General features: G+C 59.2%; 51 protein-coding genes and 1 pseudogene (1 of these 52 only partly in view). 30 read left to right on the top strand and 22 right to left on the bottom strand.

Annotation, left to right across the window (positions count from 1 at the left end; genetic code table 11):
- The 8 genes from AB4N84_RS17220 to pdeM form a co-directional block, all read left to right on the top strand.
- Positions 1-1,042, top strand: the 3' portion of a protein-coding gene (locus AB4N84_RS17220) for an ATP-dependent DNA ligase (RefSeq protein WP_460042356.1). It extends 677 nt beyond the left edge of the window; only the last 1,042 of its 1,719 coding nucleotides appear in the window; its start codon lies off the left edge, out of view; the stop codon is at positions 1,040-1,042.
- A gap of 378 nt (positions 1,043-1,420) precedes the next feature.
- Positions 1,421-2,203 carry a transporter substrate-binding domain-containing protein gene (locus tag AB4N84_RS17215; protein WP_074753129.1) on the top strand — a complete coding sequence of 261 codons (783 nt, stop codon included), beginning with the start codon at positions 1,421-1,423 and terminating at the stop codon, positions 2,201-2,203.
- 83 nt (positions 2,204-2,286) lie between these two features.
- On the top strand, positions 2,287-3,015 hold the full coding sequence (locus AB4N84_RS17210; RefSeq protein WP_074753130.1) for an ABC transporter permease: 729 nt from the start codon (positions 2,287-2,289) through the stop codon (positions 3,013-3,015).
- Positions 3,012-3,722, top strand: coding sequence for an ABC transporter permease (locus AB4N84_RS17205; RefSeq protein WP_460042354.1), 711 nt, complete (start codon positions 3,012-3,014; stop codon positions 3,720-3,722). Before AB4N84_RS17210 ends, AB4N84_RS17205 begins: the two co-directional genes overlap by 4 nt.
- Positions 3,723-3,731: 9 nt before the next feature.
- Positions 3,732-4,850 carry a succinylglutamate desuccinylase/aspartoacylase family protein gene (locus tag AB4N84_RS17200; protein ID WP_460042353.1) on the top strand — a complete coding sequence of 373 codons (1,119 nt, stop codon included), beginning with the start codon at positions 3,732-3,734 and terminating at the stop codon, positions 4,848-4,850.
- 12 nt (positions 4,851-4,862) lie between these two features.
- Complete coding sequence (locus AB4N84_RS17195; RefSeq protein WP_074753133.1) at positions 4,863-5,627, top strand: ABC transporter ATP-binding protein; 765 nt, start codon at positions 4,863-4,865, stop codon at positions 5,625-5,627.
- 224 nt (positions 5,628-5,851) lie between these two features.
- Positions 5,852-8,344, top strand: a complete 2,493-nt coding sequence (locus AB4N84_RS17190; RefSeq protein WP_460047046.1) for a ligase-associated DNA damage response DEXH box helicase — start codon at positions 5,852-5,854, stop codon at positions 8,342-8,344.
- Positions 8,341-8,997: a ligase-associated DNA damage response endonuclease PdeM gene (gene pdeM / locus AB4N84_RS17185; RefSeq protein WP_074753134.1), complete on the top strand. Its 657-nt coding sequence runs from the start codon at positions 8,341-8,343 to the stop codon at positions 8,995-8,997. Before AB4N84_RS17190 ends, pdeM begins: the two co-directional genes overlap by 4 nt.
- Positions 8,998-9,091: 94 nt before the next feature.
- On the opposite strand, the gene AB4N84_RS17180 is transcribed toward pdeM, so the two are convergent.
- Both AB4N84_RS17180 and dcd read right to left on the bottom strand, forming a co-directional pair.
- Positions 9,092-9,310, bottom strand: a complete 219-nt coding sequence (locus AB4N84_RS17180) for a hypothetical protein (protein ID WP_074753135.1) — start codon at positions 9,308-9,310, stop codon at positions 9,092-9,094.
- Between the two features lie 123 nt (positions 9,311-9,433).
- Entirely contained in the window at positions 9,434-10,000 is a 567-nt protein-coding gene (dcd, locus tag AB4N84_RS17175; RefSeq protein ID WP_003184751.1) for a dCTP deaminase, read from the bottom strand.
- 311 nt (positions 10,001-10,311) lie between these two features.
- Here dcd and AB4N84_RS17170 point away from each other — a divergent pair, with 311 nt between their 5' ends.
- The gene (locus AB4N84_RS17170) at positions 10,312-10,521 is read left to right on the top strand and encodes a cold-shock protein (protein WP_002554837.1); all 210 of its coding nucleotides are present in this window, start codon (positions 10,312-10,314) and stop codon (positions 10,519-10,521) included.
- Positions 10,522-10,685: 164 nt separating this feature from the next.
- Here AB4N84_RS17170 and apbC read toward each other — a convergent pair whose 3' ends face one another.
- Complete coding sequence (apbC, locus tag AB4N84_RS17165; protein ID WP_074753136.1) at positions 10,686-11,780, bottom strand: iron-sulfur cluster carrier protein ApbC; 1,095 nt, start codon at positions 11,778-11,780, stop codon at positions 10,686-10,688.
- A 182-nt stretch (positions 11,781-11,962) separates the two neighbouring features.
- Between apbC and metG the strand changes: the two genes are divergently transcribed.
- From metG to AB4N84_RS17145, 4 genes and pseudogenes are all read left to right on the top strand, one after another.
- The gene (metG, locus tag AB4N84_RS17160) at positions 11,963-14,011 is read left to right on the top strand and encodes a methionine--tRNA ligase (RefSeq protein ID WP_460042352.1); all 2,049 of its coding nucleotides are present in this window, start codon (positions 11,963-11,965) and stop codon (positions 14,009-14,011) included.
- A gap of 47 nt (positions 14,012-14,058) precedes the next feature.
- A pseudogene (gene rsxB, locus AB4N84_RS17155) lies at positions 14,059-15,093 on the top strand (electron transport complex subunit RsxB); the annotation flags it as partial.
- Positions 15,094-15,166: 73 nt separating this feature from the next.
- A complete protein-coding gene (gene nth / locus AB4N84_RS17150) occupies positions 15,167-15,805 on the top strand; it encodes an endonuclease III (protein ID WP_074753139.1) in 639 nt (212 codons plus the stop codon).
- 106 nt (positions 15,806-15,911) lie between these two features.
- Entirely contained in the window at positions 15,912-16,094 is a 183-nt protein-coding gene (locus AB4N84_RS17145; protein WP_074753140.1) for a PA3496 family putative envelope integrity protein, read from the top strand.
- Positions 16,095-16,227: 133 nt separating this feature from the next.
- Here the strand turns inward: AB4N84_RS17145 and AB4N84_RS17140 are convergent, their stop codons facing one another.
- Positions 16,228-16,854, bottom strand: a complete 627-nt coding sequence (locus AB4N84_RS17140; RefSeq protein ID WP_074753141.1) for a response regulator transcription factor — start codon at positions 16,852-16,854, stop codon at positions 16,228-16,230.
- Positions 16,855-18,031: 1,177 nt separating this feature from the next.
- On the opposite strand from AB4N84_RS17140, the gene AB4N84_RS17135 reads away from it, so the two are divergent.
- Complete coding sequence (locus AB4N84_RS17135) at positions 18,032-18,589, top strand: hypothetical protein (RefSeq protein WP_460042351.1); 558 nt, start codon at positions 18,032-18,034, stop codon at positions 18,587-18,589.
- 108 nt (positions 18,590-18,697) lie between these two features.
- Here AB4N84_RS17135 and AB4N84_RS17130 read toward each other — a convergent pair whose 3' ends face one another.
- Positions 18,698-19,915: an argininosuccinate synthase gene (locus tag AB4N84_RS17130; RefSeq protein WP_074753143.1), complete on the bottom strand. Its 1,218-nt coding sequence runs from the start codon at positions 19,913-19,915 to the stop codon at positions 18,698-18,700.
- 129 nt (positions 19,916-20,044) lie between these two features.
- A complete protein-coding gene (locus AB4N84_RS17125) occupies positions 20,045-21,025 on the bottom strand; it encodes a flagellar protein MotY (RefSeq protein ID WP_460042350.1) in 981 nt (326 codons plus the stop codon).
- Positions 21,026-21,172: 147 nt separating this feature from the next.
- Between AB4N84_RS17125 and pyrC the strand changes: the two genes are divergently transcribed.
- The 4 genes from pyrC (at position 21,173) to bfr (ending at position 23,966) form a co-directional block, all read left to right on the top strand.
- Positions 21,173-22,219, top strand: a complete 1,047-nt coding sequence (gene pyrC / locus AB4N84_RS17120) for a dihydroorotase (protein ID WP_460042349.1) — start codon at positions 21,173-21,175, stop codon at positions 22,217-22,219.
- Positions 22,216-22,893, top strand: a complete 678-nt coding sequence (rnt, locus tag AB4N84_RS17115) for a ribonuclease T (RefSeq protein ID WP_074753146.1) — start codon at positions 22,216-22,218, stop codon at positions 22,891-22,893. The genes pyrC and rnt overlap by 4 nt, the downstream gene beginning before the upstream one ends.
- A 176-nt stretch (positions 22,894-23,069) precedes the next feature.
- Positions 23,070-23,288: a bacterioferritin-associated ferredoxin gene (locus AB4N84_RS17110; protein ID WP_074753147.1), complete on the top strand. Its 219-nt coding sequence runs from the start codon at positions 23,070-23,072 to the stop codon at positions 23,286-23,288.
- A 201-nt stretch (positions 23,289-23,489) separates the two neighbouring features.
- Complete coding sequence (gene bfr, locus AB4N84_RS17105) at positions 23,490-23,966, top strand: bacterioferritin (RefSeq protein WP_062387988.1); 477 nt, start codon at positions 23,490-23,492, stop codon at positions 23,964-23,966.
- A 490-nt stretch (positions 23,967-24,456) separates the two neighbouring features.
- On the opposite strand, the gene grxD is transcribed toward bfr, so the two are convergent.
- The 3 genes from grxD to AB4N84_RS17090 form a co-directional block, all read right to left on the bottom strand.
- A complete protein-coding gene (gene grxD, locus AB4N84_RS17100) occupies positions 24,457-24,786 on the bottom strand; it encodes a Grx4 family monothiol glutaredoxin (protein ID WP_074753148.1) in 330 nt (109 codons plus the stop codon).
- A 116-nt stretch (positions 24,787-24,902) separates the two neighbouring features.
- Positions 24,903-27,011 (bottom strand): molybdopterin oxidoreductase family protein, encoded by a 2,109-nt coding sequence (locus AB4N84_RS17095; RefSeq protein ID WP_460042347.1) that lies wholly within the window; start codon positions 27,009-27,011, stop codon positions 24,903-24,905.
- A 161-nt stretch (positions 27,012-27,172) separates the two neighbouring features.
- Positions 27,173-27,475: a hypothetical protein gene (locus AB4N84_RS17090; RefSeq protein ID WP_062387999.1), complete on the bottom strand. Its 303-nt coding sequence runs from the start codon at positions 27,473-27,475 to the stop codon at positions 27,173-27,175.
- A gap of 449 nt (positions 27,476-27,924) precedes the next feature.
- Between AB4N84_RS17090 and argF the strand changes: the two genes are divergently transcribed.
- Both argF and AB4N84_RS17080 read left to right on the top strand, forming a co-directional pair.
- Positions 27,925-28,845 (top strand): ornithine carbamoyltransferase, encoded by a 921-nt coding sequence (gene argF, locus AB4N84_RS17085; protein WP_143024381.1) that lies wholly within the window; start codon positions 27,925-27,927, stop codon positions 28,843-28,845.
- A complete protein-coding gene (locus AB4N84_RS17080) occupies positions 28,842-29,921 on the top strand; it encodes an ABC transporter ATP-binding protein (RefSeq protein ID WP_460042346.1) in 1,080 nt (359 codons plus the stop codon). The genes argF and AB4N84_RS17080 overlap by 4 nt, the downstream gene beginning before the upstream one ends.
- Before the next feature lie 89 nt (positions 29,922-30,010).
- Here the strand turns inward: AB4N84_RS17080 and AB4N84_RS17075 are convergent, their stop codons facing one another.
- Together AB4N84_RS17075 and ybaK are read right to left on the bottom strand one after the other, a co-directional pair.
- Positions 30,011-30,799 carry a PhzF family phenazine biosynthesis protein gene (locus AB4N84_RS17075; RefSeq protein WP_460042344.1) on the bottom strand — a complete coding sequence of 263 codons (789 nt, stop codon included), beginning with the start codon at positions 30,797-30,799 and terminating at the stop codon, positions 30,011-30,013.
- Positions 30,800-30,900: 101 nt separating this feature from the next.
- Positions 30,901-31,371 (bottom strand): Cys-tRNA(Pro) deacylase, encoded by a 471-nt coding sequence (gene ybaK, locus AB4N84_RS17070; protein ID WP_074753153.1) that lies wholly within the window; start codon positions 31,369-31,371, stop codon positions 30,901-30,903.
- Positions 31,372-31,655: 284 nt separating this feature from the next.
- Here ybaK and glpK point away from each other — a divergent pair, with 284 nt between their 5' ends.
- The 9 genes from glpK to aauR all read left to right on the top strand — a co-directional run bounded on the left by glpK (position 31,656) and on the right by aauR (position 43,172).
- Positions 31,656-33,161 (top strand): glycerol kinase GlpK, encoded by a 1,506-nt coding sequence (gene glpK / locus AB4N84_RS17065; RefSeq protein ID WP_074753184.1) that lies wholly within the window; start codon positions 31,656-31,658, stop codon positions 33,159-33,161.
- A gap of 221 nt (positions 33,162-33,382) precedes the next feature.
- A complete protein-coding gene (locus tag AB4N84_RS17060) occupies positions 33,383-34,138 on the top strand; it encodes a DeoR/GlpR family transcriptional regulator (RefSeq protein ID WP_037012305.1) in 756 nt (251 codons plus the stop codon).
- A gap of 323 nt (positions 34,139-34,461) precedes the next feature.
- Positions 34,462-36,000, top strand: coding sequence for a glycerol-3-phosphate dehydrogenase (glpD, locus tag AB4N84_RS17055; protein WP_460042343.1), 1,539 nt, complete (start codon positions 34,462-34,464; stop codon positions 35,998-36,000).
- 389 nt (positions 36,001-36,389) lie between these two features.
- On the top strand, positions 36,390-37,337 hold the full coding sequence (locus tag AB4N84_RS17050; protein ID WP_460042342.1) for a glutamate/aspartate ABC transporter substrate-binding protein: 948 nt from the start codon (positions 36,390-36,392) through the stop codon (positions 37,335-37,337).
- Between the two features lie 119 nt (positions 37,338-37,456).
- The gene (locus AB4N84_RS17045) at positions 37,457-38,203 is read left to right on the top strand and encodes an amino acid ABC transporter permease (protein WP_460042341.1); all 747 of its coding nucleotides are present in this window, start codon (positions 37,457-37,459) and stop codon (positions 38,201-38,203) included.
- Positions 38,200-38,868, top strand: coding sequence for an amino acid ABC transporter permease (locus AB4N84_RS17040; RefSeq protein WP_208605167.1), 669 nt, complete (start codon positions 38,200-38,202; stop codon positions 38,866-38,868). Before AB4N84_RS17045 ends, AB4N84_RS17040 begins: the two co-directional genes overlap by 4 nt.
- Positions 38,865-39,599, top strand: a complete 735-nt coding sequence (locus AB4N84_RS17035; protein WP_062388030.1) for an amino acid ABC transporter ATP-binding protein — start codon at positions 38,865-38,867, stop codon at positions 39,597-39,599. The genes AB4N84_RS17040 and AB4N84_RS17035 overlap by 4 nt, the downstream gene beginning before the upstream one ends.
- A gap of 224 nt (positions 39,600-39,823) precedes the next feature.
- Positions 39,824-41,716, top strand: a complete 1,893-nt coding sequence (aauS, locus tag AB4N84_RS17030; protein ID WP_074753158.1) for a two-component sensor histidine kinase AauS — start codon at positions 39,824-39,826, stop codon at positions 41,714-41,716.
- A gap of 178 nt (positions 41,717-41,894) precedes the next feature.
- Positions 41,895-43,172, top strand: a complete 1,278-nt coding sequence (gene aauR / locus AB4N84_RS17025; RefSeq protein WP_244165841.1) for a two-component response regulator AauR — start codon at positions 41,895-41,897, stop codon at positions 43,170-43,172.
- A gap of 2 nt (positions 43,173-43,174) precedes the next feature.
- Here aauR and AB4N84_RS17020 read toward each other — a convergent pair whose 3' ends face one another.
- From AB4N84_RS17020 to metE, 8 genes are all read right to left on the bottom strand, one after another.
- The gene (locus AB4N84_RS17020) at positions 43,175-44,110 is read right to left on the bottom strand and encodes a PfkB family carbohydrate kinase (RefSeq protein WP_460042340.1); all 936 of its coding nucleotides are present in this window, start codon (positions 44,108-44,110) and stop codon (positions 43,175-43,177) included.
- A complete protein-coding gene (locus AB4N84_RS17015; protein WP_460042339.1) occupies positions 44,100-45,569 on the bottom strand; it encodes a purine-cytosine permease family protein in 1,470 nt (489 codons plus the stop codon). The genes AB4N84_RS17020 and AB4N84_RS17015 overlap by 11 nt, the downstream gene beginning before the upstream one ends.
- A 185-nt stretch (positions 45,570-45,754) precedes the next feature.
- Positions 45,755-46,771: an ADP-ribosylglycohydrolase family protein gene (locus tag AB4N84_RS17010; RefSeq protein ID WP_460042338.1), complete on the bottom strand. Its 1,017-nt coding sequence runs from the start codon at positions 46,769-46,771 to the stop codon at positions 45,755-45,757.
- Positions 46,768-47,481: a GntR family transcriptional regulator gene (locus AB4N84_RS17005; protein WP_074753163.1), complete on the bottom strand. Its 714-nt coding sequence runs from the start codon at positions 47,479-47,481 to the stop codon at positions 46,768-46,770. The genes AB4N84_RS17010 and AB4N84_RS17005 overlap by 4 nt, the downstream gene beginning before the upstream one ends.
- Before the next feature lie 171 nt (positions 47,482-47,652).
- Complete coding sequence (locus tag AB4N84_RS17000; RefSeq protein ID WP_460042337.1) at positions 47,653-48,321, bottom strand: DsbA family oxidoreductase; 669 nt, start codon at positions 48,319-48,321, stop codon at positions 47,653-47,655.
- A 485-nt stretch (positions 48,322-48,806) separates the two neighbouring features.
- A complete protein-coding gene (locus tag AB4N84_RS16995; RefSeq protein ID WP_074753165.1) occupies positions 48,807-49,799 on the bottom strand; it encodes an alpha/beta fold hydrolase in 993 nt (330 codons plus the stop codon).
- 405 nt (positions 49,800-50,204) lie between these two features.
- Positions 50,205-51,559, bottom strand: a protein-coding gene (locus AB4N84_RS16990; protein ID WP_460042336.1) for an IS3 family transposase whose coding sequence is annotated in 2 segments (ribosomal slippage) — positions 50,205-51,100 and positions 51,100-51,559 — 1,356 coding nt in all. Because the reading frame shifts where the segments join, the coding sequence is not laid out codon by codon here.
- Positions 51,560-52,024: 465 nt separating this feature from the next.
- On the bottom strand, positions 52,025-54,337 hold the full coding sequence (gene metE, locus AB4N84_RS16985; protein WP_460042335.1) for a 5-methyltetrahydropteroyltriglutamate--homocysteine S-methyltransferase: 2,313 nt from the start codon (positions 54,335-54,337) through the stop codon (positions 52,025-52,027).
- Between the two features lie 107 nt (positions 54,338-54,444).
- Between metE and metR the strand changes: the two genes are divergently transcribed.
- Positions 54,445-55,362, top strand: a complete 918-nt coding sequence (gene metR, locus AB4N84_RS16980) for a transcriptional regulator MetR (RefSeq protein WP_460042334.1) — start codon at positions 54,445-54,447, stop codon at positions 55,360-55,362.
- Between the two features lie 120 nt (positions 55,363-55,482).
- On the opposite strand, the gene AB4N84_RS16975 is transcribed toward metR, so the two are convergent.
- From AB4N84_RS16975 to AB4N84_RS16965, 3 genes are all read right to left on the bottom strand, one after another.
- Positions 55,483-55,887: an NUDIX hydrolase gene (locus tag AB4N84_RS16975; RefSeq protein ID WP_460042333.1), complete on the bottom strand. Its 405-nt coding sequence runs from the start codon at positions 55,885-55,887 to the stop codon at positions 55,483-55,485.
- Entirely contained in the window at positions 55,884-56,975 is a 1,092-nt protein-coding gene (gene ddlA / locus AB4N84_RS16970; protein WP_460042331.1) for a D-alanine--D-alanine ligase, read from the bottom strand. Before ddlA ends, AB4N84_RS16975 begins: the two co-directional genes overlap by 4 nt.
- Before the next feature lie 260 nt (positions 56,976-57,235).
- Entirely contained in the window at positions 57,236-57,505 is a 270-nt protein-coding gene (locus AB4N84_RS16965; protein ID WP_074755767.1) for a type B 50S ribosomal protein L31, read from the bottom strand.
- Positions 57,506-57,671 lie beyond the last annotated feature (166 nt).

Raw genomic sequence — 57,671 nt, 5'->3', positions numbered from 1 at the left:
CAACCTGCTCGGCCCTGCCGAGAACTGGCAGGTGGAATGGAAGTGGGACGGGATTCGTGCGCAGGTCGTCAAGCGTGAAGGTCGGCTGTGGATCTGGTCCAGAGGCGAGGAACTGGTCACCGATCGTTTCCCCGAATTGCAGGCCCTCGTCCAGTGCCTGCCAGATGGGACCGTGATCGACGGCGAGATTGTGGTCTGGAAGGCGCCTGCCGATCAGCCGGGCACCAGCCCGAATGATTTCGCGCTCAGCACCCCTGCGCCGCAAGCGACCCAAGAACCCACGCCCTCCGTACAGCCCTTTGCCTTGTTACAGCAACGCATCGGTCGCAAAACCATCGGCAAGAAAATCCTTGAGGACGTCCCCGTGGTCGTCCTCGCCTATGACCTGCTGGAATGGCAAGGTCACGACTGGCGCAGCAAACCCCAGCATGAGCGGCGTGCACAACTGGAGCACGTGATCGTCGGCGCGCAGAGCCCAGTGTTGATGCCCTCGCCAGTCCTGAGTGGCAAAGACTGGCTCGACCTCGGCAAACAACGTGAAGCCTCCCGCAGCCTCGGGGTTGAAGGCATGATGCTCAAGGCCCGAGATTCGATGTACGGGGTCGGCCGGACCAAGGACATGGGCGTGTGGTGGAAATGGAAGATGGACCCGTTCAGCGTCGACGCCGTGCTGATTTATGCCCAGCGCGGCCATGGCCGTCGCGCCAGCCTCTACAGCGACTACACCTTCGCGGTCTGGGATGGCCCGCCGCAGTCCAGTGAACGCACGCTGGTGCCTTTCGCCAAGGCCTATTCGGGCCTGACCGACGAAGAAATGCGCAAAGTCGATGCAATCGTGCGCAAGACCACGGTCGAGAAATTCGGCCCGGTGCGAAGTGTTACCCCCACCCTCGTTTTCGAGCTGGGATTCGAAGGCATTGCCCTGTCCAAACGCCACAAAAGCGGGATCGCGGTGAGGTTTCCCAGAATGCTCAGATGGCGACAGGACAAGCCTGTGGCCGAAGCGGACAGCCTGGCGACGTTGCAGGATCTGTTGTCTTGAGCACCACTTTGGTGCTCAAACCCCTTTTGGGTCACGCGCACTGCGCTGAGTAAGGGCGTGTCAGCCCCCAGTGCCTGGGGGTCAAAGTCATCTAAAGTGTTTCGAATGTTCCTACCGCTGCAACGCCCATGCGCGGGCAAGCGCGTTCCTTCAATTTTTACGCACTCTGACCGGCCGTTTCGGCTACTCTCCCACTGCCTCCGGCGCACTGAAAAAAGACAAGAGATGGCTCAAAGTCATCATTGCGACAACTCCGTACATTTAAAACGCACGTTCGTCTCTTTGGTTCGGAAATTGCTATCTTTTTGCGGTCTGGCACCTGCCGGTAGCAAGCCTTCGCGTGTTCCCAACGCTCAATTTGGTTTTAAGGACTGAACGATGAAAAAAGCATGGCTGACCCTTTCCGCACTCGCCATCTGTCTGGCCGCTGGCAACGCAATGGCCAAGGAATACAAGGAGCTGCGTTTCGGCGTCGATCCTTCGTACGCTCCATTCGAATCGAAAGCCGCTGACGGTAGCCTGGTCGGCTTCGACATCGATCTGGGCAACGCGATCTGTGCAGAATTGAAGGTCAAGTGCAAATGGGTCGAAAGCGATTTCGACGGCATGATCCCCGGCCTGAAAGCCAACAAGTTCGACGGCGTGATCTCCTCCATGACCGTGACCCCGGCTCGCGAGAAAGTCATCGACTTCTCCAGCGAACTGTTCTCCGGCCCGACTTCGCTGGTTTACAAGAAAGGCTCCGGTCTGAGCGCTGACGTCGCTTCGCTCAAAGGCAAAACCGTTGGCTACGAGCAAGGCACCATTCAGGAAGCCTACGCCAAGGCCATCCTGGACAAGGCTGGCGTGAAAACCCAGGCCTACGCCAACCAGGATCAGGTTTACGCCGACCTGGTGTCCGGTCGTCTGGACGCTTCCGTACAAGACATGCTGCAAGCCGAACTGGGCTTCCTGAAATCGCCACAAGGTGCTGGCTACGAAGTCAGCAAGCCAATCGACGATCCACTGCTGCCAGCCAAAACTGCAGTCGGCATCTCGAAAGGTAACAAAGACCTGAAAGCGCTTTTGGATAAAGGTATCAAAGCGTTACACGATGACGGCAAATACGCCGAGATCCAGAAGAAGCACTTCGGCGATCTGAATCTGTACAGCGGTAAATAAGTAAACTAACGCCCGTCGACTCAGGGGTCATCCGAATCCCCCTCTGAATCGATGGGCGTTTTTATTGACTGTATAGGTTCCACATGTTCGAAACTCTCCTGCAAAACCTGGGACTGTCCGCGTTCAGCCTCAAGGGCTTCGGCCCGTTGCTGCTTCAGGGCACCTGGATGACCGTCAAATTATCGGTAATGTCGCTGCTGCTGGCCATCGTGCTTGGCCTGCTGGGCGCCAGTGCCAAACTGTCCAAAGCCGCGATCCTGCGTATCCCGGCACAGGTCTACACCACGCTGATTCGTGGCGTACCGGACCTTGTGCTGATGCTGCTGATTTTCTACAGCCTGCAGACCTGGCTCACCAGCTTCACCGAAGCGATGGAATGGGACTACATCGAAATCGATCCCTTCGCCGCCGGTGTCATTACGCTGGGCTTCATCTACGGCGCGTACTTCACCGAAACCTTCCGCGGCGCGATCCTCGCGGTGCCGCGTGGCCAGGTCGAAGCCGCCACCGCCTATGGCTTGAGCCGTGCTCAGCGCTTCCGTTTCGTGGTGTTCCCGCAGATGATGCGCTTTGCCCTTCCCGGCATCGGCAACAACTGGCAAGTGGTGCTCAAGGCCACGGCGCTGGTGTCGATCATCGGTCTGGCCGACCTGGTCAAAGCGTCTCAAGATGCAGGCAAAAGCACCTATCAGCTGTTCTATTTCCTGGTGCTCGCCGCCTTGATCTATCTGGTCATTACCAGCGTCTCCAACTTTGCCCTGCGCTGGGCTGAACGGCGTTACGCCGCAGGCAGCCGGGAGGCTCAACGATGATCGAATTGCTTGAAGAATACTGGCGCGCCTTCCTTTATACGGACGGGCAGAACATCACTGGCCTGGCCATGACCCTGTGGCTGCTCAGCGCGTCCATTGCCATCGGCTTCATCGCTTCCATTCCGCTGTCCATTGCCCGCGTCTCGCGCAACCCGCTGGTTCGCTGGCCGGTGCAGTTCTACACCTATCTGTTCCGGGGCACGCCGCTCTATATCCAGTTGCTGATCTGCTACACCGGCATTTACAGCCTGGAAGTCGTGCGCGATCAGCCGCTGCTCAACTCGTTCTTCCGCGACGCGATGAACTGCACCATTCTGGCGTTCGCCCTCAACACCTGCGCCTACACCACCGAGATCTTCGCCGGCGCGATTCGCAGCATGAATCACGGCGAAGTCGAAGCGGCGAAGGCTTACGGCCTGACCGGCTGGCGCCTGTACACCTACGTCATCATGCCGTCGGCCCTGCGCCGGTCGCTGCCTTACTACAGCAACGAAGTGATCCTGATGCTGCACTCGACCACCGTGGCCTTCACCGCCACCGTGCCGGACATCCTCAAAGTTGCCCGCGATGCGAACTCGGCCACCTTCCTGACGTTCCAGTCGTTCGGCATCGCCGCGCTGATCTACCTCACGGTCACCTTCATATTGGTGGGCCTGTTCCGTTTGGCCGAACGCCGCTGGCTGGCCTTCCTCGGCCCGTCTCACTAGGACCTGCCCATGCGACACCAGACTCATGATTTGCTGGCGCCGGTGCCAGGCACCGCGCGGCAGATCCACAGCTTTCACTACGGCCCGGAAAACGGCGCCTGCAAAATCTACATTCAGTCCTCCCTGCATGCTGATGAACTCCCCGGCATGCTGGTCAGCTGGTACCTGAAACAACGTCTGGCAGAGCTTGAAAAAGCCGGCCAGCTGCTGGGCGAAATCGTCGTTGTTCCCGTGGCCAATCCCATTGGCCTGGAACAGGTGCTGATGGACATTCCACTCGGACGTTACGAGCTGGAAAGCGGGCAAAACTTCAACCGCCGGTTCGTCGATCTCAGCCAGCACGTGGGCGATGAAGTCGAGCCGTTGCTGACCGACGACGCGCAGCACAACGTCGCGCTGATTCGCAAAAGTCTGCGTGCCGCGCTGGAGGGTTGCGTCGGCACCACTCAGCTGGAATCGCAACGCCTGACCCTGCAACGTCTGGCCTGTGAGGCCGACATGGTGCTCGACCTGCATTGCGATTTCGAATCCGTGGAACACCTGTACACCACGCCAGAGGCCTGGCCGCAGGTCGAGCCGCTGTCGCGCTACCTCGGTGCGCAAGCCAGCCTGCTGGCGACGGACTCCGGTGGCCAGTCGTTCGATGAGTGCTTCACGCTCGTCTGGTGGCAATTACAGCAGCGCTTCGAGAACCACTTTCCCCTTCCACTGGGCAGCTTTTCGGTGACGCTGGAATTACGCGGTCAAGGCGATGTGTGTCACGCCCTCGGCAGCCGCGATTGCCAGGCCATCATCAGTTACCTGATGCAGTACGGCGCCATTGCCGGTGAGCCGGTGGCGCAACCCGAACTGATTTATCCGGCGACGCCACTGGCGGCGGTCGAACCGGTTGCCACGCCTGTCGGCGGCCTGCTGGTGTTCTGCACACTGCCAGGCGAATACGTTGAGGCCGGGCAACTGATCGCTGAGGTCATCGACCCGATCAGCGACGCGGTGACCCCGATCCACGCGGCCTACGCCGGCCTTATGTACGCCCGCTCTTTGCGACGCATGGCGACTGCCGGCATGGTCATCGCCCATGTCGCCGGCACCGAAGCCTACCGCAGCGGCTACTTACTTTCTCCTTAAGGATTGCCCGTCATGTACAAACTGACCATCGATGGCCTGCACAAAAGCTACGGTGAACACGAGGTGCTCAAAGGCGTGTCGCTCAAGGCCAACGTCGGTGACGTGATCTGCCTGATCGGCGCCAGCGGCTCGGGCAAGAGTACTTTCCTGCGCTGCATCAACTTCCTCGAACAACCCAACGACGGCGCCATGAGCCTGGACGGCCAGCCGGTTCGCATGGTCAGCGATGCAACCGGCATGCGTGTCGCCGATCCGGCTGAACTGCAGCGCATCCGTACACGCCTGGCCATGGTGTTCCAGCACTTCAACCTGTGGAGCCACATGACGGTGCTGGAAAACATCACCATGGCGCCGCGCCGCGTGCTGGGTGTTTCCAAGGCCGAAGCCGAAGACCGCGCGCGCAAATACTTGGAAAAGGTCGGCCTGCCGGCACGTGTTGCCGATCAATACCCGGCATTCCTGTCCGGCGGTCAGCAGCAGCGCGTGGCGATTGCTCGCGCGTTGGCGATGGAGCCGGAGATCATGCTGTTCGACGAACCGACGTCGGCACTCGACCCGGAGCTGGTGGGTGAAGTGTTGAAAGTGATTCAAGGCCTTGCCGAAGAAGGCCGCACGATGATTCTCGTGACCCACGAGATGGGCTTCGCCCGCAAGGTCGCCAACCAGGTGGTGTTCCTGCACCAGGGACAGATTGAAGAGATCGGCCATCCCGACGACGTGCTGGGTAACCCGAAGAGCGAGCGGTTGCAGCAGTTCTTGAGTGGCAATTTGAAATAACACCTAGCGCCCGGATGTCCCGCCGAACTCGTGACGTTTGGCAACTGCTGACCCTGTAAGAGCGCGCTTGCCCGCGATAGCCATGTGTCTGTGCCTGAGAGGGTGACTGATCGGACGCTATCGCGGGCAAGCGCGCTCCTACAGGTTTGGCGCTCAGCGATCATCCAACCAAACTAATCCCCTGCCCCGACGGTCTCTGAATGAACACCTTTCAGAGCCCGCGCATGCCCAGATCCGTCAATGTTGCCCAGCGCTGGTTCGCCGCTCGCGGCTGGAAACCCTTCGCCTTTCAGAAAGACGTATGGGCCGCCGTGGCCCGTGGCGAATCCGGTTTGCTGCATGCCAGCACCGGCGCCGGCAAAACCTATTCGGTCTGGTTTGCTGCCCTCAATCAGTTCGCCAGGCCTGCGCCCTCCCCGGTCGAGGAAAAACCTCGTAAACGCAAGCCCGCCCCGACGCCGTTGACGGTGCTGTGGATCACCCCGATGCGAGCCCTTGCCGCCGACACCGCGCGTGCGCTCGAAGCTCCTTTAAGGGATCTCGAGATCCATTGGAGCGTGGGGCTTCGCACCGGCGACACCAGCAGCAGCGAGCGCGCAAAACAGGGTCGGCGGCTGCCCTCTGCGCTGATCACCACGCCCGAAAGCCTGACCCTGCTGCTGACCCGCGCCGACGCGCAAGCGACGTTTTCCACGCTGAAGATGATCGTCGTTGACGAATGGCACGAGCTGATCGGCAACAAGCGGGGTGTCCAGTTGCAGCTGGCACTGGCAAGACTGCGCCACTGGAACCCTGCACTGGTCGTGTGGGGACTGTCGGCCACGCTGGGCAATCAGCAACACGCGCAACAGGTGCTGCTCGGCGAGGGAGGCACCGCCGTGCAAGGCAAGGTGGTCAAGGACCTGATTGTCGACACCTTGATCCCGCAGGGCATCGAGCGCTTCCCCTGGGCCGGCCACATGGGATTGCGCATGTTGCCGCAGGTGGTTGCCGAGGTGGACAGCAGCGCCAGTTGCCTGGTGTTCACCAACACCCGCGCACAATCGGAAATCTGGTATCAGGCGTTGCTGGACGCCCGCCCTGACTGGGCCGGCCTGATCGCACTGCATCACGGTTCGCTGTCACGCGAAGTGCGCGACTGGGTCGAGCGAGCACTGAAAGAAGGCCACCTCAAAGCGGTGGTCTGTACCTCCAGCCTGGACCTGGGTGTGGATTTCCTTCCGGTAGAGCGCGTGTTGCAGATAGGCTCGGCCAAAGGCGTCGCGCGCCTGATGCAGCGCGCAGGACGTTCCGGCCATGCGCCCGGCCGACCTTCTCGCGTGACGATGGTGCCGACGCACAGCCTTGAACTGGTCGAAGCGGCGGCAGCACACGATGCGGTCGAGGCCCGAATGATCGAACCTAGGGAATCGCCTCACAAACCGCTAGACGTTCTCGTACAGCACCTGGTGAGCATGGCGCTCGGTGGCGGCTTTTTGCCCGACGACCTACTGACTGAAGTTCGCACCGCCTGGGCCTACCGTGATCTGACCGACGAGGAGTGGCAATGGGCGTTGGCATTCGTGCGCCACGGTGGCCTGTCACTCACGGCCTATCCTGACTATCGCCGTGTAGAGCCTGACGAACATGGTGTCTGGCGAGTGCCCGATGCGCGGCTGGCGCGGCGTCATCGCATGAGCGTGGGCACCATCGTCAGCGACGCAAGCATCAACGTGAAGTACTGGAGCAAGGGCGGCGGAGGTGGTTCGCTGGGCAGCGTCGAAGAGGGTTTTATCGCTCGTCTGAAGCCCGGAGACGGATTTCTGTTCAGCGGCCGCCTGCTCGAACTGGTCAGGGTGGAAAACATGACCGCTTACGTCAAACGCGCCACGAGCAAAAAAGCCGCTGTCCCCCGCTGGAATGGCGGCCGGATGCCGCTTTCCAGTGAATTGGCTGACGCGGTGGTGGACAAGTTCGACGCAGCGGCGCAAGGGATTTTCGACAGCCCCGAGATGCACACCGTGAGCCCGTTGCTGGACGTGCAGCGCGAGTGGTCAGCGTTACCGCGCAAGCATACGCTGCTGGCCGAAGTACTGAAGTCCCGGGAAGGTTGGCACCTGTTTCTCTATCCATTTGCCGGCCGTCACGTCCACCTGGGCCTGGCGAGTCTGCTGGCGTGGCGCCTGAGCCGGGATACGCCACTGACGTTTTCCATCGCCGTCAACGACTACGGCTTCGAGCTATTGAGCGCGACCGAGGTCGACTGGTCGCAACGACTGACCCCACACTTGTTCAGCGAGGACAACCTGTTGACCGACATCATGGCCAGCCTGAACGCCGGAGAGCTGGCGTTACGTCGCTTTCGTGAAATCGCGAGGATTGCCGGCCTGGTGTTTTCAGGGTATCCCGGCGCCCCCAAAAGCAATCGCCAACTGCAAGCCTCCAGCGGGTTGTTCTTTGAGGTCTTCAAGCAATACGACGCGAGCAACCTGTTGCTGACCCAGGCACAAGAGGAAGTCTTGCGACAGGAGCTGGACGTCAACCGACTGGAACATACGCTGCAAAGAATCAACAGCCGCACCCTCGACCTGCACCTGATCAAACGCCCGACGCCGATGGCGTTCCCGCTGCTGGTCGAGCGCATGCGCGAAAGCCTTAGCACGGAGAAACTCTCCGACCGCATTGCGCGCATGGTGCGGGATCTGGAAAAAGCCGCCGGGCCCGAGGTGACGTCATGAGGCCTTATCTCTCCATCCAGCTGGCCGGCGCCGAACTGTGGCTGCTGGCGGACAAAGCGATCTATTACCCCGCCGAACGCGCCTTGCTGATCGCCGATGCGCATTTCGGTAAAGCAGCCGCCTACCGAAAATTGGGGCAGCCGGTGCCCCACGGCACCACAGACGACAACTTACAACGCCTGGATGCGCTTCTCGCCGCCTATGACTGCGAACACCTGATTTTTCTAGGAGATTTCCTGCACGCCCCCGAGTCGCACGCTGCAGGCACGCTGGCAGCCTTGCAGGCCTGGCGCGAGCGACATGCGTCACTGGCGATCACCTTGATTCGCGGCAATCACGACAAACGCGCCGGCGATCCGCCGCAGCACTTGGGCATCATCGTCGTACCGGAACCGCTCCTGCTAGGGCCTTTTGCGCTGCAACATGAACCCGATCCTCATCCCACTCACCACGTTCTAGCGGGCCACGTACATCCGACCTACAGACTCTTTGGCAGAGGCCGACAGCGTCTGCGCCTGCCGTGCTTTTACGTGTTGCAACACGTCAGCGTGCTTCCCGCGTTCGGGGCCTTTACGGGCGGCATGAACATCGAGCGGCAGGAAAACAGCAGGGTGTATGTGGTGGGCGACGGAGCGGTCTGGGAATCGCTTTGAAGGTGCGGGCACATCGCGGAAGCGGTGAGCTGAGACTGTGCAGGGAATTAAGAACGAAGCCCGCCGATGCCGAAGCACCGGCAGGCCGCCGGTGTCAGGCCACCGGAGCGGGAGGAGGCTCGTCGGGAAGGGTCGGCACACCAGGCTCTGTAGGCTCTGGGTAATCGGGGCTGTCAGGATTGGGCTGGCCTGGAATACCGCCAGCAACCATGTTGTTCAAATGGGGATGCGCTAACAGCGACCAAGCCAGCAACCCGACCTGGTTCTGTCCGGGGTCGGCTTCCTTGCTGCTGGTTCTGATTTGTCTCTTCATAGGGCACTCCTGAGCGTTGGCCCCATCCGCATGGTGCGGACGGGAACAGTTCAGTCAATAGAGTGCAGTTTTCGAGACTAATTCCGTTTCAAAGTGACCAACGGTGAAATCTGGCTCAGCGGCTCAGGTGCGTGGCAGGGTGACACCACGTTGGCCCTGATACTTGCCGCCACGATCCTTGTAGGAGACTTCGCATTCTTCATCCGACTCCAGGAACAGCATCTGAGCGACGCCTTCGTTGGCGTAGATCTTCGCTGGCAACGTCGTGGTGTTGGAAAACTCCAGCGTGACGTGACCTTCCCACTCCGGTTCCAGCGGCGTCACGTTGACGATGATGCCGCAGCGCGCGTAGGTGCTTTTACCCAGACAGATGGTTAACACATTGCGGGGAATGCGGAAATATTCGACGGTACGGGCCAGCGCAAACGAGTTCGGCGGGATGATGCAGACATCGCTTTTAACGTCGACAAAGCTCTTTTCGTCGAAATTCTTGGGATCGACGGTCGCCGAATTGATGTTGGTGAACACCTTGAATTCGTCGGCGCAACGCACGTCGTAGCCATAGCTGGAGACACCGAAGGAGATCAGCCGGTCAGCGCCCTCACCGCGCATTTGACGCTCTACGAACGGCTCGATCATGCCGTGTTCCTGCGCCATGCGGCGAATCCACTTGTCCGATTTGATGCTCATGGCGATGTCCTGAATAGCGAGGTGAAAAAAGATGTCCGGCATCTTACCGGTCCAAGGCGCCGGGTTCAAAGATTGCGCGCGACCCGCACGGGAAGGTTTATGCCTTCCGTCGAAATAAACGAGACATGCCCATTGGCACATCCGGAAAAAAGGGTTAAGGTGGGTCCACTGTGTTGCTTGTGTCACTGAGAATCTCTACACGATGTTGAATTTCGATCCAACCATCTCCAAGAATTTTTCCTGCTCTTTGCACTCAGTCTCGGCCAGGGTTCTTCCTGAGTCGCAGTTAACTTTGTCCAAGGAGATACACCATGTCTAATCGCCAAACCGGTACCGTTAAGTGGTTCAACGATGAAAAAGGCTTCGGCTTCATCACTCCACAATCCGGTGACGACCTGTTCGTACACTTCAAAGCAATCCAATCTGACGGCTTCAAAAGCCTGAAAGAAGGCCAGCAGGTCTCTTTCATCGCTACCCGCGGTCAGAAAGGCATGCAAGCTGAGGAAGTTCAAGTTATCTAACTTGTGCTGAATCGTTTAAAAGACCCCGCCCTCAAAAGCGGGGTTTTTTTATGCCCGCAGTTTTTGCAGCTGCTCTAAAGCCCCTGTGGGAGCGAGCTTGCTCGCGAAAGAGACGCTACGGAAACCCGAACGTTACACCCCCGCGAACAGCCCCGTTTAAAGCCTCAATCGTCGCTGATCGAAATATTCGGCATCGCCGGTGTTGCCGCTTCCTGCAACACAATCCGCGCCCCGACATGGCGCGCCAGCTCCTGATACACCATCGCAATCTGGCTTTCCGGCTCAGCAATGGCCGTCGGCTTGCCACCATCGGCTTGCTCGCGAATCAGCATCGACAGCGGCAGCGAAGCCAGCAATTCGACGCCGTATTGCGAGGCGAGCTTCTCACCGCCGCCCTCACCGAACAAATGCTCGGCATGACCGCAATTCGAACAGATGTGCACCGCCATGTTTTCCACGACGCCCAACACCGGAATGTTGACCTTGCGGAACATCTCCACGCCCTTCTTCGCATCCAGCAATGCCAGATCTTGCGGCGTGGTCACGATAACCGCGCCGGCGACCGGGACTTTCTGCGCCAGCGTCAGCTGAATGTCACCCGTGCCAGGCGGCATGTCGATGACCAGATAATCCAGGTCATTCCAGGCCGTCTGGGTGATGAGCTGCAGCAACGCGCCAGAGACCATCGGCCCACGCCAGACCATCGGCGTGTTGTCGTCCGTGAGGAAAGCCATCGACATAACCTCGATGCCATGGGCCTCAATTGGCACGAACCACTTCTGATCCTTGATCTTCGGCCGCGTGCCTTCAGCGATACCGAACATCACGCCCTGACTCGGGCCATAGATATCGGCGTCGAGAATCCCGACCCGCGCGCCCTCACGAGACAACGCCAAGGCCAGGTTGGCCGCCGTGGTGGATTTGCCGACGCCACCCTTGCCCGAGGCAACGGCGACGATGTTCTTGACGTTGGCCAAGCCAGGGATTTGCCCTTGGGCTTTGTGAGCGGTGATCAACGTGTCGATCTGAACCTTGGCCGAGGCAACGCCCTCTAGCCCTTCAATGGCCATCTGCAGCATCTGCGCCCAGCCGTTCTTGAACAGCGCTGCGGCATAGCCCAGTTCCAGCTGCACGTTGACGCGATCACCCTCGATGTCGATGGCACGCACACAACCGGCGCTGACAGGGTCTTGGTTCAAATAAGGATCGGTGTACTGGCGAAGGACGGCTTCCACCGTTGCGCGGTTGACAGCGCTCATGGGTCACTCCCGAAAAAGACTGAGCAAAACAGGCGGCTATCCTACCGCGTTCATCGGAATAAGAGGGGCCGTGTTTTCTCCGAGCGGCGCGAAGCCGATTCCGACACGCGGTGTGGGATGAAAAAAAACGCTCAGACCTTTATAGTGGCCGACCTCCGTTTCACTTCAAGTAGCCGAGCCCCATGTCCGAGCCACGCAAGATTCTCGTCACCAGCGCCCTGCCCTATGCCAATGGTTCCATTCACCTTGGCCACATGCTCGAGTACATCCAGACCGACATGTGGGTGCGCTTCCAGAAGCACCGCGGCAATCAGTGCATCTATGTGTGCGCGGACGATGCCCATGGCTCGGCAATCATGCTGCGCGCTGAAAAAGAAGGCATCACGCCTGAACAACTGATCGCCAACGTTCAGGCTGAACACAGCGCCGACTTTGCCGACTTCCTGGTGAACTTCGACAACTTTCACTCGACCCACGCTGAAGAAAACCGCGAGCTGTCGAGCCTCATTTATACCCGTCTGCGCGACGCGGGCCATATCGCCACGCGCTCGGTAACCCAGTATTTCGACCCGGAAAAGAAAATGTTCCTGGCCGACCGCTTCATCAAAGGCACCTGCCCTAAGTGCGGCACTGAAGACCAGTACGGCGACAACTGCGAGAAGTGCGGAGCCACCTACGCACCGACTGACCTGAAAGACCCGAAGTCGGCGATTTCCGGCGCAACCCCTGTGCTCAAGGACTCGAAGCATTTCTTCTTCGACCTGCCCGCCTTCGACGCCATGCTTAAAACATGGACCCGCAGCGGCACGCTGCAGGACGCCGTGGCAAACAAGATCGCCGAATGGCTGGATTCGGGCCTGCAACAGTGGGACATCTCCCGCGACGCACCGTACTTCGGTTTTGAAATCCCCGACGAGCCAGGCAAATACTTCTACGTCTGGCTGGATGCACCGATCGGCTACATGGCCAGCTTCAAAAACCTGTGCGATCGCACGCCGACGCTGGACTTCGATGCCTTCTGGAACAAGGACTCGACGGCCGAGCTGTACCACTTCATCGGCAAGGACATCGTCAATTTCCACGCGCTGTTCTGGCCGGCGATGCTCGAGGGCTCGGGCTTCCGCAAACCGACCGGCATCAACGTGCACGGCTACCTGACCGTCAACGGCCAGAAAATGTCGAAGTCGCGCGGCACCTTCATCAAGGCGCGTACCTACCTTGAGCACCTGTCGCCGGAATACCTGCGTTACTACTACGCCGCCAAGCTGGGCCGTGGCGTCGACGACCTCGACCTGAACCTGGAAGACTTCGTGCAGAAGGTCAACTCCGACCTCATCGGCAAGGTGGTGAACATCGCCAGCCGCTGCGCAGGCTTTATCCACAAAGGTAACGCAGGCGTTCTGGTGGCCGGCAATGCCGCACCAGAGTTGACCGACGCCTTCCTCGCCGCGGCGCCAAGCATCGCAGACGCCTACGAAGCCCGAGACTTTGCCCGTGCCATGCGTGAAATCATGGCGCTGGCCGACCGGGCCAACGCCTGGATCGCCGACAAGGCACCCTGGTCGCTGGCCAAGCAGGATGGCAAACAGGATGAAGTCCAGGCCATCTGCGCTCTGGGCATAAACCTGTTCCGCCAACTGGTGATCTTTCTGAAGCCGGTCCTCCCTAATCTGGCCGCCGACGCAGAGCAATTCCTCAACGTCGCGCCATTGACCTGGGACGACCACCTGACGCTGCTCAGCAACCATCAGCTGAACCCGTTCCAGGCCCTCATGACCCGTATCGATCCGGCAAAGGTGGAAGCCATGACCAACGCCTCGAAAGAAGACCTGACGGCCAGCGCCACCGACACCGGCTCAGCCGCTCAAGGTAACGGCGAACTGGCCAAGGATCCGCTGTCACCGGAAATCGACTTCGACGCCTTCGCCGCCATCGACCTGCGCGTCGCGCTGATCGAGAAAGCCGAACACGTCGAAGGGGCCGACAAACTGCTACGCCTCACGCTGGACATCGGTGACGAGAAACGCAACGTGTTCTCCGGTATCAAGAGCGCTTATCCGAACCCGGCGGAGCTGGAAGGTCGTCTGACCATGATGATCGCCAACCTCAAGCCTCGGAAAATGCGTTTCGGTATCTCCGAAGGCATGGTGATGGCGGCCGGTCCTGGCGGCGAAGAAATCTACCTGCTGAGTCCTGACAGTGGCGCCAAGCCGGGTCAGCGCATTAAGTAACCCTGAACGCGGCCGACGACCTCCAGCGTCGTCGGTCTGGTCAAAGCATGAGCCTGATTCAGCGTATCGATGCCCTCCTGCCGCAGACCCAATGCGGCAAATGTGGCCATCCCGGCTGCAAGCCCTACGCCGAAGGCATTGCCAGCGGCGAATCGATCAACAAATGCCCACCGGGCGGCGATGAAACCATCGCAGCGTTGGCGCGCCTGTTGGACGTGCCGGTCCTGCAACTGGACACCGAACGTGGAAGCGCCCCTCCCCAGGTTGCATTCATTCGTGAAGCGGAATGCATCGGCTGCACCAAGTGCATTCAGGCTTGCCCCGTCGATGCAATCGTCGGTGCTGCAAAACTGATGCACACCGTGATCGTCGACGAGTGCACCGGCTGCGACCTGTGCGTGGCGCCCTGCCCCGTCGATTGCATCGACATGCTGCCTCTGCCATCGGCCACCGTGGTGCCGATAGTCGGTGGCTTGGCGTTTGACGAAGCCCAGCAGGTCGCGCGAGCAGCCAAGCGCGGTCACGCACGTCAGCGCTTCGAAGCCCGCAACGCTCGGCTGGAGCGGGAAGAACAACAGCGCCAGGCCGAACGTCTGGCTCGTCAGCGAAAGCCCGTAGCGTCGACACCCGACCACGCTGACCCCGTACAGGCAGCGATGGAACGTGTTCGAACACAGAAGACGGCTAACCGCGATGCAGCATTGAAGCAGGCGCGCATCGAGGTCACGATGAGCCGCGCCCAACTGAACAAGTCACTCAAAGCGTTCGGACACCCGCCCATCGCAGAACAGGCGGCGCGGTTGGTGGAGCTGCAAAGGGAACTTGACGAGGCCGAACGCGCCCTGGCTGCGCTTCAGGGCGTTGGGCGATCCGACCAGGCAACACCAACCGTGGCGCCAGTTAACATTGAGCCCACTGCAAAAGCTGACAAGGCCGCCTTGAACAGAGCGAAAATCCAGCTTGCCATGCGCCGTGCCGCCCTCGCCAAAGCTCAATCTGCGGAGCTGCCGCCTGATCAGGTGGCGGCACTGATCGCCGAGGTCGCACAGGCCGAACAAGCGTTACAGGCGCTTGAAGCCTCATAGACCGACCCAAGCCTGCCAATCGGCCCGATGCCACACTTGATACGACTGTTACTCAGGGAAAGCGCATTTCATGAACGCAGTAAAACGTCTGGAAATTTTTCGTCGCCTCCACGAAGACAATCCCGATCCCAAAACTGAGCTGTCCTACAGTTCGCCGTTCGAACTGTTAATCGCGGTGATCCTGTCGGCGCAAGCCACGGACGTCAGCGTGAACAAGGCGACGGCCAGGCTGTACCCGGTCGCCAACACCCCACAGGCGATTTACGACTTGGGTGTCGACGGGCTGTCCGAGTACATCAAGACTATCGGTTTGTACAACAGCAAGGCGAGGAACGTCATCGAGACCTGCCGCATGCTGGTGGAACTGCATGGCGGCGAAGTACCGCAAAGCCGAGAAGCCCTGGAAGCGCTGCCGGGCGTGGGTCGCAAGACCGCTAACGTCGTGCTCAATACTGCCTTCCGCCAGTTGGCCATGGCCGTGGACACGCATATTTTCAGGGTCAGTAACCGCACAGGAATCGCTCCGGGCAAGAACGTCATCGAAGTGGAAAACAAACTGATGAAGTTCGTCCCTAAGGATTATCTTCTCGACGCCCATCACTGGTTGATCCTGCATGGCCGTTACGTCTGCATCGCGCGCAAGCCTCGGTGCGGCAGTTGCAGGATCGAAGACCTGTGCGAATACAAGGCAAAGACATCCGACGATTGAGCGATAGCGTTTTCAGCGGTTGATCGATTGAAAAAATCTTTTTTACCCGGTCGAAGTTTGTCGCTATAAGGTCCGCCAATGACAGTCTAAGCCTGGAGTCAACTTGATGAGCACTGGCAAAGAGCAGATGGACGTAGAGGACGACTTCGTGGCCGGGGATTCCGACGACGCCGCCCAAGTACCTGTAGAAACGGCAAAAACCAATCTCAGCAAGCGCCGCACCATCGACAACCTGCTGGAAGAGCGTCGACTCCAGAAGCAACTGGCCGACTACGATTTCGACCTCTGACACGCCCCGCAAAAAGACACTGTTCAAAGCCTCTCCTGTACTTGAGAGGCTTTAGCCTGTCGGCAAAATTCATGGATACCGCCTGCAGCGTCGCGACATCGCTGACACCTGTTTCGAGCCTGGGCTCCTTTTGTTACACCAGCCCATTACGCTGGGCCAGCTCAATGAGATCCACCAGCGAATGCGCGTTGAGTTTCAATAGCAGACGCGTTTTGTAAGTACTGACTGTCTTATTGCTGAGAAACATTCCATCGGCAATTTCCTTGTTGGTTTTCCCCCGAGCCAGCTGCTGCAGGACCATCATCTCCCGCCCTGAGAGCCGATCAACCATCTCAGCCTCGCTGGCGTTCCCCAGACTCGAACGCACCGTGTGCAGGGCCTGATTTGGAAAATAGCTGTAGCCGGACAACACCGCTTTGATTGCACTGAGCAACTCGGTGAGGTCTTGCTGCTTGCAGACATATCCCGCAGCTCCCGCCTGCATGCAACGCATCGAAAAATGCCCGGGGGCCTGAGAGGTCAGGATCAATACCTTGAAAGGCAGCGTCATTGCCGTCAAACGGGCAATGACCTCCAGGCCGTCCAGCTTGGGAATACCAATGTCCAGTATGACGATGTCCGGCAAATGCTCGCGTGCCAGTTGCAGCGCATCCACGCCGTTATCCGTCTCGGCGATGACCTCGTAGCCATGACGCTCCATTAACATCCGTACAGCGAGCCGAATGACAGGGTGATCATCCACGATCAACACTTTATTCATGAGCAGTCCATTTTTTTCTGTTCGAATTTTCAGAGCCCGCACAATAGCTTAGTCGTTTAGTGCTTTGCATGGCGCTCCTCCCTACGGACTAGCAGGCAAAGACCTTTCCTACTCAAGCAACAGAAAGATCCTACAAAACCTGACTTATCCATCCTCACTTGGAGGCTGTTCATATTTTTTGCTTCCTCATTGGCAACTCTCGGAAACGACGAAAAGACGAGTCCGAAATAAATCCGGAATGACAGACGTGATGCTTGCAGCACTCAGGATCACACAGCCGGTGCCTCATCGAAGCCGTCCACCCCGTCCAGCGCTGAATAAAGAATAGCCAACACGCTCTGGTGCACTTTTTCCCGATCTCGTACCCGTCCATTGCCGACGACCCTCCATTGCTGTTCTGACGGTGCACCTGACCCTGCCATTTCGAAAGCCACCGTACGAATCAACATCCTTGACTGACAGGATAAGCTCATCCGCAGAACATGCGAGTAGACAACATCCATAAAATATTGCGGCCCCGTTCCTTCGTGATGCTCCTGAGGCGCGTTGAAAAATTACACACCTGAAAATCCTTTTCTTCATACATATTTATTTAGAGAAATGGCCTACACGATGATCGGATTAATCCGATGCCCCTGAATCGCTTGCGCGCAGCAGCAGTGTTTGCTGACAAAGCCCCCAGCGTGCTGACAAACCCGCTAACACTTCAAAAAATGCTTTTCATACGCTATACAAAGCTATTGCCGTTAATTAACATTTTATTGATACAGTTCTTCCGCCCACCACGTAATACCATCCCACCTTGTAAATCCAGCTAACTTCCTGCAAACCAGAAAAATACTACACAACTAACAGACCGCAACATCGGCCCTGTAAGACTCAAAAAAATAACAAAACTCAAATTGCCGTGATTTGATTTTTTACTTGCCAAAACTATTTCCAGTCGTTACTTTTTTCTGCAAACGAACTTTCGGTTTTCGACAACTACCGACATTCATTAGCTGCTTTAACCGAATCAACATTTGCCCTTAATCATCTTTCTATTTCCTTGCCCGGACTTCAAGCGCGAGCAGGGTTCGGCCGGCTCGAAGAAGCCTGCCCAGCCCTGAAATAGTTGATGACGGACAACGGCGCGCTGTAGGCGCCGTCTATATCAACCTGTTCAAAGGAATAAACCATGACTAAAAAAACAGGAGTATTTTCAGCGATCACCTCCGAACCTCTGAAAATAGCTGAAGCCATAGAGCAATACGTCGCCCAGGGCGGTGTCATTAACGTAGTCCCGGAGGGTGAATCCGGAGAAATGGGCTGCGAGGCAACAAAGACGGCTCAGGAGCTGGACCCAGAAGCGCAGATGAAAGCCAAGCTCGAACAACTTAAAGGTTTAGTCGCGAAGGGTGCGGGCGTCTCGGCGCTCCAATACTCGTTGCGGATGAACCGCAAGGAGATCAAGCGTCTGGCGAACGAGAACGGTCTGAAAATCCTCTACAGCCGCCCGGTAAGACCCAGGCCTGCTCGTAGCCAGGACCCGGTTTTGGTCGATGATTCTGTCGCCGGTCATGCCATGCACTACTCCTCACTGGGCTACACGGCGCAGGAAATTGCTCAGTTGCTCGATCTGAGTGTGCGTGATGTCTGGAACATCGGTAAGGCGTATCGCTTCGAGTTCAAAAGCACGGATAAAATCGACGCGTCCGGACATTCATCTTCTGACGTGCCGGAGCCGGAGAAATAGGTCGTCATCGAGCAAGGCCGGAATAAAACGGAGAGGCCTGAGCGTAGGGAGCATTTGAAAGAACGGTGCAACCCCGGGCGGGGCTGCACCTCTACACGCTGACGGCGATCAGAACAACTTGCGGTTCTTGTTCGCGGCAATGCGCATGCGCAGTGCATTGAGCTTGATGAAGCCAGCGGCGTCTGCCTGGTTATAAGCGCCGCCGTCTTCTTCGAAGGTCGCAATGTTGGCATCGAACAGCGAATCATCGGACTTGCGACCCGTGACGATGACGTTGCCTTTGTACAGTTTCAGGCGAACGACACCGTTCACGTGAGCTTGCGACGCGTCGATCATCTGTTGCAGCATCAGACGCTCAGGGCTCCACCAGTAACCGGTGTAAATGAGGCTGGCGTACTTCGGCATCAGCTCATCCTTGAGGTGAGCGACTTCGCGGTCCAGGGTGATCGACTCGATGGCGCGGTGAGCCCTGAGCATGATGGTGCCGCCCGGGGTTTCGTAGCAGCCACGGGACTTCATGCCGACGTAGCGGTTCTCGACAATGTCCAGACGGCCGATGCCGTGTTCGCCACCGATGCGGTTCAGGGTTGCCAGCACGGTGGCCGGGCTCATTTCGACGCCGTCCAGCGCGACGATGTCGCCGTTGCGGTAGGTCAGTTCCAGGTACTGAGCCTTGTCTGGAGCCTTTTCCGGGGAAACGGTCCAACGCCACATGTCTTCTTCGTGCTCGGTCCAGGTGTCTTCCAGCACGCCGCCTTCATAAGAAATGTGCAGCAGGTTGGCGTCCATCGAGTACGGAGACTTCTTCTTGCCGTGACGCTCGATCGGGATCGCGTGTTTCTCGGCGTAGTCCATCAGCTTCTCGCGGGACAGCAAGTCCCACTCACGCCACGGAGCAATCACTTTGACGCCGGGCTTGAGCGCGTAGGCACCCAGTTCGAAACGCACCTGGTCGTTGCCTTTGCCGGTCGCGCCGTGGGAAATGGCGTCGGCGCCGGTTTCGTTGGCGATTTCAATCAGACGCTTGGCGATCAGAGGACGGGCGATGGACGTACCCAGCAGGTACTCGCCTTCATAGACAGTGTTGGCGCGGAACATCGGGAATACGAAATCGCGCACGAATTCTTCGCGCAGATCGTCGATGTAAATTTCTTTTACGCCCATGGCTTGCGCCTTGGCGCGTGCTGGCTCGACTTCTTCACCCTGACCCAAGTCAGCCGTAAAGGTCACCACTTCGCAGTTGTACGTATCCTGCAGCCACTTGAGGATTACCGAAGTATCCAGGCCACCGGAATACGCGAGAACTACCTTGTTAACGTCCGCCATGCCATCACTCCAACGCGTTGTACGGAAAACCGCTGATTCTACCGTTCAAACCCGTGGAATTACAGTGTCGCGACAGCTTCTGACGACGAAGCGACAGAATCTGTCGAGCACACGACTGTCGCCGCGCGATCAGGAGGTCTTGGCGGTCGGCGTGCCGGATGCGGCCGTAGGCGCGGGGGTAGCGGCCGGCGGCGGGACAGGGGCCGGTGCAGGAACCGGCGCGGGTGCGGCGGTCGGTGCCACCGCGGGTTTCTGTTCGGCGACGCGATCCAGATGGATATTCACCCGGCGATTGCGCGCGCGATTGGCGTTGGTGGTGTTCGGGACCAAGGGATACTGCTCGCCATGGAAGCGCACGGTGATCTGCTCTTCCGGCACGCCTTGAGCCTTCAGGTAGTCCATAACGGCCAGTGCACGACGCCGCGACAGGTCACGGTTGGTCAGACGATTGCCGCTGTTGTCCGAATGTCCGTCCAGCTCGACACGGTTCACAGAAGGGTCGGCCTTCATATACGCCAGCACGGTGTCGAGCCGACGCTTGGCCTGAGCATCGAGGTCGATGCCTCCGCCCGGGAAGCCGATCTCGGCTTGCCGCACTTGTTCGAAGTTCATCGGCAGCAGTTTGGCGGTGCACAGTTGAAAATCGCTGTACGCATGGCTGAATTTGACTGGAAGCAACCGCACTTCCATTGCCCCACCGCCATCACGCAGGACGTGGCGGATCACGGGACTGCGCCCTTCCATCAAGCCCGCGATCAGACGACTGGCCTGGGCCTGACTGGTATTGAATGGAATATCCCCATTGCCGACTTTAACCGCACCAAGATTGAGGTCGCCTCGACCCGGCTGCCATGGCGCGGCAGCCGCAATCAGCGTTGCCGATCCGGAGGCCAGGCTGTAGCCGGACGCCTTCAGTCGGAAAGTCGCTTGTTCACCCGCACGACGCACGAATTCGCCGGCGCCGAAGTCGGTGATCGGCTGGCTCAGACGGCATTCGAACTGATCGCCTTCTACCTTCCACTCGATATTCTCCAGACGTGTCTGGAAAGTGAGAGCCATGGCCGGCAGGCTGGCAAACACGCTGAGCAGGGCTAGATATCGCTGGCGCACGGGAGGCTCCACTAAAAATTCACCGCGTTACAAAATTTATCGCTTACACGTGTCTATCGGTTACTTCCTACAAAACTTGATAGCGAGTGCCTGGAAGAGTCTTTTCCGGTAGCATTCCCAGCGAGTTTGACCCGCCTGGAATCCCCAATGTCCGAACGCCTGACCCTCCTGCGCCCCGACGACTGGCACATCCATCTTCGTGATGGCGCCGTCTTGCCCCACACCGTCGCTGACGTAGCGCGCACTTTTGGCCGCGCCATCATCATGCCGAACCTCGTGCCGCCGGTACGCAATGCCGAACAAGCGGATGCCTATCGCCAGCGCATCCTTGCTGCACGTCCTGCCGGCAGCCGTTTTGAGCCCTTGATGGTGCTTTACCTCACCGACCTGACCCAGCCGCAAGACATCCGTGCCGCCCAGGCCAGTGGCTTCGTGCATGCCGCCAAGCTGTACCCGGCCGGTGCGACGACCAACTCCGATTCCGGCGTGACCAGCATCGACAAGATCTTCCCGGTGCTTGAGGCGATGGCCGAAGTGGGTATGCCACTGCTGATTCACGGCGAAGTGACGCGTGGCGACATCGACGTCTTCGACCGCGAAAAAATCTTCATCGATGAGCACATGCGCCGTGTGGTCGAGCACTTCCCGACGCTCAAAGTGGTGTTCGAGCACATCACCACAGCCGATGCGGTGCAATTCGTCAACGAGGCTTCGGCCAACGTGGGCGCGACCATCACCGCTCATCACTTGCTCTACAACCGCAACCACATGCTGGTTGGCGGTATCCGTCCGCACTTCTATTGCCTGCCGATTCTGAAGCGCAATACGCATCAGGTCGCCCTGCTGGATGCCGCCACCAGCGGCAGCAGCAAGTTCTTCCTGGGCACTGACTCGGCGCCTCACGCGCAACACGCCAAGGAAGCCGCTTGCGGCTGTGCCGGCTGCTACACCGCGTATGCCGCGATCGAGCTGTACGCCGAGGCGTTCGAACAGCGCAATGCGCTGGACAAGCTGGAAGGCTTCGCCAGTCGCAATGGCCCGGCGTTCTATGGTCTGCCAGCGAACACCGACACCATTACCCTGGTTCGTGAAGAATGGACCGCCCCCACCAGCCTGCCTTTCGGCGAGCTGTCCGTTATCCCGCTGCGCGCCGGTGAGAAACTGCGCTGGCGCCTGCTGGAGGAACACGCGTGAGTGAAGACCATTACGACGACGAACAGGAAGGCTCTGGCGGCGGAACAGGCTCCAGGCATCCGATGGCAGCCCGTTTTCGCGGCTACCTGCCCGTCGTTGTCGATGTAGAAACCGGCGGTTTCAACTCGGCCACCGACGCATTGCTGGAAATTGCCGCGACCACCATCGGCATGGACGACAAAGGCTTCGTGTTTCCCGAACACACCTATTTCTTCCGTGTGGAGCCGTTCGAAGGCGCCAATATCGAAGCCGCGGCCCTGGAATTCACAGGCATCAAGCTCGATCACCCTTTGCGTATGGCTGTGAGCGAGGAAACCGCGCTGACCGATATTTTCCGTGGCGTACGCAAGGCCCTAAAGGCCAACGGCTGCAAGCGGGCAATTCTGGTCGGCCACAACGCCAGTTTCGACCTGGGCTTCCTCAATGCGGCGGTTGCGCGGCTGGACATGAAGCGCAATCCCTTCCACCCGTTCTCCAGCTTCGACACCGCGACGCTCGCCGGGCTTGCCTACGGACAGACCGTCCTGGCCAAGGCCTGCCAGTCCGCTGACATCGATTTCGATGGTCGCGAGGCCCATTCGGCGCGTTACGACACCGAGAAAACCGCCGATCTGTTCTGCGGCATCGTCAACCGCTGGAAAGAAATGGGCGGCTGGCACGACTTCGACGATTGAAGTTCACGCACGACCAAAAACCGGCCCAGCGGCCGGTTTTTTTACGCCCGGCAATCGCTAATAACGGACCACTCATCGGCCGTCATCTGATCCGCATGAAGTAGTTTTGACAAGCATTCTCATTAACATTAGTATCCGTGGCATTGAGCCAATCACTCAGCGACGGTCTTTTCTATATGTATGTCTGCCTCTGCCAAGGTGTTACCGACGGACAAATCCGCGAAGCAATCATGGAAGGATGCTGCAGCTATCGTGAAGTGCGCGAGACCTTGGGTGTCGCCAGCAAATGTGGGAAATGTGCCTGCCTAGCGAAGGAAGTGGTGCGTGAAACACTGACCGAACTGCAAACGACACAAGCCGCACTTGCCTACCCCGCAGGATTTTCTGCCGCCTGATTCACCCGTTTTTAAAGAACCGGACTTTGTGTCCGGTTTTTTTATGCCTGTAATTCAAATGGTTAGCGGTAAGATGCGGAACACAAACATTCTTATTTCTATTTATTTTCATTTATTATTCAATAACTTAGGTTTGACAGGTGTTTATAGGAGGCTCAGACTTGCGCCTTATAGATAAACATCTTCGACAGGACCTCGATCATGAAAGGCGACATTACCGTCATCCAGCATCTCAACAAGATCCTCGGAAACGAGCTGGTCGCAATCAACCAGTACTTCTTGCATGCGCGTATGTACGAAGATTGGGGCCTGAACAAGCTGGGCAAGCACGAGTACAAAGAATCCATTGATGAGATGAAGCACGCGGACAAGCTGATCAAGCGCATCCTGTTTCTGGAAGGCCTGCCGAACCTGCAGGACCTGGGCAAGATCCTGATCGGCGAGCACACCAAGGAAATGCTGGAGTGCGACCTGAAGATTGAGCGCAAAGGTCACGCTGATCTGAAAGCCGCGATTGCCCATTGCGAAACCGTGGGTGACTTCGGCAGCCGTGAGATGCTGGAAGACATCCTGGAGTCGGAAGAAGAACACATCGACTGGCTGGAAACGCAGCTGGGCCTGATCGACAAAGTCGGCATCGAGAATTACCTGCAATCGCAGATGGGCGAAGAAGACTGATTTCGGTTTTCGCCCCGATAAAAAGCCCCGCCTGGTGTTGAGTCAGGTGGGGCTTTTTATTGGGGTTGGGTATAGATCCGTTTCTGCGGTGACGGCTACTTAGGGTTCCGCTCTTACAGCGGGTCACTTTTGTAAAAAGCCGAAATGTCGGACCACGAAAAAGTAACCAAAACGAAGGCGGAACAGCGCTGACGTCAGCCACGCCTATCAGCGCCAACACAGACAACGGATACGATCGTTCCAACGCTCCGCGTGGGAATGACTGCCAGGACGCTCCGCGTCCACGCTGACGCAGAGCGTCAGTCGCTGCGTTACCACGCGGAGCGTGGGAACGATCAAACTTGCTGCGCTTCTTTTAGCTCTGGCGTTAGCCCGAGCCCATCAGCGCCGACACAGACAACGGATAGTCCCCCTCATCAGTGCCAACAAATAACAACAAAAAACCCCGACTCTCAACCGAGAGCCGGGGCTTTTCGAATACCAGACTGGATCAAGCAGTAGCGTTCTTCTCGACCGCTTCCTTGACCAGCTTCTGCAGCGAACCATCAGCATGCATCTCAACGATGATATCGCTACCGCCAACCAACTCACCGTCCACCCACAGCTGTGGGAACGTCGGCCAGTTGGCGTACTTCGGCAGGTTGGCGCGGATTTCAGGGTTCTGCAGGATATCGACGTACGCGAACTTTTCGCCACACGCCATCAATGCCTGAGACGCCTTGGCCGAGAAGCCGCATTGTGGGGCATTCGGAGCGCCTTTCATGTAAAGCAGAACGGTGTTTTTGGCAATCTGGTCTTTGATCGTTTCGATGATATCCATGGAGCACCTCGGCTTAACTTTACGACTGTATGAGTCGACACGGTGGCGCATTGTAACGGAATCCCTAGCGTAACGCTCGGTCTTGGCTTTAATCGACCCGATAAATATGATGAGCGTCATGCCGCCGCGACAGTCACCGGAACCCCGTTCAGCGCAGCGTTGCCAGACACGGCGTCCATCTGCCGTTCGTCGGTCAGGTCGTTGGCGCTTTCTCCCGGTTGATCGCGAGCAATGTCCATTTTTACGCCGGGACGCCCATGCCCCCAACCATGCGGCAGGCTCACAACGCCCGGCATCATGTCCGTGCTGCCCATCACCTCCACCTCAATCATGCCGACCCGCGAACTGACGCGAACTCGCTGCCCATCGCACAAACCTCGGCGGGTCAGATCGTCCGGGTTCATCAGTAACTGGTGCCGTGGCTTGCCTTTGACCAGGCGGTGATAGTTATGCATCCACGAATTGTTGCTCCGCACGTGGCGGCGTCCGATCAGCAACAACTCATCGCTTTGCGGCGTGGGCAGCGTTGCGAAGCGAACGAGGTCGGCGACGATCACCTCCGGCGCGGCCTGTATACGCTGGTTGGCGGTCCGCAGCCGTGCCGCGAGGTTGGGTTTCAGCGCACCGAGGTCCAGGCCATGAGGATGATCGTAAAGCGTTTCCAACGACAGCTTGAACGCCGACGTGTCCCCGTAGAGCCCTGCACGCAGACCACGATCCACGATATGAGCAGGCGGTATCGTCGGCTTCAGTTCCCGCTCGGTTTTCGAGACGAAGGCCTTGGCCAGGCCCACAAAAATCTCCCAGTCGTGCAGCGCGCCGTCGGGTTTGGCCAGAATGGCGCGGTTGAAACGCGTGACGTTGCGCACCGCGAACATGTTGAAGGTCGTGTCGTAGTGATCGTTCTCCAGTGCGGACGTAGAGGGCAGGATCAGATCGGCGTGGCGCGTGGTTTCGTTGATGTAGAGATCGATGCTGACCATGAACTCAAGCCCCTCCAGCGCCTGATCGAGGCGACGACCATTAGGCGTCGACAACACCGGGTTGCCGGCAACCGTGATCAGCGCCCTCACCTGCCCTTCTCCCTCGGTCAGCATTTCTTCTGCCAGGGTCGAGACAGGCAATTCACCGTTGTATTCCGGCAGCCCGGATACGCGACTCTGCCACCGATTGAATCCGCCACCCGAGGTGGAAGCCACCAAGTCCAGCGCGGGCTCCGTACACAAGGCCCCGCCGACGCGGTCGAGATTGCCGGTCACCAGGTTGATCAGTTGCACCAGCCAGTGGCAGACCGTTCCAAATGCCTGGGTGGAAATGCCCATGCGCCCATAACACACCGCGCTGTTGGCACCGGCAAAATCCCTCGCCAGTTGTCGAATCTGCTCAGCCGGGACACCGCAGCGCAGGCTCATGGCGTCGGCATCCATAGGGGCAACGGCGGCGCGCACCTCCTCCAGGCCATCGACAGGCAAGTGGCTCTCACGCGTCAGCCCTTCTGCGAACAGCGTGTGCAACAGACCGAACAACAGCGCCGCATCGCCGCCGGGGCGGATGAACACATGTTGATCGGCGATGGCGGCTGTCTCGCTGCGACGAGGATCGACCACCACCACCTTGCCGCCGCGGGCCTGAATGGCCTTCAGGCGCTTCTCGACGTCAGGCACGGTCATGATGCTGCCGTTGGACGCGAGCGGATTGCCGCCCAGGATCAGCATGAAATCGGTGTGATCGATGTCCGCGATGGGCAGCAGCAAGCCGTGGCCGTACATGAGGTAGCTGGTCAGGTGATGCGGCAATTGGTCCACCGACGTCGCGGAGAAACGATTGCGGGTCTTGAGCAAACCGAGAAAGTAATTGCTGTGGGTCATCAGCCCGTAGTTGTGCACGCTGGGATTGCCTTGATACACAGCGACGGCGTTCTGCCCGTGACGCTGCTGGATGTCATGAAACCGTTCGGCGACCAGCTCAAAGGCCGCATCCCACTCAATAGGCCGCCATTGATCACCGATACGGCGCATGGGCTGACGCAGACGATCAGGGTCGTTCTGAATGTCTTGCAGCGCCACCGCTTTAGGGCAGATATGCCCTCGACTGAAGGTGTCTTGCGCGTCGCCCTTGATCGAACTGATACGCACCGATTCGTCGTCGTCGCGGGTGGTTTCGATGATCAGGCCGCAAATGGCCTCGCACAGGTGACAGGCACGGTGGTGGAGAGTCTTGGTCATCGCCAGTCTCATATTCTTGTATGGCGATCAGCGTGATCGCGGAAACAAAACTATGGAGCCTGGCGCGGCACTTCGCCAGAAACGTCAGTGCCGTGAATCGGACAGCATCAGGCGAGCCGATAGCTCACCTGAGCGAATAAAGAGGGAGCGCGCGAGAAGACTCAGGAAGCCGAACCGCCAATGGGCGTTACGACCTTACGCTGCATCTGAATCTCGTGAACGGTTTCGACCTGTTCCTGTGACACTTGAACGCCGGTGAGCTCACCGATCAAACGCCAATGGTCATCCAGACCAGCGCTGATTGTCGCCATACGATCGATCATCCGACGACCTGCCGAGCGTGTCACTTCGTCCTCACTGCGCATCAGCTCGAACGACATCGATGTCATGGAAGCAGTGAGGTGCGTGAGGGTGCGGGCGGTGAGCCCGAGCAGTTCCGTCAGTTGTTTCTCTTTTGAATCCATTCCCCACCCCTTTTGGAGGACATAAGCGGCCTTTATAACCCACACCAGTGCATTAGGAAACGTCCGGGTTTCCGCGGCGTGAAGCATGTCGCATAAGGTTCTGCAGCCATTTGAAACTGTTACGGAATCGGCAGTAATTGCCACCGCGCAATGCGAAGGTGTAAAAAGACGACCGACCCGACAGACGAAGATGGCTAAGTGCCTCCGCGTGTACGCAACTGTAGCACTTCGTTACATGAAAAGCGTACTGAACGCGCCACTTTCAGGCGACCGAACGTCTGACGAACACTTTCCCTGAGCGCGGCCCTTGGCACAAGGCGACATTTTCTTATACCCTCGCGCCTTCCCTATTCGTCGCCCCGTGCGGCTTTTGCCGCAGGTCTCGCCCGTTTTCCCGATAAAACCCGGCTTTGAGGATCTGCGGTCTGTTGCAGACAAGGTAGTTAATGATGAGCGCAAGGCACTTTCTCTCGATGATGGACTACACGCCGGATGAGCTCGTCGGCATGATTCGTCGCGGCATTGAGCTGAAGGACCTGCGGAATCGAGGCGTGCTCTTCGAGCCGCTGAGAGGACGCGTGCTGGCGATGATCTTCGAGAAATCTTCGACTCGTACCCGTGTTTCGTTCGAAGCCGGCATGATTCAACTGGGCGGTCAGGCTATTTTTCTGTCGCCTCGTGACACCCAGCTGGGCCGAGGCGAGCCGATTGCCGACGGTGCACGCGTGATGTCGCGCATGGTCGACGCGGTCATGATCCGTACCTTCGCGCACAGCAACCTCACCGAGTTCGCCGCCAATTCCCGCGTGCCGGTCATCAACGGTCTGTCGGACGACTTGCACCCCTGCCAACTGCTCGCCGACATGCAAACCTTCCTTGAGCACCGGGGCTCGATCAAAGGCAAGACCGTGGCCTGGATCGGCGACGGCAACAACATGTGTAACAGCTATATAGAGGCCGCGATCCAGTTCGACTTCCAGCTGCGTGTGGCCTGCCCGGAAGGCTACGAACCCAACCCGCAGTTCATGGCACTGGCCGGTGATCGCGTCACCTTGACCCGAGACCCGCGTGAAGCGGTGAAAGGCGCGCACCTGATCAGCACCGACGTCTGGACCTCCATGGGCCAGGAAGAAGAAACCGCCAAACGTATCGCCCTCTTCAAACCTTTCCAGGTCACCCGCGCCTTGCTGGATCTGGCCGCGGACGATGCGTTGTTCATGCACTGCCTGCCCGCCCACCGTGGCGAAGAAATCAGTGAAGACCTGCTCGACGATGTACGTTCGGTCGCATGGGATCAGGCAGAGAACCGCCTGCATGCGCAGAAGGCGCTGCTGGAGTTTCTCGTGGCGCCAGCCTACCAACCTGCTTGAGTGATCCCATGCTGCTGAAACTGAGCAACCTCGCCTGCGGCTATCAGGATCAGCGGGTGGTGCAGAACCTGAATCTGCACCTCAATGCGGGTGACATCGGTTGCCTGCTGGGCTCCTCGGGCTGCGGCAAAACCACGACACTGCGTGCCATTGCCGGCTTCGAGCCGGTGCATGAAGGCGAAATCGTACTGGCCGGAGACGTGATCTCCAAAGCCGGTTTCACCCTTGCCCCGGAGAAACGCCGGATCGGCATGGTGTTTCAGGATTACGCGCTGTTCCCGCACCTGACCGTTGCCGACAACATCGCGTTCGGCATCCGCAATCACCCTCGCCTGACCCAGGTGGTCAGCGACATGCTGGAGCTGGTCAATCTCGGGGCGCTGGGCAAACGTCACCCTCACGAACTTTCCGGAGGCCAGCAACAACGCGTTGCCCTGGCCCGCGCACTGGCGCCTGAGCCGCAGTTGCTGTTGCTCGACGAACCTTTCTCCAACCTCGACGGCGAACTGCGTCGGCGCTTGAGCCATGAAGTTCGCGACATCCTGAAAGCGCGCGGCACCAGTGCGATCCTGGTGACACACGATCAGGAAGAAGCCTTCGCCGTGAGCGATCACGTGGGTGTGTTCAAAGAGGGGCGGCTCGAGCAGTGGGACACGCCCTACAACCTCTATCACGAACCCGCCACGCCTTACGTCGCAAGCTTCGTCGGGCAGGGCTATTTCATTCGTGGTCAATTGATCGACAGCGAGTCCGTGCAAACTGAACTGGGCATGCTGCGTGGCAACCGGGCCTATCGGGGCGTGCGCGGTATGCCGATGGAGGTGCTGTTGCGTCCCGACGATATCGTGCATGCCCCGGACAGCGCGTTGAAAGCCCGGGTGGCGAGCAAGACCTTTCAGGGCGCAGCGACGTCATATCGCCTGCAATTACCCACCGGCACGCTGCTGGAAGCACTGTTTCCGAGCCATGCGGATTTCAGCATCGGGGAAGAAGTCGGCATCCGCGTGTCAGCCGAGCACCTGGTGTTGTTCCCGGCGGCCGGCAGTGTTCCGGTGCATCAGGATGTGAAGGGCTGAGAGCTCCCCATTCATTGATAAGAATGGTATCCCTGTGGGAGTGAGCTTGCTCACTTCCACAGGTCATGTGTATTAGCGAAAAGTGACGGTCATCCCAAGCTTAACGTTCCGCTCGCCACCAGCGCCGCGTATCCGCCGATCTTCACTCGATCCCCCTCCAGGCGGCAAAACAGCTCGCCCCCGCGCGCCGAGCACTGATAGGCCGTCAGGCTGAACTTGTTCAACCGGGCTGACCAGTAAGGAATCAGGCTGCAATGCGTCGAGCCGGTCACCGGGTCTTCCGGGATGCCTATGGCCGGGGCGAAATACCGGGACACGAAATCGTAGCGTTCGCCATCGCCCTTGGCGGTGACGATCACGCCGGGCCAGGGCAGCCGGGCAATCGCAGCGAAGTCGGGTTTGCATTCCCGAACCGCCTGCTCGGACTCCAGCACCACCAGCAACTCCGCCGAGCCGAGCACATCCACGATCTCGGTTCCCAGCGCACGCTCAACGTCCACCGTGACGCCCACTTCGCTGGGAGGCATCGCCGGGAAATCCAGCAGCAGGCGTCCGTTTTCTCGCGTCACACTCAGAGGGCCTGATTTGCCCACAAAGTCGATGGTGTCGGCTGTCTCGCCATAGACCTCGAAAAGGACATGGGCGCTGGCCAGCGTCGCGTGCCCGCAGAGCGGCACTTCGTGGGTCGGCGTAAACCAGCGGATATGCCAACCCTGGGCCTCACGCACCACGAAGGCGGTTTCCGACAGGTTATGTTCGGTCGCAATGTGCTGCATCAGCTCATCCGACAGCCAGGCATCGAGGCGATAGACCATCGCAGGATTGCCCGCGAACAACCGATCGCTGAAAGCGTCGACCTGATGAAATTCAAGCTGCATGGAAGGCGTCCCCAATCGTTGATGTCCGGCAGCGCCCTACTCTGGTCGCTGTAAAGGGTCACTGCGTAAAGGCCTCAGGCATTTCTGACGATGCCTGCGGATCATTCACGACCAATCTGAGCGAATGTTGCCTGGGTGTGTTGTGCAAGTACCGCGGCCGACAGCTCAACCTCAAGCCCGCGTCGACCAGCGCTGACAAATATGGTCGCGAACGGTTGAGCGGTCTCATCAATGAACGTCCGCAGTCTTTTCTTCTGCCCCAACGGGCTGATGCCACCCAGCAAATAACCGGTGGCACGCTGTGCCGCGGCCGGGTCAGCCATTTCTGCCTTCTTGGCGCCCGCAGCATGGGCAAGCGCCTTGAGATCCAGCGATCCCACGACGGGAACGACCGCCACCAGCAGCTCACCCTTCTCCGTGCTGGCCAACAACGTTTTGAACACTTGAGCGGGTTGCAACTTCAGCTTTTCTGCGGCTTCCAGACCGTAGGACGCGGCTTTGGGGTCGTGCTCGTAACTGTGTACACGGTGTTCGGCGCGAACCTTTTTCAGTAAATCCAATGCGGGGGTCATGCAGCACTCCAGACGACCGGGAGGTTGGGTATTCAATGCCATTACTTTAGGCCATCCGCCGTCGAAACGCCTTGGCCGGACAAGGCGGCGAGCCGTAAAAACGGGTGGGCGTGTAAAACTCACCCTGGTTCGCTTTCGACCTTTGACAAGGTTCGTTTACGTCTATATTTTTTCGAATACGAATATTCAGCCATCATCGGCAATGCCACCCGCGCACTGAACGCGATTTCGCACGTAAACTGATGGCAGTTCCCGGATACCCGCTTTATCACCAGGCCACCGACATGACCGATAACGACAACAAGAATTACATCATCGCCCTCGATCAAGGTACGACGAGCTCTCGCGCCATCATCTTCGACCGCGACGCCAACGTGGTGAGCACTGCCCAGAGCGAGTTCGTTCAGCATTACCCGCAGCCTGGCTGGGTCGAACACGACCCGATGGAAATCTTCGCGACCCAGACGGCCTGCATGACCAAAGTCCTGGCCCAGGCCAACCTGCATCACAACCAGATCGCCGCCATCGGCATCACCAACCAGCGTGAAACCACGGTGGTATGGGAAAAAGAGAGCGGCCGACCGATTTACAATGCGGTGGTCTGGCAATGTCGACGCAGCACCGAGATCTGCCAGCAGCTCAAGCGCGATGGGCTTGAGGACTACATCAAGGACACTACGGGTCTGGTGATCGACCCGTACTTTTCCGGCAGCAAACTGAAGTGGATTCTGGATCACGTCGAAGGCAGCCGCGAGCGCGCGCGCCGTGGTGAACTGTTGTTCGGCACGGTCGATAGCTGGCTGATCTGGAAATTCACCGGCGGCAAGGTTCATGTCACCGACTACACCAACGCCTCGCGCACAATGATGTTCAACATCCATACCCTGGAATGGGACCAGCGGATGCTGGACGTGCTCGACGTTCCACGGGAAATGCTGCCCGAGGTCAAATCCTCCTCCGAGGTCTATGGCCACAGTAAAAGCGGCATTGCCATCGCGGGCATCGCCGGCGACCAGCAATCGGCGCTGTTCGGCCAGATGTGTGTGGAGCCGGGTCAGGCGAAAAACACCTACGGCACCGGCTGTTTCCTGCTGATGAACACCGGCAAGAAAGCCGTCAAATCCAACCACGGTTTGCTCACCACCATCGGCTGCGGCCCGCGTGGCGAAGTGGCTTATGCGCTGGAAGGCGCGGTATTCAATGGCGGCTCGACCGTGCAGTGGCTGCGAGACGAGCTGAAGATCGTCAATGACTCCATGGACACCGAATATTTCGCGACCAAAGTGAAAAACAGCAACGGCGTGTACCTGGTCCCGGCCTTTACCGGCCTCGGTGCGCCCTATTGGGACCCGTACGCGCGCGGCGCCTTGTTCGGCCTGACCCGTGGCGTGAAGGTCGATCACATCATTCGTGCTGCGCTGGAATCCATCGCCTATCAAACCCGCGATGTTCTGGACGCGATGCAGCAAGACGCAGGCGAACCCCTGAAAGCCCTGCGCGTGGACGGTGGCGCGGTGGCGAACAACTTCCTGATGCAGTTCCAGGCCGACATTCTCGGCACGCCGGTGGAACGCCCGAAAATGCGCGAGACCACGGCGCTGGGTGCGGCCTACCTGGCGGGCCTGGCCATCGGGTTCTGGAGCGGGCTGGACGAGTTGAAGGACAAAGCGGTCATCGAGCGGAAATTCGAGCCGCAGTGCGACGATGCCGAAAAAGAGAAGCTGTACGCAGGATGGCGCAAGGCCGTGGACCGTACTCGCGACTGGGAGCCGCACGAAGACGCGGAATAACCTGCCACACTGCGACTCTGTTGCTGGACCGGTTTAACTGTGGGAGCGAATTCATTCGCGATGCTGTGGTACATCCGATAGACCTCTATCGAATCTACTGGCCTCTCGCGAATGAATTTGCTCCCACAGGTTTTGATCGCCCCGATCCTTGAGATTCTTTTTCCGGCTGACAGGTAATGGCTGCCTGCGGCATCATGGGCGCCCTTGCCCGAAGGAAAAAAATGAATCTGCCACCCCGTCAACAGCAGATCCTCGAGCTGGTCCGTGAGCGCGGCTACGTCAGCATCGAAGAAATGGCCCAATTGTTTGTCGTGACGCCGCAAACCATCCGGCGCGACATCAACCAGCTGGCGGAAATGAACCTGCTGCGTCGCTATCATGGCGGTGCCGCTTACGACTCCAGCATCGAGAACACCGCGTACGCCATGCGTGCCGACCAGATGCGCGACGAAAAGCAGCGCATCGCCGAAGCGATTGCCGCGCAGATCCCTGATCACGCCTCGTTGTTCATCAACATCGGCACCACCACCGAATCGATTGCGCGCGCCCTGCTCAACCATAACCACCTGAAGATCATCACCAATAACCTCCATGTGGCGTCGATCCTCAGTGGCAAGGACGATTTCGAGGTGTTGCTGGCCGGTGGCAATGTGCGTCGCGACGGCGGCGTGGTGGGTCAGGCGAGCGTGGATTTCATCACACAGTTCAAAGTCGACTTCGCGCTGGTGGGTATCAGCGGGATCGACGAAGACGGCAGCCTGCTGGACTTTGACTACCAGGAAGTGCGCGTTTCTCAGGCGATCATCGCCAATGCGCGCCAAGTGATTCTGGCGGCCGACTCCAGCAAGTTCGGGCGTAACGCCATGGTCCGCCTGGGCCCGATCACCCTGATCGACTGCTTGGTGACCGATCAGGCGCCGGTGCCTGCATTGGCGCAACTGCTCACGCAGAACAAGATTCGGCTGGAAGTGGTTTAAACATACCGTTGCGTTTGCGCTCTCACCCTGTGAGAGCGACTTCCTTCGCAAAAGATTTTCCAGCCGACGAATAGCTCGCGAATGTAACGGCGTCTCGCAATTGAGTTCGCTCCCACACGTCCGGCGCCTGTCTGCCTTCACCCGCCAACCTCCCTCCTCCATGTTCGTTTTTGTTCCTTTCTTGCCCCTCCCATCAGTATTTTCAATCAATACCGAGTGGCCGGGGGCTCGTTATTGCGTTACTATTTTCGGAAATGAACATAAATGTTCGAATTCGCCTTTAGCGAATGCCAGGCGTGATCGAATTCAGACAGGAGGCCCCGATGGCCCATTCCAACTTGCCCACCCCACCTCTCTCCGAGGTCTATGACATCGCTGTGATCGGTGGTGGCATCAACGGTGTCGGGATTGCGGCAGATGCATCGGGACGCGGCCTGTCGGTGTTCCTTTGCGAGAAGGACGACCTGGCCAGCCATACCTCGTCAGCCAGCAGCAAGCTGATCCACGGTGGCCTGCGCTATCTCGAACACTATGAATTCCGCCTCGTCCGCGAAGCCCTGGCTGAACGTGAAGTGCTGCTTGAAAAGGCGCCACACATCGTCAAACCGATGCGTTTCGTGCTGCCCCACCGCCCGCACCTGCGCCCCGCGTGGATGATTCGGGCAGGCCTGTTTCTGTACGACCACCTGGGCAAACGCGAAAAACTGCCTGCGTCGAAAAACCTGCGTTTCGGCGCTGACAGCCCGCTGAACAGCTCGATCACGCGCGGTTTCGAATACTCCGATTGCTGGGTCGACGACGCACGTCTTGTTGTGCTCAACGCCATGGCCGCCCGCGAGAAAGGCGCACACGTCCACACCCAGACACGCTGCCTGAGCGCTCGCCGCAGCGGCGGGTTATGGCACATGAACATGGAGCGTGCCGACGGCAGCCTGTTTTCGATCCGTGCCAAGGCGCTGGTCAACGCGGCTGGCCCGTGGGTCGCCAAGTTCATTCGCGAAGACCTGAAACTGGAGTCGCAATACGGGATCCGCCTGATTCAAGGCAGTCACCTGATCGTGCCCAAGCTGTATGAAGGCGAGAACGCATTCATTCTGCAGAACGAAGATCAGCGAATCGTTTTCGCCATTCCGTATCTGGAACGCTTCACCATCATCGGCACCACCGACCGCGAATACACCGGCGACCCGTCGAAAGTGGCGATCACCGAAGGCGAAACCGATTACCTGCTGAAGATCGTCAACGAACATTTCAAGAAGCAGCTCAGCCGCGACGACATCATCCGCACCTATTCGGGTGTGCGTCCGCTTTGCAACGATGAATCGGACAACCCGTCGGCGATCACGCGTGACTACACGCTGTCGCTGTCAGGCAGTGCCGAGGAAGCACCGATCCTGTCGGTGTTCGGCGGCAAGCTGACGACTTACCGAAAACTGGCTGAATCGGCGATGCAGCAACTGGCACCGTTTTTCACGCAGATGAAGCCGAGCTGGACGGCGAAAGCGAGTCTGCCTGGCGGCGAAAACATGACCACACCGGCTGCACTGGCCGCTGAGCTGCAGCAGCGCTGCAACTGGCTGAGCGCAGACATCGCCAACCGCTGGGCGATCACCTACGGCTCGCGCAGCTGGCGGATCGTTGAGGGCGTTCAAGGCGCAGCGGACATGGGCGAATACCTGGGCGGCGGTCTCTACAGTCGCGAAGTGGATTACCTGTGCAGCGAAGAATGGGCGACCAAGGCCGAAGACATTCTGTGGCGCCGGACCAAGCTGGGTCTGTTCACCACGGCGGAGGAACAGCAGAACGTGCAGGCATACCTCGACAAGGTGTCTCGCAATAAAGGTGCTATTGAAGCTGCATAAGTGATCGCAAACCTTTGCAGGAGCGCGCTTGCCCGCGAAAAATCGGTCTGACGGCACAGATGTGTGATCTCGCCGCCACAATCGCGGGCAAGCGCGCTCCTACAGTTTGATGCGCCAGCCCCACCACCATTCGGATTTCCGAACGCAACTCCTCTCCCCATTCGGCATCCCGGACACGGAAATGCCTGCCAGCGTCAGACCACAAATAAATATCCTTTAAATTCAGACGCTTATACTCTGTCACGTGCTTGGCATGACTCATGCTCTACACTCATTCACGATTGCTCCGATGTAGCGTGCCGCCTGTATGGGCCGCCGTTGTAGCGTTCTGAAACCGATAGGGCCGTCCAACCCGGACCCATAAAAAAAACAAAGTCGAGGATTCACAGATGCGTATCGTTCCCCACATCCTGGGCGCAGCCATCGCTGCCGCTTTGATCAGCACCCCGGTTTTCGCCGCCGAACTGACCGGCACTCTGAAGAAAATCAACGATTCCGGCACCATCACTCTCGCTCACCGCGACTCCTCTATTCCGTTCTCTTACATCGCTGACGCTTCCGGCAAGCCGGTCGGCTACTCGCACGACATTCAGATGGCCATCGTTGATGCGATCAAGAAAGACCTGAACAAGCCTGACCTGAACGTCAAGTACAACCTGGTCACCTCGCAAACCCGTATTCCATTGATTCAAAACGGCACCGCGGACATTGAATGTGGTTCGACGACCAACAATGCCGAGCGTGCGCAACAAGTAGATTTCACCGTCAACATCTTTGAGATCGGCACACGTCTGCTGGTCAAGAAAGACAAAGATGGCAAACCAAGCTACAGCGATTTCGCCGACCTGAAGGGCAAGAACGTCGTCACCACGGCAGGCACCACCTCCGAGCGCCTGATCAAGGCTATGAACGCCGACAAGCAGATGGGCATGAATGTCATCTCCGCCAAAGACCACGGCGAATCGTTCCAGATGCTGGAGAGCGGCCGTGCTGTCGCTTTCATGATGGACGACGCCCTGTTGGCCGGTGAGGAAGCCAAGGCCAAGGAGCCCAAGAACTGGGTCATCACAGGCACCCCACAATCCTTTGAGGCGTACGCCTGCATGGTTCGCAAAGGAGACCCTGAGTTCAAGAAAGCCGTCGACGACGCGATCATCAGCCTCTACAAATCCGGCGAAATCAACAAGATCTACAGCAAGTGGTTCGAGAGCCCGATTCCACCTAAAGGCTTGAACCTGAATTTCCCGATGAGTGACAAAGTCAAAGAGCTGATCGCCAACCCAACCGATAAGCCTGCGCCAGAACTCAAACCTGCGGCGGACGAAAAGAAGGCCTGAGCCCTTCACCGCACATCATAAAAACGTAGAAGCCTGATTCCCGGGAAAGCCCATGGCTTTTCCCGGGAGCCGCTACCAAGCGTATGCGTGCATAACGATCGATCAGAGGGGAGACCCTGATGAATTACAACTGGGACTGGGGCGTGTTCTTCAAGTCCACTGGCATTGGCAGCGAGACCTATCTGGACTGGTACATTTCCGGTTTGGGCTGGACCATCGCAATTGCCGTTGCCGCCTGGATCATCGCGTTACTCCTGGGCTCGGTGCTCGGGGTCATGCGCACGGTGCCTAACCGCATCGTTTCGTCCATTGCCACGGTCTACGTGGAAATCTTCCGTAATGTGCCGCTGCTGGTTCAGCTGTTTATCTGGTACTTCCTGGTGCCTGATCTGCTGCCTGAAGGCATGCAGGAGTGGTACAAGCAAGACCTCAACCCGACCACCTCGGCGTTCCTGAGTGTTGTCGTGTGCCTGGGCCTGTTCACCGCCGCACGGGTGTGCGAACAAGTGCGCACCGGTATTCAGGCGCTGCCGCCCGGCCAGGAATCCGCCGCGCGCGCCATGGGTTTCAAGCTGCCTCAGATCTACTGGAACGTGCTGCTGCCGCAGGCCTACCGGATCATCATTCCGCCGCTTACCTCCGAATTCCTCAACGTGTTCAAAAACTCGTCCGTGGCCTCGCTGATCGGCCTGATGGAGCTGCTCGCGCAGACCAAGCAGACCGCCGAGTTCTCCGCGAACCTGTTCGAAGCCTTCACCCTCGCCACCCTGATCTACTTCACCCTGAACATGAGCCTGATGCTGCTCATGCGCCTGATCGAGAAGAAAGTCGCGGTGCCGGGCCTGATCTCCGTGGGAGGTAAATAATGGACTTCTCTGGAATCATCCCCGCCATTCCCGGCATGTGGAACGGCATGCTCATGACCTTGCAGCTGATGGTCATGGGCGTGGTCGGTGGCATCATCATCGGTACGATTCTGGCGTTGATGCGTTTGTCGTCGAGCAAGCTGATGGCCAACATCGCGGGCGCTTACGTCAACTACTTCCGCTCGATCCCGCTGCTGCTGGTCATCACCTGGTTCTACCTCGCAGTGCCGTTCGTGCTGCGCTGGATTACCGGCCAGGACACCCCGATCGGCGCGTTCACCTCCTGCGTCGTGGCGTTCATGATGTTCGAGGCCGCGTACTTCTGCGAAATCGTCCGTGCCGGTGTGCAATCGATCTCCCGTGGTCAGATGGGCGCGGCGCAAGCGCTGGGCATGACGTACAGCCAGATGATGCGCCTGATCATCCTGCCGCAAGCGTTCCGCAAGATGACCCCGCTGCTGCTGCAGCAGAGCATCATCCTGTTTCAGGACACCTCGCTGGTTTACACGGTCGGTCTGGTGGACTTCCTCAACTCGGCCCGCTCCAGCGGCGACATCATTGGTCGCTCCAATGAGTTCCTGGTTATCGCAGGTCTTGTGTACTTCACGATCAGCTTCGTCGCCTCGCGCCTGGTCAAGCTCATGCAGAAAAGGTTAGCCGTATGATTTCCATCAAAAATATCAACAAGTGGTATGGGGACTTCCAGGTGCTGACCGATTGCAGCACCGAGGTCAAAAAAGGCGAAGTGATCGTGGTGTGCGGCCCATCGGGTTCGGGCAAATCGACCCTGATCAAGTGCGTGAACGCGCTGGAGCCGTTCCAGAAAGGCGACATCGTGGTCGACGGCACCTCCATCGCAGACCCTAAAACCAATCTGCCGAAACTGCGTTCGCGCGTCGGCATGGTGTTCCAGCACTTCGAGCTGTTTCCTCACCTGACCATTACCGAAAACCTGACCATCGCGCAGATAAAGGTACTGGGTCGCAGCAAGGAAGAAGCCACCAAGAAAGGCCTGCAATTGCTGGAGCGCGTTGGCCTGTCGGCGCATGCACACAAGCATCCCGGCCAACTGTCTGGCGGTCAGCAGCAGCGTGTGGCGATTGCCCGCGCGCTGGCGATGGACCCTGTGGTCATGCTGTTCGACGAACCGACTTCCGCGCTTGACCCGGAAATGGTCAACGAAGTGCTCGACGTGATGGTGCAACTGGCCCACGAAGGCATGACCATGATGTGCGTCACCCACGAAATGGGCTTCGCTCGCAAAGTGGCCGACCGTGTGATCTTCATGGACAAAGGCCAGATCGTCGAAGACTGCGCCAAGGAAGAGTTTTTCGGTGACGTCAACGCACGCTCCGAACGTGCCCAGCACTTCCTCAACAAAATCCTGCAACATTAAAGGATCTTTTCGAAAAGTCGGCGAGCGAAGGTCAGGCAAGGCAAAAACAGGCGAGCAAGCGCAGTTGAGACACCTCAATGAGCATTGCGAGCCTGTTTTTAACGCCGCATGGCCGAGCGCAGCCACTTTTAGTTAGAGACAATGCCTCAAAAGGGCAAAAAACCCTCCCGCCCCTCGTGTCGACATCAGTGACACGAGCGGCTGGTCGGTCCAGGACGACTGTGATGAAATGCGATCCCCCTCTTAGCGCGCCGCCATCACTTGCCGTGAAACCCCGCCTGATCCGCCACCTGTTCCTGCCGCCACTGGTCATCCTGCTGATGATCGCGCTGGGCTATGTCACCTATCTGTACAGCGAAAAGAACGGCATCAAGGCACTGGGCGAGAACGGTGAACGTCAGCTTGAGCTGCACGCCCGGACCGTCGAAAGCGAAATCAACAAGTACAACTACCTGCCCAGCGTGCTGGAGCTCGAATCCAATGTCTCTGACCTGCTCAACGACCCGTCGCCGGAATTGAGAACCAAGGTCAACGACTACCTCGAAGGCCTGAACCGTCGCAGCCGTAGCCGCGCTATCTATGTGCTCGACACCACGGGCCGCGTGCTGGCCACCAGTAACTGGCGTGACGCCGACAGTTATCTGGGCGAAGACCTGTCCTTCCGCGCGTATTACCAGGACGCCATTCGCGGTCTGCCCGGTCGGTTCTACGGCATCGGCAGCACCACCGGCGAGCCCGGCTATTACCTGGCGCACGGGCTGGAAGAGAAAGGCAAGATCATCGGCGTGGCAGTGATCAAAGTACGCCTGGAAGCCCTCGAAGAACGCTGGCAACGTGCGCGCCTGGAAGCGTTCGTCAGTGACGAGAACGGCATCATCATCCTGTCCAGCGACCCGGCCAGACGCCTGAAATCGGTTCGTCCGCTGACCGCCGAAGTCAAAGAGCGGCTGGCGCGCAGCCTGCAATATTACTGGTGGCCGCTGAACGAGTTGGTGCCGCTTGAGCGCGAATCAATCGCCGACGGCGTCGAGAAGCTGACCTTCCCCGCCAACAGCAGCGTCGACCATGAACACACCGTGGTGAGTTATCTGGCGCAGACCCGCGACCTGGCCGACACGCCGTGGCACCTGACCTTGCTGACACCGCTGGAAGACCTGCGTCGCGAAGCGGCCAATCAAGGCATGCTGGTGGCCGTTGCCTGTGCGCTGGTGGCGTTCCTGCTGATCGCCTGGAACGAGCGCCGCAAGGTGATTTCCACCCGCCTCGCCGCGCGTGAGGCCCTTGAGCAAGCCAACAACGAACTGGAACGTCGGATTACCGAACGCACCGCCGACTTGCGCGCCAGCAACGAGCGCCTCAAGGGCCAGATTCGTGAGCGGCGTCAGGCCGAGGAAACCCTGCGTCAGGCGCAAGACGAACTGGTTCAGGCTGGCAAGCTCGCCGCCATCGGGCAGATGTCCACCAGCATCGCCCATGAACTCAACCAGCCGCTGGCAGCATTGCGCACGCTGTCCGGCAACACCGTGCGGTTTATCGAGCGCGGCGCGCTGGACATCGCCAGCACAAACCTGCGAACCATCAACGATCTGGTCGACCGCATGGGCCGAATCACCGCCAGCCTGCGGGCCTTTGCCCGACGCGGCGAAGACAAAGGTCAGGCGTCGTTGGGCAAGGCCGTTGCAGCGGCCTTGCAGTTATTGGCCGGACGCCTGGAAGCCAGCGCTCTGGACTTGCATCAGCAGATCGACGATGTCGAACTGGCAATCGATCAAACCCGCCTTGAACAGATTCTGGTCAACCTGATCGGCAACGCGCTGGACGCCATGCAGGCACAACCGCTGCCCGTGCTGTGGCTCGAAGGCGACCTGTTCGAGGGCCGATATCGCGTGCGTGTTCGCGACAACGGCCATGGCATTGACGCCGAAGCGCGCAAGCACCTGTTCGAACCGTTTTTCACCACCAAGCCCGGCGAGCAAGGTCTGGGGCTGGGCCTGACGCTGTCAGCCAGTCTTGCCGCTGCCGCAGGTGGCAGCCTCAACGCTGAAGACCCGGCTGAAGGGGGCACGATGTTCGTGCTGATTTTGCCGTTGGTGAACAGCGGGGCTCCGATCATATGAATCACATCCCGGAAAGTCGCCGACCGGGCCATTTTTTCGCGGATGAATCCGCTCCCACAGAGGATTGCATTCTTTCTGTGGGAGCGAATTCATTCGCGATGAAGGCAACGCTGATGGATTGGATTTGCACATGAACACTGAACTGACCGTCCTCATCGTCGAAGACGATCCCCATGTTCTGCTCGGCTGCCAGCAGGCGCTCGCGCTGGAAGACATCCACAGTCAGGGCGTCGGCAGCGCCGAAGAGGCGCTGGCGCTGGTCGGCGACAATTTTGCCGGCATCGTCATCAGCGATATTCGTCTGCCAGGCATTGACGGCCTTGAGCTGCTCAAACGCCTGAAGGAACGTGACCGCACATTGCCAGTGGTGCTGATCACCGGCCATGGTGACGTGTCGATGGCCGTCGGCGCGATGCGCGATGGCGCGTACGACTTTATGGAAAAACCCTTCTCCCCCGAACGTCTGGTGGATGTTGCCCGACGCGCGCTGGAACAACGCGGGCTGGCGCGGGAAGTCTGGTCGCTGCGTCGGCAACTGGCTGAGCGCGACTCGCTTGAAGGCAAGATCATCGGCCGTTCGGCGGCCATGCAGAACCTGCGCGCGTTAATCGCCAACGTCGCCGACACCTCGGCCAACGTGCTGATCGAAGGCGAAACCGGCACCGGCAAAGAGCTGGTTGCCCGCTGCCTGCATGATTTCAGTCGGCGTCACGCCAGTCAGTTCGTTGCGCTGAACTGCGGCGGCCTGCCGGAAAACCTGTTCGAGAGTGAAATTTTTGGCCATGAAGCCAACGCCTTTACGGGCGCGGGCAAGCGTCGAATCGGCAAGATCGAACACGCTCACAACGGCACGCTGTTCCTTGATGAAGTCGAAAGCATGCCGATCAATCTGCAGATCAAGCTGCTGCGGGTCTTGCAGGAGCGCACGCTGGAGCGACTGGGTTCCAATCAGAGCGTGGCCGTCGATTGCCGGGTGATCGCGGCCACCAAGTCCGACCTCGATGAACTGAGCAAAGCCAGCCAGTTTCGCAGCGACCTGTATTACCGCCTCAACGTGGTGACCCTGGAGCTGCCGCCCTTGCGCGAACGTCGAGAAGACATCCTGCAACTGTTCGAGCACTTCCTGCAGTTGTCCTCACTGCGTTTCGACCGTGAACCGCCACAGCTCGACCCGCAGACGATGTCTGCACTGATGAGCCACGACTGGCCCGGCAACGTCCGCGAACTGCGCAACGTCGCCGAACGTTACGCGTTGGGCCTTCCGGCGTTCAAGAAGTCAGGGCTGACGGCGGCCAGTCAGAGCCTGGGCTTTTCCGAGGCCGTCGAAGCCTTCGAGAAGAACCTGCTCACTGAAGCCTTGCAGCGCAGCGGCGGAAATCTCAGTCAGGCGAGCCATGAGCTTGGGATGGCCAAGACCACACTGTTCGACAAGGTCAAGAAGTACGGGTTGGGTTGACCTCAATCCCCCAGGAGCGTCTTTCCAATCAACTCATCCACCTCCGCAGCCTTTGGCGCGGTGGCCGGGCCCCAGCGTGTAACCGCAATCGCCGCCGCCGCATTGGCGCGCACAGCGGCCGTTTCCGCAGAAAGGCCTGCCGCCAACCCGGCCAGCAACACACCGGCATGGGCATCGCCCGCACCATTGGTGTCGATGGCCGTGACCGGAAAACCCCCCACGTGTTGCGCGTTGCTTCCCTGACGAATCCAGCAACCTTGCGGGCCGTCGCGCACCACGATCAACGCGCCCTGATTCAACCACCTCGCCAATTGCTCCAGCGCATCGGCAATCGCCTCGCAGCCGGTGAAACGCAACGCCTCTTCGCAGTTGCTGGTCCACAGCGTGATCATCGGCAGCACGGCCTGCATCTCGGCGCTGTCCGGTGAATTGACCAGCGGCCCCGGGTCGAACACCACGCCTGCGCCCTTCGGCAACTCAGCCAGCCAGCTCAGCAAGGCCGACACTTTATGCTTGTGCAGCAGGCTGTAACCGCTCACGAACACATAGTCTTCGGGCTGCACTGCCACGCTGTGCAGGTCGTCGCGGGACAAGCCGCCCTCCGCGCCGACGTAGGAGATGAAAGATCGCTCGGCGGAGGGTTCGATCAATGCCACCGACAAGCCCGTGTCCTGATCGTCCGAACCTGGCGTAGCGATTTCAATGCCTTCGGCGGTCATCGCCCCACGGGCCAGGTCGCCGAAGCGGCCGGCGCCGTGACGACCAAGATAGACCGTCAGCAGGCCGTTACGGCAGGCCGCGGCCATGACGTTGAAACCACCGCCCGTCTCGAACGTCGCCGAGCGGGCAAGCACATCGCCCCCCGAGCGCGGCAAGGCATCGAGCGCCATGACCAGGTCCACCACGACCTGGCCGGTGTACAGCAATCTACCGGGCATGAGCAGCCTCTTTGGTGACGACACGGCGGTCGCGGGAACCGCCGAGCAATGCATACAGGCCGCCAGCGACCACGAAGGTCACGATCCAGCCCAAGCCGTTGTGGCCGAACCAGGAATCAGACAGGAAGCCCTTGAACAGCACGTTTTCCGGCGTGGTCGCGACGGTGGTGAAGCTGAAGCCCAGCACGATCGCCAGTGCCCACGCACCCAGCGCTCGCCATTCGATACCGCCGCGATACCAATAGGCGCTGCGGGGCGACACGTCCATCAGGTCTTTGGCGGAATAGTAGTGGCGATGAATCAGGTCGACCACAAAGATCCCGACCCACGCCGTGATCGGCACGGCCAGCATCGAGATGAAGGTGATGAACGGGCCGTAGAAGCTGTCGGCTATCAGCATGAAATAAATCGAGCCGGCGAAGATCGCCACGATGTCGACGATCACCGCGTGAACGCGCTTGATCTTCAGCCCCAGGGTCAGCGTGGTCAGGCCCGCCGAGTACACCGACAGGTTGTTCGACAGCAGCAGGCCGCCGAATGCGGTGATCAGGTAAGGAACGGCCATCCAGGTCGGCAGCAGTTCGCGGATCGCGATGATCGGGTCGGTCGCCGAGGCCAGGTGATCGTTGCCGACTGACAACAGACCACCAAGGGTGATCAGCAATACCAGCGGAATGCCCGCGCCGAACGCTGCCGAGGCGACCAGTCGAGTGGCCTTGACGCTGCCGTGCTGATAACGGGACATGTCAGCACCCGCGTTGGCCCAGCCGATACCGGTGCCCGCAGCCATGGTGCCGACGCCGATGATCATCGCGCTCACCGGGGCTGGCGTGGCGTTGAACACCGCCGTCCAGTCAATGTGCGCGATCAGGAAGCCGCCGACGATGACGTTCAGCGCACCAAAAATATAGGTCGCCCATTTCTGGATGACCAGCAAAGTGGCGTGGCCCAGCCCCGAGACGGTCAGGGTCATCAGCACGAAGATCGCGATGAACAGCAACGTCAGGCCCGGCGAGTTTTTCGCCTCGACCGCCGTGCCGAACAGGATCGAGCACAACGACAGCAGCACGAACGCCGCCGTGGTGGTGTTCACGGTTTCCCAGCCCAGACGGGACATCAGCGAAACGATGGTAGGACCGATGTTGCCGCGCACCCCGAAGATGGCGCGAGAGAGGGTCAGACTCGGCGCGCGACCGCGACGCCCTGCAATGGAAATCACACCTACCACGGCAAAGGAGCCTGCCGCCCCAAGAATTGCCACGATGATTGCCTGCCCGATCGACAGACCGCGAAAGGCCACCAGTGTCGCGCCCAGCGGCAAGCCGAGAATGCTGATGTTGGCGGCGAACCAGACCCAGAACAGTTGCAGCGGATGCCCGTTGCACTCGTTTTCCGGAACCGGCTCGATGCCGCGTGTTTCAAGCTGTCCTGCGCCTTGAGCGGCGTTGGATGACGTCATGGGAAATGCTCCTGTTGCCATTTGTTCTGGTTGTGGGCACTACGCAACGCAAGTGACATCCGTGTCGCAGGACGCCTTCGGTGTCCGGTCTGGACAGTAAAAGGCTCCGGATCGCCGCTGTGATCAGGGGCAATGGGGGTGTCTCTTATTTAATTCCGCTTGTCAGTTCAGTTTGCCGGCGTCGGTCAGACCGCACGCAGGGACAGCAAATGCTCGACCACTGGGTAAAGCTCGAGCCCGTTCACGGTCTTAATCTGTTCGATCAACTCGGTCGGCCAGGCGCTCATGCCCTGGCATGCACCCAGCATCGCGCCAAGAATCGCGGCGATGGTGTCGGTGTCGCCGCCCAGGCTTGCGGCCATGCAGACGGCATCGAAAGCCGTCAGCTGACCCGACGCGACCTGATGTGCCAGCGCGAAAGCGGCCACCACCGATTCCTGCGAGGCCACTGACGTGCCGATCACGTCGTAGATCAGTTCAGGCAGTTGGTCATTGCTGCAGTCGGCGCAGAGCTTTTTCGCCCAGACGATACGCGCCGCGATGCGACCGCCCGCAATCCAGTGACCGTGACGCTCGGCGCGTTGCGCAATGCGCACGGCGATGTCCAGCGCATCACTGAGGCTGACGCCGTTGATGCCCGCCGACACCACCGCCGCGACGGCGGCGGCACTGGAAATGCCAAGGGTGGTGTTGTGGGTCACCTGACACGCCTGCATCACCGACTCGACAAACTGCGCTTCTTCCTGCACATCAGCGGCAATGCCGACCGGCGTGATGCGCATGGCGGCGCCATTGGTGGTGCCAAAACGGCCTGACTCCTCAGGGCTGTGGCCTGCCAGAATCATTTCAATGGCGCGCTTGGTGGACGGGCCAAGCAGGTCTTGCGAGCCTTTGGCCTGCATGACCACTTCCCAGTCGATCAGGCTCTGCGCCAGGTCAGACGGCTCAATGCGTCCGCCGCCGGCAATCAGCAGCTCCGCCACCAGGACCGCCTGCTCGGTGTCATCCGTGATCGAGCCGGCCACCATGTTCGGGGCGATGGGCTGGTCGGCATCGGCAGCGGTGAGCGTGGTAATGCAGTCAAAGCGTTGCTTGATCTGCTCGCGACTCAACGACTGCGTGGGCATACCCAACGCATCGCCAAGGGCCAGGCCGTAGAAAGCGGCCAGCGCGCGGTCGCGAATGTCGATCAATGCGGTCATGTAGACGATCCAAAAGCCAGGTGAAGACGAAAATGCACGGGATCCAGAAGGCTTTCCACGTGCTCCATGAAACGGTGTCGCCGGTCGAACGTGGTCCGTGTCGCCTTGAGAAACACCGAGCCGGGTTCGCGCAGCATCAGCGCGGCATCGTCGTTGCTCAACGGCTCCGCGCCGATCCATTGGTCGCCGCGATCACCGACGTACCCATGAGCCGCCAGTGTCACGGTCAACGAGTCATCGATAAGCCCGTCGCGGGGCAGGTTTTCGAGGCCATTCATGGCCGGGATCAAGACGCGCTCAAGCGACACCACACTGCCGTCCGCCGCCGTGCGACGGCGATCCAGCGCAATGTAATCCGCCGTGCCGAAGCGGCCCTCAAGATCAGGACGCTGCACGGCAACCAGCCGCAGGATTTCAGTGCTGACCCGAGCGCCAGTGTCAGCCAGTGCCTGCGCCCAACCCGCGCGCTGATCCAGGGAAATCCCGTCGTAGGTCACGATCGAACCCACGCCCGTCTGGGTCGCGATGTAATTACGGCGTTTGAGTTCGGACAGCGCCTCGCGCAGGGTGCCGCGGCTGACGTTGAATTCCTGGGCTAGCAGGTTTTCGCCTGGCAGCAGCTCACCGGAACCCATCTGGCCGGTTTCAATGCGACGGGCGAGCTCATCGACCACGCGTTTTTTCTTGTCAAATCGAACCTGTCTAATCATGTACAAATTGATATCCGAAAGAGGTGGATGGGAGCAAGCGGTTTTTTTAACGAGGGTTGGAAATGTGTGACAGCGGTTGCAGTGCGTCGCGAGCAGGCTCGCCCTCACCCGGGCAACGAGGAGCCCTGTGGAAGCGCGCCTGCTCGCGAACGCGTCAGTCAGCGTAGCTCATCATTCGTCGGCGTTAACGACACTCGACTGTTCGCTGATGATCTGACGAATGGCCCCCACAAACACGTCAACCGGCTGCCCCCCGGTCACGGCGTATTGGTCGTTGAAGACGATGGTCGGCACCGAGCTGACACCGCGCGTGACCCAGAGCTCTTCCAGCTCGCGCACCTGGGCGGCGTATTGGTCGGACGCCAGGACCGCCTCGGCCCGGACACGGTCCATGCCGACTTTCTGCGCGACGTCCGCCAGCACCTTATGGCTGGACACATCGGCGTGCTGGCTGAAATACGCCGTGAACAGCGCCTCTTTCAGCGCCTGTTGCTTGCCTTCCAGCTCAGCCCAATGCAGCAGGCGATGCGCGTCGAAGGTGTTGTAGATCCGGCGGTCGCCCGGTTTGAAGACGAAGCCCAGTTCCGCGCCGCGCTCACGAATGTTTTCGGCATTGGCTTGGTACTGCTCACGCGTCGAACCGTATTTCTCGGCGATGTGCTCGAAGATTTCCTGACCTTCAGGGACCATCTTCGGGTTGAGCTCAAACGGCTGGAAGTGAATGTGCGCCTGGACTTCATCACCCAGGTGCTCAAGCGCCTGATCCAGCGCCCGCAAGCCGATGATGCACCACGGGCAGGAAACGTCGGAGATGAAATCGATTTTCAGCGGAGTGCTCATGGCAGCCTCATGCAAAAGAGGAAAAACGCCACGATACGCCGATCAGGCTCAGGCACAAACCTGTAGGCGCGTTTGCCCGCGATCGCGGCGCGTCAATGACGGTGATGGCGTCGGACACGCCTCATTCGCGGGCAAGCGCGCTCCTACACATACGGCGCATCACGTTCAGACACAGTAAATCCCTGAAACACCCCGAAGCAGCCGATCGACGCCGCCCCTGTAGGAGACGTCCGAGGTTACGAGGGCAGCGAACTGCGTATCACGTTCAGACACCGTAAATCCCTGAAACACCCCGAAGCAGCCGAACGACGCCGCCCTTGTAGGAGACGTCCGAGGTTACGAGGGCAGCGAACTGCGCATCACGTTCAGACACCGTAAATCCCTGAAACACCCCGAAGCAGCCGAACGACGCGGTCCCTGTAGGAGACGTCCGAGGTTACGAGGGCAGCGAATGCGGTCTACCCATAACCCTCAGTGTGCCGGCTTCAAAGTGCCGCCACGTGCGACGCGTCCTCACGATGCTCACGCAGGTAAGGCAACACGGCAGCGAGCAACGGGGCCTTGAAGGCTTCCTGGAAACGATGCGCCAGCCCCGGGATCAGCTTCAACTGGCTGCCCTGGATATGCGCGGCAACATGAATGCCGTGCATCACCGGCAACAGCGGATCGGCGGTACCGTGCACCACCAGCGTCGGAACGCGCAGGCGGTTCAATAATTCGACGCGGCTGGGTTCGGCGAGTATCGCCAGAATCTGCCGCTTCACGCCTTCAGGATTGAACGCACGATCGTAGGAAATGGCCGCCTGCTGCAACAGCTTTTGCCGATCATCCTTAACTTCCGGACTGCCCAGCGCCGCCAGCAAATCCGCCTGCTGTTCGAGCGCCGTCTGACGATCGGGCGCGCCACGGCGGGCGAGCAGTTGCAGCAATGCAGGGCTTGGCATCGGCAAACCGGGTGCGCCGGAACTGGTCATGATGAGGGTCAGGCTTTCGACACGCTTGGGCGCCATGTCCGCCAGATGCTGCGCGATCATCCCGCCCATGCTTGCGCCCAGCACATGGAAGCGCTGAACGTGCAGGGCGTCCATCAGCCCCACGGCGTCCTGGGCCATGTCGGTCAGTGAATACGGCGCCGACACCGGCAGGCCGATCTTGTAGCGCAGCACTTCGTACGTCAGGTTCGCGGTGGCAGGCGCCTGGACCCACGTCGACAGACCGACATCGCGATTGTCGTAGCGAATGACCCGGAAACCTTGCTGACACAGCGCGACCACGACCTCGTCCGGCCAGTGAATCAGCTGGCCACCCAGCCCCATGACCAGCAGCAGCGCCGGGTCCGAATCTCGACCGATACTTTGATACGCCAGGTGCACCTCATCGAGCTCGGCCACTTGCGTGGGAACGTTGACATCGCATCGAGAAGCCGCAAAAGACGGCAAGCTGCACAAAAGCGCAGCCAGGAAAAATAAAACCCGCATGAAAAACACCGAAACGCAGAACCCCAGTAAGCCGCGAGTCTGATGAAGTTTTCCCAAGCGCGCTGCCACAGTTGCATGACATTTTGATGAAGGGGGCTCAACGGTCGTGAAGCAACCGCAAGCGGCAAGTTGGAAGCGGCAAGAAAAGCAGACCGCGCCTGCTTCGGTGCCTCTGTTGAAGGTGATTGAAACGGTGGGCGCACTGCTATGCAATAAGGGTTGTTCGAGGATCTACGTCCTGCATCGCAGTTGTGAGTGCGAGCTTGGATGGTGTGCATTTCCGCTATTTGGGGTGACGCTGAGGGCTTGGTTTGTCCTAACGTCCAAACTGTTCCGCCTTCGGCGGGTTACTTGAAAAGACACCAAGTAACCAAGTGTTGAACTGACCCCCGAAAGTTGGACAAATTACAGACTCATTATCTGGCTTCGAAATTGTACCGGACTGAGGCCGTTGAGCTTCATGCTGATCCGCTCGTGGTTGTAGTAATGGATGTACTCGTCGAGCCCGGCTTCTAATTGCTCAACGGTGTCGAAGCGCTCAAGGTAAAAAAACTCGCTCTTCAGAGTGCCGAAGAAGCGCTCCATCACAGCGTTGTCATAGCAGTTCCCTTTACGCGACATGCTTTGTTGAAGGCCTTTTTGGGCCAGCCGATGCCGGTAATTAACCTGACGATACTGCCACCCCTGATCCGAGTGCAGCAAAGGAGTCTGCTCTGGCCCCAGTCGTGCCAGAGCCTTCTCCAGCATTTTTGACACCAGCTCAAACACCGGCCGCCTGCTGGTCTGGTAAGCCACGATCTCCCGGGTACAAAGATCCAGTACTGGTGACAGGTAAAGCTTTTGCCCGTTGACCTTGAACTCGGTGACATCGGTCACCCATTTTTGGTCGGGAAGGTCGGCCTTGAATTGGCGCGCCAACCGATTAGGCGCTGTCTCGCCCTCCGGGCCTTTGTAGGAGCGATATTTCTTGATCCTGACCAACGACTTGAGCCCCATCATCTGCATCAACCGCTGTACCGTCTTGTGATTGGCATGTTCGCCTATCTGTCTCAGGACCGCGGTGATACGGCGATAGCCGTAACGTCCCTTGTGCTGCTCATAGATGCGTCGCACGTGAGCCTTGAGCCCGGCGTGTTTATCGCGGGCAACGGCCTTGGCCTGATAGTAGAACGTGCTGTGGGCCAAGCCGGCAGCACGCAACAGCCATCGCATCGAATGCTCATGCCTCAATCCCTGGATTATGTGCGCTTTTTGGCTCGCGCTGCATTCTGCTCCCGGATCAAGGCATCGAGCTTTTTTAAGTAGGCATTCTCCGCTCGCAGGTAACCCAGCTCATCGAGCAGTTCCTGGCGAGTACGCTCGTCATCGCCAGGGCAAGGCTGTACAGCTTTTTCAGATGGTTTTTGGGGCATGGCAGGCTCTCTCTCCCGATGCGGCTTCAGCGCATTGATACCTCCGGCATGGTACAGCCTCTTCCATTCCCCGATGCTGTTTTGCCCGCGGATGCCAAAGAGAATGGCGGCTTGCTGGTCCGACAATCCATCCTGCTCAATGCGCTGTAGAACACTGAGTTTGAACTGGGCGTCATAGCGGCTGTACTGCCTCGCAAGGCCGGGCAGACCGTGTTGCTGATAGCTGCGCACCCAGCGCTGCAGGATGGAGTGACCGATACCATTTTTGACTGCAACCCCGTTGGTGCTGCTGCCGGCCAGGCATTGTTTAACCAGTTTGAGTTTGAAGGCTGGATCGTACTTCGTCATGGCTGTTCCCTCGGTTGGACTGGGTGTCCAACTTTCGGGGGTCAGTTCAGGTCTATGCTCCCGGTTGGGCTCCTCCTTCGTCGGAGTTCCTTCACTCCGGCGACGCTCCGTGGGCCCGCGCTTAACGGACATCCATGTCCTAGCAGCGCTCTCGCGGCATCCATGCCGCTCGGCCCACTCCGCATCGCATGCGTTCAGCCTGCACCCAAGTCGCGTTTTGTGGTGTCTGGGCTGCTGCGGCATGAAGATCAAAAGCCACAGCGCGCTTTGCGCTGCCTAGATCAACACCTCGATCGTTGAACAAACATGAACCTGTAGGACTTAGTTTGCTGACGAATGCGGTGTCTCATTCACCTTTAATGAAACTGGCTCACTCCCATCGCGAGCACGCTGATGGTTCCCACGCTCCGCGTGGTAACACATATCAGAGACGCTCTGCGTCATCCGGGGGTGTGGCCCATGCTGTCAGGCCAGCTCGGCCCTCAACTGCCGGGCCGCCGCCACCATGTTCACCAACGCCGCCTCGGTTTCAGGCCACGCGCGGGTCTTCAGGCCGCAATCCGGGTTCACCCACAACCGCTCTGCCGGAATGCGCTGCACCGCCTTGTTCATCAGCGTCATCATTTCCGCCTTGTCCGGCACCCGCGGAGAATGGATGTCGTAAACGCCTGGGCCGATGTCATTCGGGTAATCAAACGCCTTGAACGCCTCCAGTAACTCCATGTCCGAGCGCGAGGTTTCGACAGTGATCACGTCGGCGTCCATGGCGGCAATCGACGCGATGACCTCGTTGAACTCGCTGTAGCACATGTGGGTGTGGATCTGGGTCTCGTCCCGAACGCCCGAAGCGCACAGACGGAACGCTTCCACCGCCCAGTCCAGATACTCCGTCCATTGCGCACGACGCAACGGCAAACCCTCACGGAAGGCCGCCTCGTCGATCTGCACGATCTTGATGCCCGCACTTTCCAGGTCAACCACTTCGTCTCGAATGGCCAGCGCCAATTGCTGCGCCTGCACCTTGCGTGAAACGTCTTCACGCGGGAACGACCACATCAGCATGGTCACCGGCCCGGTCAGCATGCCCTTCATCACCTTGTCGGTCAGGCTCTGCGCGTACTCGATCCAGTCCACGGTCATCGCCTGCGGACGGCTCAAGTCGCCCACAATCACCGCCGGTTTCACACAACGGGAACCGTAACTCTGAACCCAGCCGAAGCGGCTGAACGCATACCCGTCCAGTTGCTCGGCGAAGTATTCGACCATGTCATTACGTTCAGCTTCGCCATGCACCAGCACGTCCAGGCCCAAAAGCTCCTGGGTGTTCACGGCATGGCGTATCTCGGCGCGCATGGCGTCGTGGTAATCATTGGCCGACAGCTTGCCCTGCTTCCACGACTGACGAGCGAGACGGATCGACGCGGTCTGTGGGAAAGAGCCAATCGTGGTAGTCGGAAACGCTGGCAGATTCAAACGGGCACGCTGCAGGTCGATACGTTCGGCAAATGCCGATTGACGCTGGCTGTCGGCGGCGGTAATCGCCGCCACACGCGCCTGCACCTCAGGCTTGTGAATGCGTGGCGACTGTTGGCGGCTCAACTGCACCGCACGGCTCTCGGCAAATGCAGTCTGTACGCGCTCGGCCTGAGGATCGTTGAGGGCGGTGCTGAGGATCGAAATTTCATTACATTTCTGTTTGGCGAAGGCCAGCCAGCTTTTCAGTTCGGCATCCAGTTGGTCCTCACGCTCCAGATCGACCGGGCTGTGCAGCAGCGAGCAAGAACCCGCGACCCACAGGTTATCGGCGAAGCGCAGCTGGGCTTCGAGCAACCCCTCACGCGCAGCCTCCAGATCGCAACGCCAGACGTTGCGACCGTTCACCACCCCGAGCGACAACACTTTGTAAGTCGGCAGACGATCCAGCAAAGCCGGCAATTGCTCAGGGGCGCGCACCAGGTCCACATGCAGACCGGCCACCGGCAGCGCAACCGCCAGGCCGAGGTTGTCCTCCAGACCGCCGAAATAGGTTGCGATGAGCTTCTTCAGTGGCGAGTACTGCAGGCTGTGATAGGCGCGTTCAAAGGCGTTTTTCCAGTCCTGCGGCAGATCCAGGCTGAGAATAGGCTCATCGATCTGAACCCATTCCACGCCCTGCCCGGCCAGACGACCGAGAATCTCGCCATAGATCGGCAGCAGGCGGTCCAGCAGTTCGAGCTTGTCGAAGCTGTCGCCTTTGGCCTTGCCCAACCACAGATACGTCAACGGCCCGATGATCACCGGCTTTACCGTGTGACCCAATTCCGTGGCTTCGTCGACCTCTTCAAACAGCTGTTCCCAGCTCAGTTTGAAGTGTTGATCACGGGTGAATTCCGGGACCAGGTAGTGGTAGTTGGTGTCGAACCACTTGGTCAGTTCCTGAGCGTACTGCGCTGTGCCGTGATTGCCACCGCAGCAGGCACTGGAGGCACCCCGGGCCATGGCGAACAGCGTGTCGAGGGTGGGCAGGCCTTTTTCGTTTGTCACGCCGGCGAAACGTTCGGGGATTACCCCGAAGGTCAGCGAGTGCGTCAGCACCTGGTCATACCAAGCGAAATCCCCTACAGGCAGCAGGTCGATCCCTGCGTCTTTCTGGAGCTGCCAGTGAGCAGCGCGCAGCTCACGTCCTACCGACTGCAGAGCCGCCTGATCAAGATCGCCCTTCCAGTAGGCTTCCAGTGCTTTCTTCAGTTCGCGGTCGGCGCCAATGCGCGGAAATCCAAGGTTATGGGCCAGGGCCATGACAACTACTCCACTCAAAATATGGCGCCATTGTCGACACTCGCTGTTACATGAGACAAACTCATTGTTTTCGTGTTGATCACAAAATTCATTCATGGAGCGCCACGGTGCTTGAGATACGCCACCTGAAAACCCTGCACGCGCTGCGCGAGGCTGACAGCCTGGTCGATGCGGCGGATCGCCTGCATCTGACGCAATCCGCCCTGTCCCACCAGTTCAAGGAACTGGAGGAGCGCATGGGCATGCCGCTCTTCGTGCGCAAGACCAAGCCGGTACGCTTCACCAGCGCCGGGCTGCGGTTGCTGCAACTGGCCGACTCGGTATTGCCGCAATTGCGCAGTGCCGAGCGGGACATCTCGCGTCTGGCGGGCGGCGTGGCCGGGCGTCTGCACATGGCGATCGAATGCCACAGCTGCTTCCAGTGGCTGATGCCGACCATTGATCAGTTCCGGGATGCATGGCCTGAAGTCGAGCTGGACCTTGCCTCGGGTTTTGCCTTCGCGCCCTTGCCGGCTCTGGCCCGTGGCGATCTGGACCTGGTGGTGACCTCGGACCCGGTGGATCTGGTAGGCATTACCTACGTGCCGCTGTTCACCTACGAGGCCATGCTCGCCGTGGCGAATCAACACCCGCTGGCGAGCAAGCCCTATGTTGTCCCGGATGACCTGGCCACTGAGACGCTGATCACCTACCCGGTCGAGCGTGACCGGCTGGACATCTTCACGCGTTTTCTGGAGCCCGCCGACGTCGAGCCCGCGCAGGTACGCACCTCAGAGCTGACAGTGATGATGATGCAGCTTGTCGCCAGCGGCCGCGGCGTGTGTGGGATGCCGCACTGGGCGCTGCATGAATACAGCTCACGCGGCTATGTAAAAGCCAAGCGGCTGGGTGAGAAAGGGTTATTTGCGACGCTGTACGCGGCGATTCGCGCCGACATGCTGGACGCGCCGTATATGCGTGACTTTCTGCTGACGGCGAAAGACACGTCGTTCTCGACGCTGGATGGAGTCAGTGCAGTGCGGTGAATTGGGAAGCTCTGGTGTAGGAACTCGCTTGCCCGCAATGGCGGCGTATCGGTGATGACGGCGGTGACTGACGCACCGCAATCGCGGGCAAGCGTGCTCCTACAGGGTTCGTTGCAAGACTCAGGCGCTTTGCAGACGTCGATACAACGGCAAAATCGAATCCCGCGTCAGCGGCGCCAGAGCCACGTGGCTTACATCACCGGCGTCGACCCACAGAACTTCTTCGATCTCGGCAGCCGGGGTGACGTCCTGCGCAACGTCCAGCCGATACAGCTGGCAGTTCACCTCGAAGCCCGGCTCGTTGGCGGCGACCGCTGAAAACTCGCCCAGAAACTGCGCCTGCTCCGGCTCGACCCGCAATCCGAGTTCCTCATGGAGCTCACGCGCCAGCGCATTCACCGCCGTTTCACCCGCATCGATCTTGCCGCCCGGCTGCATGAACGCCTGCGTGCCGCGCTTGCGCACCAGCAAGGTTCGACCATCGGCGCCAATCAGCAACGCTGCAGCGATGCGAATGACCTTCACAGCACCACCTCGGTTTTCAGTGCGCGATGTTCATCCGCGCGTTCCAGCGCCAGCACGATCAACCGATCAATCAGCTCCGGATAGCTCAACCCGCTGGCCTGCCAGAGTTTCGGGTACATGCTGATGGAGGTGAACCCAGGAAGGGTGTTGACCTCGTTGATGATGATTTCACGCGCGTCGGTGACGAAGAAATCCACCCGCGACAAACCGGCACAACCCAATACGCGATACGCCTGCAAGGCGACTTCACGCACGGCTTCGCTGAGGTCTGCCGAGAGCTCGGCAGGGATTGCGATCCGCGCCTGACCGTCGTTCAGGTACTTGGTGTCATAGGCGTAGAACTCATCGTTGGCGACTACCTCGCCGCAGACGCTGACCTGCGGGGCGTGGTTGCCCAACACCGCGCACTCCACCTCACGCCCGACGATGCCCTGTTCGATCAGAACCTTGTTGTCGTACTCAAACGCCAGCTTCAAGGCGGCAACGTAACCGGCCTCGTCCGTGACCTTGCTCACGCCGACGGAGGAGCCCTGACTGGCAGGTTTGACGAACAGCGGCAGGCCCAGTTGCGCCGACACACTGACAAAGTCCACCGACTCGCCCCGGTGCAGGACCACAAACGGCGCCACGGCAATGCCCGCGTCACGGAGCAGGCGCTTGGTCACGTCCTTGTCCATGCACACCGCCGAACCCAGCACGTCGGGACCCACGAACGGAATATCGAGCAGACGCAACAGGCCTTGAAGGGAGCCGTCTTCGCCAGAACTGCCGTGGATCAGCGGAAAGACCACATCAATGCGCGGCACTTCCAGACCGGTTTCCACCTCAACGAACTGAGGGCCTTGGGCACCGGGCATCAGCGACAGCAGCCGACCGGATTCGCTGAGCTTGATGTGCGCCGGATCGGTCGCATTCTGCAGGTAATCGCGCTCGTCAAACCGCAACCAATGACCTTGTTTGTCGATGCCGATCAGGGTGATGTAGTAGTTGTTGCGATCAATCGCATTGATCACGTTGCGTGCCGATTGCAACGACACTTCATGCTCGGAGGATTGCCCACCGAATACGATGGCGACTGACTTTTTCAAAACGGAAACTCCTGGATTTCAGGTCGCAGAGCTAAAAGCAATTTGCGTCCATAGTCCAGTGTCCGGGGCATCTGAATGACGGAATGACCCTCCAGAACACCCGTTAATGGCAGAACCGGTTAGCCAGAGCCTGTCTGCGCCACCACCTATCAGCTGTTATGTTCCGAAAACCCAACACCAGATCCCGACAAACAGCCAAAAAAAATCCCGCACCCCAGGTCATCGAAAAACGACACCCAAAGCGCGGGACCTGCCTGCGGTCATTCGGCTTTCCTGGCCCCAGACCCAAACGTCGCGAACCGCTTGTTAAAGCCCGCAATACGCCCCTCAGTCGTGGTCTTGCGTTGCTGGCCGGTGTACATCGGGTGCGAAGCGCTAGACACATCGAGCGCCACGTACGGATAGGTCTGACCGTCGGAATGCTTCTGCGTCCGGTCGGTGTCAACGGTCGAACCGATCAGAAAATAGACGTCGGCTGCCGTGTCGTGAAACAGAACCTGACGGTAGTCGGGATGGATATCGGCTTTCATGGCGCTCTCCAGATTTAGGTGATCATGTAATACGTTATACAGTAACAATTAGAAAAAGTTCAACTCCCCAAATATTGTAACTGTTACAACTTTGGCCTTTGATCTGGCCGCAAGTGCCTATAAGGTTCGCGCCGCTGACCAAAGCACCCCCGAAACCCATCGGGAA

This window comes from Pseudomonas sp. S2_H01 (genome assembly GCF_054668305.1).
Note: the sequence above shows the minus strand (reverse complement) of the source record. Positions and strands in the feature narration are given on the sequence as shown.

Coding starts and splice junctions, on each gene's coding strand:
- AB4N84_RS17215 (WP_074753129.1), top strand. CDS start 1,421: ATGAAAAAAGCATGGCTGACCCTTTCCGCACTCGCCATCTGTCTGGCC.
- pdeM (WP_074753134.1), top strand. CDS start 8,341: ATGAGGCCTTATCTCTCCATCCAGCTGGCCGGCGCCGAACTGTGGCTG.
- pyrC (WP_460042349.1), top strand. CDS start 21,173: ATGTCCGAACGCCTGACCCTCCTGCGCCCCGACGACTGGCACATCCAT.
- AB4N84_RS17095 (WP_460042347.1), bottom strand. CDS start 27,011: ATGACCAAGACTCTCCACCACCGTGCCTGTCACCTGTGCGAGGCCATT.
- AB4N84_RS17060 (WP_037012305.1), top strand. CDS start 33,383: ATGAATCTGCCACCCCGTCAACAGCAGATCCTCGAGCTGGTCCGTGAG.
- argF (WP_143024381.1), top strand. CDS start 27,925: ATGAGCGCAAGGCACTTTCTCTCGATGATGGACTACACGCCGGATGAG.
- AB4N84_RS17180 (WP_074753135.1), bottom strand. CDS start 9,310: ATGAAGAGACAAATCAGAACCAGCAGCAAGGAAGCCGACCCCGGACAG.
- AB4N84_RS17190 (WP_460047046.1), top strand. CDS start 5,852: ATGCCCAGATCCGTCAATGTTGCCCAGCGCTGGTTCGCCGCTCGCGGC.
- glpK (WP_074753184.1), top strand. CDS start 31,656: ATGACCGATAACGACAACAAGAATTACATCATCGCCCTCGATCAAGGT.
- AB4N84_RS16995 (WP_074753165.1), bottom strand. CDS start 49,799: ATGCGGGTTTTATTTTTCCTGGCTGCGCTTTTGTGCAGCTTGCCGTCT.
- AB4N84_RS17005 (WP_074753163.1), bottom strand. CDS start 47,481: ATGATTAGACAGGTTCGATTTGACAAGAAAAAACGCGTGGTCGATGAG.
- AB4N84_RS17210 (WP_074753130.1), top strand. CDS start 2,287: ATGTTCGAAACTCTCCTGCAAAACCTGGGACTGTCCGCGTTCAGCCTC.
- AB4N84_RS16965 (WP_074755767.1), bottom strand. CDS start 57,505: ATGAAAGCCGATATCCATCCCGACTACCGTCAGGTTCTGTTTCACGAC.
- apbC (WP_074753136.1), bottom strand. CDS start 11,780: ATGAGCGCTGTCAACCGCGCAACGGTGGAAGCCGTCCTTCGCCAGTAC.
- bfr (WP_062387988.1), top strand. CDS start 23,490: ATGAAAGGCGACATTACCGTCATCCAGCATCTCAACAAGATCCTCGGA.
- AB4N84_RS17050 (WP_460042342.1), top strand. CDS start 36,390: ATGCGTATCGTTCCCCACATCCTGGGCGCAGCCATCGCTGCCGCTTTG.
- AB4N84_RS17075 (WP_460042344.1), bottom strand. CDS start 30,799: ATGCAGCTTGAATTTCATCAGGTCGACGCTTTCAGCGATCGGTTGTTC.
- dcd (WP_003184751.1), bottom strand. CDS start 10,000: ATGAGCATCAAATCGGACAAGTGGATTCGCCGCATGGCGCAGGAACAC.
- glpD (WP_460042343.1), top strand. CDS start 34,462: ATGGCCCATTCCAACTTGCCCACCCCACCTCTCTCCGAGGTCTATGAC.
- nth (WP_074753139.1), top strand. CDS start 15,167: ATGAACGCAGTAAAACGTCTGGAAATTTTTCGTCGCCTCCACGAAGAC.
- AB4N84_RS17035 (WP_062388030.1), top strand. CDS start 38,865: ATGATTTCCATCAAAAATATCAACAAGTGGTATGGGGACTTCCAGGTG.
- grxD (WP_074753148.1), bottom strand. CDS start 24,786: ATGGATATCATCGAAACGATCAAAGACCAGATTGCCAAAAACACCGTT.
- AB4N84_RS17130 (WP_074753143.1), bottom strand. CDS start 19,915: ATGGCGGACGTTAACAAGGTAGTTCTCGCGTATTCCGGTGGCCTGGAT.
- AB4N84_RS17090 (WP_062387999.1), bottom strand. CDS start 27,475: ATGGATTCAAAAGAGAAACAACTGACGGAACTGCTCGGGCTCACCGCC.
- AB4N84_RS17170 (WP_002554837.1), top strand. CDS start 10,312: ATGTCTAATCGCCAAACCGGTACCGTTAAGTGGTTCAACGATGAAAAA.
- AB4N84_RS17010 (WP_460042338.1), bottom strand. CDS start 46,771: ATGACCGCATTGATCGACATTCGCGACCGCGCGCTGGCCGCTTTCTAC.
- AB4N84_RS17200 (WP_460042353.1), top strand. CDS start 3,732: ATGCGACACCAGACTCATGATTTGCTGGCGCCGGTGCCAGGCACCGCG.
- AB4N84_RS17145 (WP_074753140.1), top strand. CDS start 15,912: ATGAGCACTGGCAAAGAGCAGATGGACGTAGAGGACGACTTCGTGGCC.
- AB4N84_RS17045 (WP_460042341.1), top strand. CDS start 37,457: ATGAATTACAACTGGGACTGGGGCGTGTTCTTCAAGTCCACTGGCATT.
- AB4N84_RS17015 (WP_460042339.1), bottom strand. CDS start 45,569: ATGACGTCATCCAACGCCGCTCAAGGCGCAGGACAGCTTGAAACACGC.
- AB4N84_RS17110 (WP_074753147.1), top strand. CDS start 23,070: ATGTATGTCTGCCTCTGCCAAGGTGTTACCGACGGACAAATCCGCGAA.
- AB4N84_RS17195 (WP_074753133.1), top strand. CDS start 4,863: ATGTACAAACTGACCATCGATGGCCTGCACAAAAGCTACGGTGAACAC.
- AB4N84_RS17140 (WP_074753141.1), bottom strand. CDS start 16,854: ATGAATAAAGTGTTGATCGTGGATGATCACCCTGTCATTCGGCTCGCT.
- AB4N84_RS17020 (WP_460042340.1), bottom strand. CDS start 44,110: ATGCCCGGTAGATTGCTGTACACCGGCCAGGTCGTGGTGGACCTGGTC.
- aauS (WP_074753158.1), top strand. CDS start 39,824: ATGAAATGCGATCCCCCTCTTAGCGCGCCGCCATCACTTGCCGTGAAA.
- AB4N84_RS17205 (WP_460042354.1), top strand. CDS start 3,012: ATGATCGAATTGCTTGAAGAATACTGGCGCGCCTTCCTTTATACGGAC.
- metE (WP_460042335.1), bottom strand. CDS start 54,337: ATGGCCCTGGCCCATAACCTTGGATTTCCGCGCATTGGCGCCGACCGC.
- ybaK (WP_074753153.1), bottom strand. CDS start 31,371: ATGACCCCCGCATTGGATTTACTGAAAAAGGTTCGCGCCGAACACCGT.
- AB4N84_RS17135 (WP_460042351.1), top strand. CDS start 18,032: ATGACTAAAAAAACAGGAGTATTTTCAGCGATCACCTCCGAACCTCTG.
- AB4N84_RS17000 (WP_460042337.1), bottom strand. CDS start 48,321: ATGAGCACTCCGCTGAAAATCGATTTCATCTCCGACGTTTCCTGCCCG.
- metG (WP_460042352.1), top strand. CDS start 11,963: ATGTCCGAGCCACGCAAGATTCTCGTCACCAGCGCCCTGCCCTATGCC.